Raw genomic sequence first — 55,453 nt, forward strand, 5'->3', positions numbered from 1 at the left:
CTCATGTTTGTTTTTATCGAGGATTGACGGGAAACCACGGTGCACCGGGCTCGGGTGGCGAGGCGGTGATTCGATGGTATCCTTCGCAAAATGCGTGATAAACAGCGGAAGCATGCGGCCTATGAACACGAATCGTGACCAATTTCCCTTGCCCGAAGACCTCAAGGTCTTCCTCACCGTCATCCGCAAGAACAGTTTTGCCAGCGCCGCCGACGAGTTGGGCTTCTCACCGGCCTACGTCAGTAAACGCATCTCGGTGCTGGAAACCACGCTGGCGACCAAGCTGCTGCACCGCACCACCCGGCGCATCGCGTTGACCGACGATGGCGAGCGGGTGCGGATCTGGGCGGAGAAACTGCTGGGGGATTTCGATCAGTTTCTCGGCGAGATTTCCCAGGCCCGGCACCAGCCGGCGGGCTCGCTGCACATTTGCAGCAGCTTCGGTTTCGGTCGCAATCATGTGGCGCCGGCGATCAGTCAGCTGTCCCGGGCGTGTCCGAAACTCGACATCCGGCTGGACGTGTTCGACCGGGTGGTCGATCTGGTGGGCGAGGGCTTCGACCTGGAGATCCTCGTCGGCGATGACCTGCCGGGCCAGCATCTGGCGCGCAAACTGGTGAGCAACCGGCGCGTGTTGTGCGCCACACCGGAATACCTCGAACGCCGGGGCACGCCGCAATCTCTCGAAGACCTGAAAGACCACGATTGTCTGGTGCTCAAGGAGCGCAACAACGCGTTCGGTATCTGGACCCTGAGCAAGGACGGACAGGAAGAAACGGTGCGAGTGAATGGCCCGTTGTCCTCCAACAGTGGCGAGATCGTGCTGGAGTGGGCCTTGAGCGGCGGCGGAATCCTGTTGCGCTCGATGTGGGACGTCAAACCGATGCTCGAGCAGGGCAGGCTGGTGCAGGTGCTGGACGGCTACACCCAGAGCGCCAACGTCTGGGCGGTCTATCCGACCCGGCTCAGCGAGTCGGCGAAATTGCGGGTGTGCGTGGAATTTCTGGAAGAGTACTTCCGCGATTTGTCTGTGGAATGAAAACGGGCGGTTCAATGAACCGCCCGTTTTTTTTTGCCATCAACCCAGCCAGGGATTGTCCGCCAGATGCCGCGCTTCAAAGGCGCGGATCTGCTCGGTGCGTTGCAGCGTGGTGCCGATGGCATCCAGCCCCAGCAGCAGCGACTGTTTGCGCAACTGATCGATCTCGAACTCGATCTGCGTGCCGTCTGCCAGCTCGAGGGTCTGTTGCGCCAGATTCACGCTGATCCGCGCGGTTTCCGGGACGCTGATCGCCTCGGCCACGCGCTTGAACTGCGCGTCATCCAGTTGAATCGCCAGCACGCCATTACGCTGGCAGTTGTCGTAGAAAATCCCGGCGAACGTGGTGCCGATCAGTGCGCGGATCCCCACTTGCTTCAAGCCCCAGACCGCGTGTTCGCGGCTGGAGCCGCAGCCGAAGTTGGGACCGGTCACCAGAAACGCCGCGTCCTGCCAGGCCGGCTGGTTGAGCACGAATTCCGGGTTGGGTTCGCCGGAGGCGAGAAAGCGCAGATCGAAGAACAGCCCGCGATCCAGCCCCTGGCGATCGATGCCCTTGAGAAACTGCTTGGGCATGATCACGTCGGTGTCGATGTTGGACGCAAGAAACGGCGCGGCGCTGCCGCTGACGGTGTCGAAAGGTTGCATGGTTCAAGCCTCCAGCGCGACGGTGCGCACGTCAGTCAAATGGCCGCTGATGGCGGCGGCGGCGACCATCGCCGGGCTCATCAGGTGGGTGCGCGCACCGGCGCCCTGACGGCCTTCGAAGTTGCGATTGGTGCTGGACGCACAGCGATCACCCGGCGCGAGCACGTCGTCGTTCATCGCCAGGCACATCGAACAACCCGATTGCCTCCATTCGAAACCGGCGTTGAGAAAAATCTGCGCCAGGCCTTCGTCCTCGGCCTGATTGCGCACCAACGTCGAGCCGGGAACGATCATCGCCCGCACATGGGCCGCCACACGCTTGCCGCGCACCACGCGGGCGACGTCACGCAAATCTTCGATCCGCGCATTGGTGCAGGAACCGATAAAGGCATGGCTGATCGTCACTTCGCTCAGCGGCATGCCGGGTGTCAGGCCCATGTAGTCGAGGGCGCGCTGCAGGCCCTGACGCAGGATCGGATCGGGCTGGGCGGCCGGGTCCGGCACGTGCCCTTTGATCGGCGCGGCCTGATCTGGGCTGGTGCCCCAGGTCACCATCGGCTCCAGCGCGCCGACATCGAGGATGACTTCGCGATCGAACACCGCGCCCTCGTCGCTGTGCAGGGTTTTCCAGCGCTCGATTGCCTGCTCCCAGACCTTGCCCTTGGGCGCACGCGGCTTGCGTTGCAGGTAAGCGAACACCTTGTCGTCCGGCGCCATGAACGCACCCCGGGCACCGGCCTCCACGGCCATGTTGCAGATGGTCATGCGCGCCTCGACGCTGAGGGCGCTGATGGCCGGGCCGGTGAATTCGATGGCGTAACCGGTGGCGCCGGACGCACCGATCTTTTCGATCAGCGCCATGATGATGTCCTTGGAGGTGACGCCTGCGCCCAGCTCACCGTTGACCGTCACCCGCAGGGTTTTCAGACGTTTGTAGACCAGCGTCTGCGTCGCCAGCAGGTGCTCGATTTCCGAAGTACCGATACCGAAACCGAAGGCGCCCAGTGCGCCGTAAGTGGTGGTGTGGCTGTCACCGGCGGCGACCACCATGCCCGGCAGAATGAAGCCTTGTTCCGGCGCCACGACGTGTTCGATACCCTGGCGCTTGTCCAGCACATCGAACAGCTCGATGCCGAAGTCGCGGCAGTTTTCTTCGAAGTACGACACCTGACGCGCGCCCCCGGCGTCGGGCATGGTCGCGATGCGTTTCGGTGCGGTCGGGTTCACATGATCGACCACCGCCAGCGTCGCCGCAGGCCGCCACACCGTACGCCCGGCATCACGCAGGCCGCTGAAGGCTTGCGGGCTGGTGTATTCGTTGGCGACCTGGCGGTCGATATACAGCAGCACGTGGCCCTGATCGTCGAGCGTGCAGACGGTGTGACTGTCGATGTGCTTCTGGTACAGCGTTCTCGGGCTGGGCATGGATTGCGCTCTTTTCTGTCCGGGGCAAAAACAACATGACGCCAGCATATTGATCGCGGAAACGGCATCAAGAGCGCTTCAGTGAAGCCGTTGAACACGGATTGTGAGCAATTGCCGCAAGCCTACGCCCGTGTCTCCTCCGGCAACCTGGCAATCACCTTGATCTCGAACTGAAACCCATACAGCCACGTCACGCCGACCGCCGTAATGGTCGGGTGCGGCGCCTCGCCCCAGAACTCCGGCACCACTTCCCAGATGGTTTCGAAGGTCGATTGCGGATCGACCATGAACACCGTCACGTCCACCACATCATCGAAGCTGCCGCCGGCCGCGCCGAGAATCGCGTTGAGGTTGGTGAAAGCCAGTCGCACCTGTTGTTTCAGATCCGGCTCGGGCGAGCCGTCCTCTAGGCTGCCGACTTGCCCTGAGACGAACAGAAAACCGTTGGAGCGAACCGCCGGCGAATAACGATTGCGCTCGTAAAGCGCATGGCGTCCGGGCGGGAAAACCACGTCGCGTTTTGGCTGGGCACGGGTCATGGGGTGTCTCCTTCAATGGGTTGAAAACCTGTGATGGAGCCACTCTAGGCGCTTGCATCGGCGCGATAAACGCGCAACCTTGGCGCTCACTGTTTGCAAATCCCAAACAATCGAGCCGTTTTCAGAGGTGGGATATGGACCGTTTTGACGCGATGCAAGCCTTCGCCCGAGTAGTGGAGGCGGGCAGTTTCACCAAGGCCGCCGAGACTTTGCACATGAGCAAGACCACCGTGACCCAGCTCATTCAGCAACTGGAGGCGCGGCTGCGAGTGAAATTGCTCAACCGCACCACGCGCAAGGTCAACGCCACGGCGGACGGTGCGGCCTATTACGAGCGGGTGATCAAGTTGCTGGCGGACATGGACGACGCCGAGACCAGTCTTCCCGGTGCGGCGGCGCAGCCCAAGGGACGCTTGCGGGTCGATGTGCCCAGCCCCTTGGCCAATCTGATTCTGGTGCCGGCGCTGCCCGAGTTTTACGCGCGCTACCCGGAGATCCAGATCGACATGGGCGTCAGTGACCGGATCGTCGACATCATCGATGAAAACGTCGATTGCGTTATCCGTGGCGGGGAGCTGCGCGATCAGTCACTGATGGCCCGGAAGGTGGCGGATCTTCAGCTTGGCGTGTACGCCGCGCCGAGTTATCTGGCCCGCGCCGGCACCCCGATGCATCCCCGTGAGCTGGAAAACAGCCATCACCGGGTGGTCGGTTTTCTTTGGGCGCGCACCGGCAGACCGGTGCCTTACGCCTTGCGCAATGCCACGGAGAACCTGCTGATCAAGGGCCGGCATGCCTTGGCGGTCGATGATGGCAACGCCTATCTGGCGGCAGGGCTTGCCGGTCTGGGTGTGCTCTGGCTGCCGAGTTACATTTCGGCGGAGCATGAGGCCCGAGGTGAGTTGGTTGCACTGTTCGAGGGCTGGGCGCTTGACCCGATGCCGCTGTACGTTGCGTACCCGCCGAACAGGCATATCAGCCAAAAGCTACGGGTATTTATCGATTGGATCGTGGAATTGATGGCCACGCGTGCCAATGGCGCGGAACTTGCTGACCGCGCTCCCGGACTGTCAAAAAAATAGCGAATATCGGCGATCAATAAAGTCGGCAAGTCTGGATGCACCGCTATTCAATCAAGGAGCTTCACTCGCAATGAATATGTACATCGATATTGTCGGCGCGTGCAATTTGAGCTGCCCCTCGTGTCCGATGGGCAACTCGGAAAACGTCAACTTCAAGAAAGCCATGCAAGTTGACATGTTCAGGAAGATCGTCGAGAAGGCCCGAAGCGAAGGGGTCGAGTCGATTTTTCTGTATAACTGGACCGAGCCGTTGATCCACCCGCGCATCGGCGAGTTTGTCGAGATCATCAATGCCGCCGGTTTGCAGAGCGGTATCAGTTCCAATTTGAATCTGGCGAAAAACATGGAGACGGCGATGCTCGCCAATCCATGGTTCTTCCGTATCTCGCTGTCCGGGTTTTATCAGCAGACGTACGAGCAGGGGCACGTAGGCGGCGACATTGAAGTCGTCAAGGCCAACATGATCAAACTGCATGAGCTCAAGCAGCAACATGGCTTGAACACGCGGATCGAGGTCTACTACCACCGCTACCTCGACAACATGGAAGAAGAAGGGCTGATGCGCGAATTCAGCCAGCGTCTGGGCTTCGAGTTCTCGACCGGGTATTCAGTTATGATGCCGCTGGAGAAGACGCTGGCGCTGATCGAGCGCGACCCGTCGGTGACCGACACTGATCGCGAGACCCTGCAGCGACTCGCGTTGCCACCCTTCGACGACCTGGTCAATCTGGTTCGCCATTATCCGAAGCAGGCATGCGGGCTCAAGGATGACTGGCTGGTGCTCGACTGCAATGGCAACACCATCCTGTGTTGTTCCATTTTCAATCAGACCGAATATCAGGTGGGCAAGTACCTTGATATGCCGCTGGCACAACTGACCAGGCTCAAGTCCACCCAGCCGAACTGCGTCGACATGTGCAATCGCTGTGCGAACAACGGATTGCACATCTACTCGGGGCACTCCAATCAGGGACCGCTGCAGAGCCACGCTGTCAACCGGATAATCGACTTCCAGCGACGCACGATCATGGGCTTGCCGATCGAGAGTGACAGGCTCGGGCGCAGTGGTGAAGTCAGTGCCGAACACTTTGACGAAGCGCAATATCTGGAGCTGAACCAGGACGTCAGAAATGCGATTTCCGCCGGGGCGTTCACCAGCGGTTATCAGCATTACGTACTGTTCGGGCGACTGGAAGGCCGGCCAGGCGCAGGTCATTTGACGGCCGTCTGAGCCGGCGGCTCGGGTTCTGCCAGTTGAGTTGAAAGCCATTGACTGAAGCATCGCGCCATCGGGTCGTTCTCGCTGTCGCGGTGCGTCAGCATCGCCCAGTTCGGGCCGCGAATGGTTTGCTCCACCAGTGGCTGCAACAGCCCGTTTTGCTGCGCCTGACGGCTGAGCAACTGACTGACCAGCGCAATCCCCAGACCTGAACACGCCGCGTCCAACAACAGGCCCGGATCAGAGAAATTCAGGCCCTGATCCTGCTGGCCGACATCGATCCCCGATTCCACCGCCCAATGGCTCCAGTCCATTTCCCGCTCGCCGTGCAGCGTCGTCCGCTGGGCGCTCGGCACGCTTAACAAGCTCGGATGACACGCGGGGTAGAGGCGGTCGGCATGCAGCACCTTGAAGCTGCATTCAGCCTGCGAACTGATGTCGTCGCGCACCGCCAGATCGATGGTCTGGGTCGCCATGTCCGGCACTTCATCGGTGCTGAAAATCCACAGGTCCACATTCGGATGCTGACGGCGGAAATCCCCCACTCGCGGCAGCAACCAGTGCCGGGCAAACGCCGGCGTGGTGTTGAGCACCAGTTGATTGGGTTTCTGGTATTGCCCCAGTCGCCGGATGCCCACCGACAGTTGCTGCAGCATGGCCTGGGTGGTGCTGAGCAGATCGTGGCCGGCGTCGGTCAGGCTGACGCTGCGCCCGCTGCGGAAAAACAGCGGTTGCTCCAGATACGCCTCAAGGCTGCGGATCTGCTGGCTGATGGCCGATTGCGTGAGGCTCAGTTCCTCGGCGGCCTTGTGAAAGCTGCCCAGCCTTGCGGCGGCTTCGAAGCCGCGCAACGAGCTGAGGGGTGGCCAGTGTTTCAGCATGATCGATAAGTTCCTCTAATCAGTTTTCCGCTAAATCCATCGTTTGTTTGCCCTTCAGGCCGCCATTAGCATGCACGTCAACGCCGCCAAGGCTGTTTTCATTGAACACAATGGCTTAACTCAAAGGGCTTTTTACCATGCAGCAAAACAAAAACAACAACAGCGGTTGGATGATGCCGGCAGAGTGGGTGAAGCACGCGGCGACCTGGATGGTCTGGCCACACAATCAGGCCCTGTGGGAGTCGGGCTGGGGCGTCACTTTGCCGTTGGTGCAGGAAGATTTCGCCCGCGTCGCCAATGCCATCGCCCGGTTCGAACCGGTGAAAATGGTCGTCGATCCGTCGGCAATCGCCCGCGCCAAAGCCTTGTGCGGGCCGAACATCGAACTGATTTCGCTGGCGGTCAACGACAGCTGGTGCCGCGACTCCGGCCCAAGCTTCGTGGTTCACCCGGAGCAAGGTCTGGCCGGGGTGAGCTGGCGCTTCAACGCGTGGGGCGGCAAGTCGGCCCATGATCTGGACGAAAGCCTGGCCCGCCGCGTGCTCAATCACTTGGGCGGCGAGTGCTTCGGCACGGCGCTGAGCAACGAGGGCGGCGCGATCCATGTGGACGGCGAGGGCACGTTGATCACCACCGAATCGGTGCTGCTCAACCCCAACCGCAACCCCGGCGTGAGCAAGGCGGAGATGGAGGAGATTTTCAGCCGTCTGCTCGGCGTGAAGAAGACCATCTGGCTGCCGGGCGATCCGGATTACGTCACCGGCGACATGACCGACGGCCACGTCGATGGCGTCTGTGCCTTCGCTCGTCCCGGCGTGTTGCTGGTGGACGCGACGCACGATCGCAGCTCGGTGTACGCCGAAGTCGTGCGGGAAAACCGCCGCGCACTGGAGCTGGCCACCGATGCCCAGGGCCGCAAATTCGAGCTGATCGAGCTGTATGAAGCCACCGATGCGGTGGACACCGAAGCCGAAGTGTTCTGCGCCTCGTACACCAACTTCTACATCGCCAACGGCGCGATCATCATGCCGGCGTACGGCATCGAGGCCGACCATATCGCGGCAGAAACCCTGGCCAAGGCGTTCCCGGGACGTGAGGTGGTGCCGGTGCAGATCAATCATGTGGCCCATGGCGGCGGCGGCGTGCACTGCATCACCCAGCAACAGCCAGCCTGGCCGGTGGAGGGTTGATCGATGACGTTGCTCAAAGTCGCCACCACCCAGATGCCGTGCACCTGGGACCTGAAAAGCAACCTCGACCGCGCCGAGCAGTTGGTGCGTGAAGCGGCCGCGCAGGGTGCGCAAGTGATCCTGTTGCAGGAACTGTTCGCCACGCCGTATTTCTGCATCGAGCAGAGCCATCAGCACATGGCGCTGGCCGAGGAGTACCGCGACAGTCAGGTGCTGTCGCGTTTCGCCGCGCTCGCCCGCGAACTGGGCGTGGTGTTACCGCTGAGCTGGTACGAGAAGGCCGGCAACGCTTACTTCAATTCCCTGAGCGTGGCCGATGCCGACGGGCGCCTGTTGGGCGTGTACCGCAAGACCCACATCCCCAACGCCATCGGCTATCAGGAGAAGGAATATTTCAGCCCCGGCGACACCGGTTTCAAAGTCTGGGACACCGCGTTCGGCCGCCTCGGCGTGGGTATCTGCTGGGATCAGTGGTTCCCGGAAACCGCTCGCTGCCTGGCGTTGATGGGCGCCGAAGTGTTGTTGTTCCCTACGGCCATCGGCTCGGAACCGGGCTGCGCGGATCTGGATTCGCGGGACCACTGGCAGATGACCATGCGTGGCCACGCTGCCGCCAATCTGCTGCCGGTGATCGCTTCCAACCGGGTTGGCCGCGAAGTGGCCGGGACCGATGCGACGCTGCAAATGAATTTCTACGGCTCGTCGTTCATCTGCAACCACAAGGGAAAAATGCTCGCCGAAGCCGACCGCGCCAGCACCGGTGTTTTGGTGCAAAGCCTGGATCTGGCAGCCATGCGTGAAGATCGCCTGAGCTGGGGCATCTACCGCGACCGTCGTCCGGAAATGTACGGAGCCTTGCTCAGCCAGGACGGCCGTCACCTTAACGCCCGTTGGAATCCCCAAGGAGTCTGATATGCCTACTTCACACAAATGGTTGCTGGGCGCACTGAGCCTTGCGCTGGCCGGTTTGATGCCGACGGTGCACGCCGAAGACAAGACCTTGCGCCTGTACAACTGGGCGGATTATTTCGCTGAAGACACGCTGAGCAAATTCACCGCCGAAACCGGGATCAAGGTGATCTACGACGTGATGGACGGCAGCGAAACCCTGGAAGCCAAAATGCTCTCCGGCGGCAGCGGCTACGACCTGATCTTCCCCGGTGACACCGTGGCCGAACGCCTGATGCGCGCCGGCAGCCTGTTGCCGCTGGATCGCGCCAAAATCACCGCGATGGACGACATCGAACCGGGCCTGCAAAAACTGCGCAGCCATTACGAGCATTCGAACAAGGCCACCGTGCCGTACACCTGGGGCACCATCGGCCTGACCTATAACGCCGAGCAGATCAAACAGCGCATGGCCGACGCCCCGGTCAACAGCCTCGACATGCTGTTCAAACCGGAACTGGCGGCCAAATTTGCCGATTGCGGGATTTCGATGATCGACTCGCCGGACGAAGTGCTGGCCGTGGTGCTCAATTATCTGGGCCGCGACCCGCGCAGCGCCAAGCCTGCGGATCTGGCGGCGGCCAGTGACTTGCTGATGAAGCTGCGGCCGTACATCCGCAAGTTCCAGTCGCAACCGGTGACCGATCTGGTCAACGGCAACCTGTGTCTGTCCCTCGGCTACAGCGGCGACATGACCCAGGCCCAGCGCACCTCGGACAGCGCCGGCAAGCAGACCCGCTTCCAGTACCGCCTGCCGCGCGAGGGCACCACGGTGTGGATGGACACCATGGCCATTCCGGTCGATGCCAAACACCCGGAATACGCCTACGAATTCATCAACTTCGTGATGCGCCCTGAAAACATGGCCGCGATCAGCAATTTCACCGGTTACCCGACCTCCAACGCCAAGGCCCGGCCAAACGTGGACGAGGCGATGCGCAACAACCCGGACATCTACCTCGACGAAGCGACCTATGCTCGTCTGATACCGGGCAAGGATATTCCCCAGGCCGACATGCGCGCCCGCATGCGCACCTGGACCAAATTCAAGACCGCCACTGCACAGTGATTTTTCCGGGCTGCTTCGGCAGCCCCTTACACATCAGGAAGTTACACATGCCGACTCGTCGCGAGTTCATCAAACAGGTTTCAGTCGCCGCCGGCGTAGGTGCTGCCGTCATGGGCCTCGGCCTGTCCCCGGCGCGGGTACTGGCGGCCAGCGAAGGTCGCTGGTTCATGCCCGACGAGGGCGACAAACACGAACGCGCCTACATGGCCTTCGGCGCGCAGGACGCGATCTGGGAAGACTTCACCGAAGACGTCCAGGAAGCGCTGGGCCGGATCGCCCGCGCCATCGCACGCTACGAACCGCTGACCATCTATTGCCGCAGCGGCGAACGCAGCCTCGCCGAAGAGATTTGCGGCACCTCCAACATCACCTACCAGATCGCCGACCTCGACGACATCTGGATGCGTGACATCAGCGCCAACTTCGTCATCGACGACAAGAACGGCCTGGGCGCCGTGGACTTCAACTTCAGCGGCTGGGGCAACAAGCAACAGCACTCGAAAGACGCGAAAATCGCCAAACGCGTGGCGGCCGATGCGCAGGCGACCTACCAGCGCAGCGAACTGGTGGGCGAGGGCGGCGGCATCGAAGTCGACGGCCACGGCACCGCGATCATGACTGAAAGCTGCTGGGTCAACGAAAACCGCAACCCCGGCTGGAGCAAGGCTGACGTCGAGGCGGAACTGAAAGCACGCCTCGGTTTGCGCAAGATCATCTGGCTGCCGGGCATCAAGGGCAAGGACATCACCGATGCACACGTCGATTTCTACGCGCGCTTTGTCACGCCCGGCGTGGTCATCGCCAACCTCGACACCGACCCGCGCTCCTACGACAACAAGGTCACCCTGGCGCACCTGGAAATCCTGAAAAAGGCCACCGACGCCGATGGTCGTCCGTTGCAGATCCACACCGTTTCGCCACCGCTGAAACCACGCAAGACCAAATTCAACAGGGACAACGACGATTTCGCGGCCGGTTACATCAACTATTTCGTGATCAACGGCGCGGTGATCGCCCCGGATTTTGGCGACAAGGAGGCGGACAAGAAGGCCTTCGACCTGCTGAAAAAGCTCTACCCGAACCGCGACGTGGTGCAGATCAATATCGACGCCATCGCGGCCGGTGGTGGCGGGATTCACTGCGTGACCAGTCACCAGCCGGCGTGAGGCCGAGCCTCAGCGGAAACGTTGGGGCAGGGCCTCGGCAAAGGGATAGAAGTCGAACCACGGTTTGGCTTCTTCGATGACCCGACTGAACGACGGGCGCTGCACCAGCCGTTCGAAATAGGCACTGAGGCGCGGTTGCTCGGCGGCAAACGGCACCAGCGTGCTGGCGTAGAACAGGGCCGGCGCGGCGGAGCAATCGGCCAGGCTGAAATCCGCGCTGGCGATCCATTCGCGGTCGGCCAGTTGCTGTTCGAGCATGCCGTACGCCGTGGCCAGCAGCGCTCGCTGACTGCTCAGGTCGCCATTGGCGGACTGGATGCGGTCGGCGACGATCTGCTGCATCGGCGTCATCACGTAGTGGTCGAAAAACCGGTCCCATAGACGCACGTCCAGTGCGGTCTCCCAGTTTTCGGGAATCAGTCGTTGCGACTGCCCCGGTTGATGATCCAGGTACTCGATGATCACGCTCGATTCCGGCACCGTGCGCTGGCGCGCGTGATCGCGCAGCACCGGAAATTTGACCAGCGGCCACAATGCTTGAAGCTCGGCCCGTTCGGCTTCGCTGGACAGGTCGATCAAGCGTTTTTCGAAGGCGACGCTGTGTTCGTAGAGGGCGATCAGCGCCTTGTGGCAGTAGGACGACAACGGGTGGTAATAGAGGGTCAAGTTCATGGTTTAACACCTCGATGTGGGGCAATGGCGTTACTCAGGTATAGCGCGCCTGCGCACGGCCACGCATTTGATTTCCACCAGCAGCCCCGGATGGGCCAGTTCGCTGACGCCGATGCAAGTCCAGGCGCAGAAGCCCTTGGGGAACACGCGGTTTTTCACTTCGCGAAACACCGGCATGTGTTGGCTCATGTCGACGTGATAGGTGGTCATCTCCACCACATCGTCGAAGGTGCAGCCACCGGCCTTTAGCACTTCGTCGAGGTTTTCCCAGGCACGAATGAACTGTTGCTCGGGGTCTTCGATGACCTTCAAGTCAGCCGTCCGGCCCACCTGGCCGGCGCAGTAAAGCGTGTCGCCGACCACAACCGCCGGCGCGTAACCGGCGCGTTCGACGATGGTTTTCATGGAGTCGGGGATGATGATTTTGCGATCGGGCATGGCCGGGGCTCCAGGTAAACGGTAAGTCGGGTCACTTCGCGCGAAAGTACCGGATCAGGTTGATCGATTGCGTGAATACCGCATATACCACTGCTGCGATCATTAGCCCGGCGATGACCAGGGCAATAGTATTGACACCTGTGATGAGCAGAATGTAGATCGACAACGCGAGTATCAACACGACATAACTGGCAAGCGTCTGTTTGAAGTACGCCAGCAGCAGCGGCACGACGATCACTACCAGAGAGTGAAAGGCCACCCCAAACCAGATGTCGATAATCATCTGATCAAAATCACCGCCCGCTTGTGCCAGGGCCAGCAAATACGAATTCGTCAGCCACTCCAGCTTGCCAACCACCATCACGCTGATCGCGATAATCACCACAATGTTTATTGCTCGGTTACTCATTGATCTTCATTCCGTCCATGCGCCGCCGCTGCCAACTGCTCGGTATCCACTCGCACGAATACCGAATCACCCACCGCCGTCAGCACATCCCCGGCGTAGACCTCGCAGATCACCCGGGTCTTGCGCCCGACTTCACCTTCGACTTTTGCCTTCAATGTCAGCGGCACGCCCATTGGCGTCGGTTTGATGAACTTGATGCCGAGGTTGCCGGTGACGCAGTTGATGCGCGGCAGGCTTTCGGGGTCGCGCTGCTCGGCGCGGTAGTGGTAAGCCATCGCCGTCCAGTTGGAATGGCAGTCCACCAGCATCGCGATCAGGCCGCCGTAGACCAGCTCCGGCCAGCCGCAGTATTTGGCCTCGGGCACATGCTCGGCCATGACGTGCACGCCGTCCTCATGCCAGAAACTCTTGATGTGCAAGCCGTGCGGGTTGCTGCTGCCGCAGCCGAAGCAGACGCCGTCGGGGGCGGCGGTGTCTTGCAGGGAGGTGTCGTGGGTGGACATGCCGGGGTCATCCTTAAACTGTAAGCCGAACCCCGCGGATTCTAACCCCGAATGCTCACCGTGAGGATTGCTCCTTCGCGGCGGGCCGGGGAGGATCGGTCAGCAGTTTTTTGCGAGTCGTCGAGTGGTTCGGCAATTGCTCACTGATGTCCCAGATTTCCAGCATTTTCGCGTATTCAAAGGCGTGGCGCGGGCTTTGCTGAATCCACTGCTGGAACGCGTGGCGTTCGTCAGGTGTGCAATCGTCCTCCTGCAGGCGCAGGCACCAGTGCGCTGCCTGGTTCAGGATTTCTTCGTCTGCGTCGGTCATTGACGGCTTCCACGATGGCTGGGGAGGGCATTTTACGTTGCCGCTTGCAAAAAAAACGTCAAAACGTGTCGAGGATTTAAACGATCAGTGCGTATAAAACGGACAGAAAACGCGGCAAACGGACAGATCGCGCCGCTATTTCTGGCCTTCTCGCAATTGTCATATTCCGTCACATTTCAATGCAGATAGTGGGCAGCCCAACCTGTTTCCAGTGAGGCTGCCCCGTGTTTCAACGTCTTGTGTGTTCGCTGTCCGTGCTGAGTCTGTCCATTGCTGCCGCCCAGGCCTCCGATCTCGATACCCCGCGCCTGACGGGCATCGACAACTTCCGCGATGTCGCCGGTATCACCACGGCCTACTCGACGACCCATGACGGCAGGATGCGCGCCGGGGTGTTCTACCGCTCCAATGCGCTGACGCCGACGGCGTCGGATCTGGCGACCCTCAACGGTCTGGGCATCAAGGCCGTTTATGACCTGCGCACCCCAAGCGAAATTGCGGCCACGCCGGACACGATGATCAGCGGTGCAACCTATCAGAATATCGACATCATCGGCGCCACCACGTCGGGGGCGAACATCACCACGGTCTCGTTCAAAAGCGCGGCCGAAGCGACTGCGATGATGCAAGAGACCAACCGTGCGTTTGTCAGCGACGCCGGCATGCGCGGGCAGTTGGGCGTGCTGTTCAACGAACTGGCCGGCGTCGACGGCGCCGCGCTGTTCCATTGCACCGCCGGCAAGGATCGCACCGGCTGGACGGCCGCTGTGCTGCAAAGCATCGCCGGGGTCGACAACGCGACGATCATGAGCAACTACCTGGCGACCAACGACTACACCGCCGACCGCGTTGCCAAGACCCTGGCGATGATGCCGCCGAGCATGGCCGCGATCTACGCGCCGCTGCTGGGCGTCGAGGCCAGTTACCTGCAAGCGGGTCTGGATCAGGTGACCGCGCAATACGGCAGCATGGACAACTACCTCAAACAGGGGCTGGGTCTGTCCCAGGAAACCATCTATGTACTGCGCGGCAAAATGGTCGAGTACAACAGCCTGCCGGGTCAGGCCGGCATGCTCGGCAACGCTGCCGCTGGTGCGCAGCTGTTGCAGGAATTGCAGAACAGCAAGCTCTCGGGCACCTACAGCGCCTACAACTACTACCTGCAATCGGCCATCGACGCCGGCAGCCTCGGTGGCGTGGAGTCCACCGTGGGCGGCCAGGTCCATGCGGATGCCGCCAGTTACTTGTTGCGTCAGAACGCAATGATCGAGCAAGCCGCAGCGCCATTCGCCAGCGGCACCGACCTCAAGGTCGGCCAGTACCGGTTGTGGAGCACCGCGCTCGCCGGTTACCTGGGCACCGACGGTTCGGCCCATGCACAAAGCAGCAACGAACACAGTCAGGGCCTGATGGTCGGCGTCACTCAGCGCTTCTCTGAACAGCTGAGTGCGCGTGGCGGTATCGGTTACAGCAAAGGCACCGTGGGAGGCGCAGGCGGCGAGGCTGATACGGATTTCACCTTCCTCAATCTGGGTGCCCGTTATGGCTTCACCAGCCTGGAGCACGGCCTGTTTGCCGATGCCAATATCAGCGCCGGTTACGTCGACTACGACAGCAAGCGCGACCTCGGCGGCGGCCTCGGCTCGGCGAAGGGTGACACTCATGGCAATCTCGGCGGCGCCACCCTGGCTCTGGGGTATCGCTTGCCGTTGAGCACTGTGATTCTGGAGCCGAGCCTGGGCGTGCGGGTCAGCCGCCTGGACCTGTCGGGCTTCCAGGAGAAGGGCAGCGAACTAGCTCTCGATGTCGATGACATTCAGGAAACCCGCCGCAGTGCGGTGGCCAATCTCGACGTCTCGTTCGCCCCGATGCCGATGGGCCCGTGGCAACTGGTGCCGGGCGTGCGGGTCGGTTACGAGCATGTGCTGGGCGATCATCAGGTCGACAGCGAGGGCCATCTGCTGGGGCTGGATATCGAGCAGCGCGCGGCGTTCGACAACCGCGATCAGTTCAGCGGCGGCGTCAACCTGATGGCCAACCTTGGTGCCCTGAGCCTGGGCGCCGAAGTCGGTGCCAGCGGTGGGGGCGACAGCCACGGTTTCAGTGGCGGGCTCAAGGCCAGTTATCAGTTCTGATCAACTGAGGGTGAAGAAAAAGGACTGCCTCAGCGCAGTCCTTTTCGCATTTCTGCAGGGCTCACGCCGTAGGCATCCTGAAAGTACTGGCAGAACCGGCCGACGTTGCTGAACCCGAATTGCAAGGCCACATCGGTCACCGATGACGATTGGCTTTGCTTCAATGCATAACAGGCGCGCTCCAGCCTGACCTGTCGCTGGTACGCGACAATCGAGGTGCCGACGAATCGCCGGAAACCTTCCTGCAAGGCCCGCAGACTGACGTTCACCAACCCCGCCAGATCCGTCCCGCTGACCATCTGCTCGGGATGCGCCTGAATATACTCGATGGCCTGCTTCACATGCCGTGGTGCAATCAACGCCTCGGGGCGGCGCAAGGCCTCGCTGAAATTGTGAGGCCAGGCTTCCAGCACCGCGTCCACCAGCATTTCCCGCAGGCGCGACGGCATCAGCGAACCGGCGTTCAACAGTAGGTCGAACTCGGTGCCGGTCGCCAGACCGATCAGCGCACGAATGCCCCGAAACGCCGGGCTGTTCAGATCCACCCTCGGCTCGAAATGCAGCTTGTGCACGATCGGTCGGCCCAACAGCGACGACAGCCGTTCGGTGAGCGCTGCGCGGCTGATCGACATGCCGTGTTGGGCGTGATTGTCGACGAAACGCATCGAGCGCAGATCCGCCTTGTCGATGGCCAGCCCCACATCGCTCAGCCCCACGGATTCATGGTTGAAAACGATCTTGCCGGCGGTGGGAATGACGAAGGTGATTTCGTCGAACGGCTCGGGAAACGCCACCGTGAAATCACCCCGATAATGCATGCGCCGGAAACTCACGCCTTCATACCGTCCGTAAACGCCGCCAATGATGATGTCTTTGGGCGGCGGTGGTGTGTCGCCATAACGGTTGCCGAACATTCGCGAGAACAGGGCGCCGAAGTCGTCACTGGCCATGTTGTCGGATCGCAGGATGAGGGTCTGGCGTGTCGGGCTTGAGTACACCGGGAGGTTCACCTTGGTGGTCGGGGCGCAGGAGCGCGAGGACGTTACCAAGGGAGAATGACGCCGATGTGACAACGCTCGATGCTGTGCGTGAAAGTCACGCACAGCATCGAGCGAAGCGGGTCAGGCGTGATGGATGTCGCGATCCTTGGTTTCAGGCATGAAGAAGATCCCGAGAATCGCCGTCATCACCGCGATGACAATCGGGTACCACAAGCCGTAGTAGATATCCCCCGTGGCCGCAACCATCGCAAACGCCACGGTCGGCAGGAACCCGCCAAACCAGCCGTTGCCGATGTGGTACGGCAGCGACATCGAGGTGTAGCGGATGCGCGCCGGGAACAGCTCCACCAGCCATGCCGCAATCGGGCCGTAGACCATGGTCACGTAGATGACGAGGATGGTCAGCAGGAGCAGCACCATCGGGTAATTGGTCTTGGCCGGGTCGGCTTTTTCCGGGTAACCGGCTTCTTTCAGCGCGGCGCCGAGGCTGGCAGTGAACGCGTCGTTACGGGTCTTGAAGTCGGCGGCCGGCAGGGTCGTGCCTTCGAAGCTTTCGATGACCTTGTCGCCGATGCGCACCTGAGCCACGGTGCCCGGTTCCGCCACCACGTTTTCATACGGGATCGCCCGTTTGGCGAGGATGGTTTTCGCCAGGTCGCACGAGCTGGTGAATTTGGCCTTGCCCACCGGATCAAACTGGAACGAGCACTGGTCGGGGTTGGCGATCACTTTGACCGGGTTCTTCTCCTGGGCGACGAACACGTCGGGGTTACCGTACTGAGTCAGCGCATGGAAGATCGGGAAGTAGGTCACCGCCGCCAGAATGCACCCGGCCATGATGATGCCCTTGCGCCCGATGCGGTCGGACAGGCTGCCGAAGATCACGAAGAACGGCGTGCCGATCAGCAGCGAACCGGCGATCAAAAGATTGGCGGTCTGCGGGTCGATCTTCAGGGTTTGCAGCAGGAAAAACAGCGCGTAGAACTGCCCGGTGTACCAGACCACCGCTTGGCCTGCGGTGCCGCCGAGCAGGGCCATGATCACGATTTTCAGATTGTCCCAACGGGCGAAGGACTCGGTCAGCGGGGCTTTCGACGACTTGCCTTCTTCCTTCATTTTCTTGAACACCGGCGACTCGTTCAGTTGCAACCGGATGTACACCGAGACCGCCAGCAGCAGGATCGACAGCAGGAACGGAATCCGCCAGCCCCAGGCCTCGAACGCTTCGGTGCCCAGCGCAGTACGGCAGGCGAGGATCACCAGCAACGACATAAACAGGCCCAGGGTTGCGGTGGTCTGAATCCATGACGTGAAATAACCGCGTTTGCCCTTCGGCGCATGCTCGGCCACATACGTTGCCGCGCCGCCGTATTCACCGCCCAGCGCCAGGCCCTGCAGCAGGCGCAGGGTAATCAGAATGATCGGCGCCGCGACCCCGATGGTCGCGTAACCGGGCAGGAATCCGACAATCGCCGTCGATACACCCATGATCACGATCGTGATCAGAAACGTGTGCTTGCGCCCGATCATGTCACCCAGTCGCCCAAACACAATTGCCCCGAACGGGCGCACCGCAAAACCGGCGGCAAAGGCGAGCAGGGCGAAGATAAACGCCGTGGTCTCATTCACCCCGGCAAAGAAGTGCTTGGCGATGATCGCCGCCAGGGAGCCGTAGAGGTAGAAGTCGTACCACTCGAACACCGTGCCGAGCGACGACGCAAAGATGACCTTGCGCTCCTCCCGGCTGACGCTGTGGTGCGGGGCACTGCCTGTGGACATGCTGTCGAGTACTGCCATGGGTGTTCTCCGTCGTGCTTGTTTTTGTAGGCCGGAGCACTTCATCAACGTCGCGTACCCGAGGCCTGTGGCGGATGCCGGTTCAGGTATTTCGTGGAGCGTACACAGAATCACCGCCCCGCGCGGGAGGGCGGGGTTTCATTGAGCATAATTGGGATTGGGGGGATATCCAGTGGCGGGGATTGATCGACTGATGCAGGGGCGGCAGGGAGAGACCTGCCGCCAAGGGTTTTATTCCGTCGGCACAACGTTATCCAGTACCTGATTCACCGCCAGTTCCGCCAGCATCACGATTTGCGCGATGCCCTGCGCGGTTTTGCGGTGGGGGCCTTCGAGGAGATCGACGAAGTTGTTGAGCATGACGTTGGCTGAGCCCAGGGTTTCGACGGCGTCGGCGAGCAGGGATTCGTTGTTGCTGGCCGGGTTGGCCTGGTAGAGGCGGTTGGGGGAGTAGGGCGCGGCCATCATGTGGGCTGAGATCGGGCCGAGGTGGTAGTCGGGGGCGCGGTTGGCGGCTTCGTTGAATCTTTTGGAGTCAGGGCATTCGTAGGGGGAAGTTGGGTCGGTGATGCTGGCCGGTTCAGTGACCGGAGGATTTGGCGTTACTTTGAACATGGTGATGTGCCTCATTGAGGCTGCAACCGTCTCGCTGCTAAACGGAAGGGTGGCAGCTGTGCGCAAGTTAGCAGACCGGTCATCACCAAACCCGGCGCACCCGAAGGTGCCATGCGCACAGCCACCGCAAAACGCAGGCGAAAACCTGACAAGGTGAGATGTGCAACCGAGGTAGATGAGCCGGGCTGCTAAACCCGATCACTGCGAATCAGTGACCCGATCCAAGTTACCGGCCGACCCCAAGGCGCACAAGCCGGCGGATTCTGGCGTAGCGGTAGGCTCTGGCGCAAGGATTTGTAGGCATCCGGAAGCATTCCGACATGTCTTTAAACGGCGCGATCCAAACCTGTTTATCGATCATTGCCCAACGAGGAGAAGCCTGACGCTTTACGTCTCCAGGCCATTCGTCGCCAACCTCGCACTCATCACGCCAAAGCTCGCTCAAAAGGTCCATGACCAAAACCATCAGCACCGAAGACTTGCATATCAGCCTCCACCCTTTAAGCGAATCAGCCCTGTTCAAATGGCTGCTCGCCAGTTTCCTGATGGGCAAACGAATCCAGGCCGCGATTGCCGCCGAAGCCTATCGAGTGATAGTCGACCAACACCAGCGCGACACCCCGCGCAAACTGGGCCATTGCACCCATCGCGAACTGGTGCGGATGCTCGGCGAGGCGCATTACGTGCGTTACGACGAAACCACCGCCGAGCGCCTGCTCGCGCTGGCTGCCAAACTGAATGAAGAATATGCCGGTCGGATAATGAACATGGTCGAGGCGAGCGCCGACCGCCAGGACTTCGAAAAGCGTTTGCAAGCCTTCGACGGCATCGGCCCGAAAACCGTGGAAATCTTTATGCGCGAAGCGGGCAAGGTGCTGTTTTGAGTGCGTCGGCGATCTTCATCGGCTGCGCGGGTTGGAGCCTGCCCCGCGAATACTGGCCGTCATTCCCGGAGCAGGGCACCCACCTGCAACGCTATGCCGCACAACTCAATGGCGTGGAAATCAACAGTTCTTTCTACCGTCCGCACCAACGCCAAACCTACGCCCGATGGGCCGAATCGGTGCCGGACGGATTTCGCTTTTGCGTGAAAATGCCCAAGTTGATCAGCCATGAGCGGCGCCTGCGGGACTGTGAGCGTGAGCTCGACGCATTTCTTGAGCAGTGCTCGGGGCTGGGCGATCGCCTGGGTTGTCTGCTGCTGCAGTTGCCGCCGTCGCTGGCGTTCGACGAAGCGCTCGCTGAGGCCTTTTTCGTCGAGTTGCGCCAGCGTTATTCCGGGGCCGTGGTGTTGGAGCCGCGCCACGAATCCTGGGTCGCCGCTGAACTGCTGTTGATGGCGTATCGCATCGCGCAAGCGGTGGTTGATCCCTTGCGAATCAGCACCGATGCGGCTCCGTGCGGCTGGCCGGGCGTGCGCTACTGGCGGCTGCACGGTTCGCCACGGATTTATCACAGCCCCTACGACTCGGCGTATCTGAAAACGCTCGCCGGTGATTTGCGGGTGGCGGCTGTCGATGGCGTCGACACCTGGTGCATCTTCGACAACACCGCCAGCGGCGCGGCAATCGGCAATGCGCTGGAGCTGCGGCGGATACTGGCGCAAGGCTGACACTCGATGTCTGGTCTTCCAACCGGCGAGCGTGTCTGTAAACTGGCCGCCCGAAACGGCGCCCGATGGCGCCGTCCTCACTGCCAGCGAAGGACTTTCCCATGGCCAACCAAGACATCACCTACACCCCGGATCCGGATGCAGACTCGATCTCTTCGGACGTGACCGAATTCAACGGCATCCTGATGTCGACCCAGATTCCGACCCGTGCCGACGGCAGCCTGGAACTGGGCGACGTCACCGCGCAAAGCGAATGCACGTTGCAGGCGCTGAAAGTGGCGCTGGAAAAGGCCGGCAGCTCGATGGACCGCGTGCTGCACCTGACCATCTACCTGACCGACATGGCTGATCGCGCTGCGTTCAACGAGGTGTACAAGCGCTTCTTCGCCAAGCCTTGGCCGGTGCGTGCGGCGGTTGGCGTGGCGGCGCTGGCGGTTGAAGGGATGAAGGTGGAAGTCACCGCGATGGCCGCCAAGGCCTGACCCACGTAATGATCGTTCCCACGCAGAGCGTGGGAACGATCTGTGACGCCGGGCGTGGGAATGCCTCAACGGACGCTCCGCGTTCGGCTCTGGAAGGGACGCGGAGCGTCCCGGGCTGCATTCCCACGCGGAGCGTGGGAACGATCTGGCAGTGATCGCGGTAGTTGGCAGCTGCCACCCGGCAGCACAGGCGTGCCGCCCACGCGTTTCGCGGCTACAATGCGCGCCTCGACCGTGACAGCCTGACTAAAAAAACATATGTCCTTGCCCAAACATCACCTGGAACTGCTCAGCCCCGCCCGTGACGTGGCCATCGCCCGCGAGGCCATCCTGCATGGCGCCGACGCGGTGTACATCGGCGGCCCGAGCTTCGGTGCGCGCCATAACGCGTGCAACGAGGTGAGCGAAATTGCCGAACTGGTGGAATTTGCCCGTCGCTATCACGCGCGCATCTTCACCACCATCAACACCATCCTGCACGACAACGAACTGGAGCCGGCGCGCAAGCTGATCCATCAGTTGTACGACGCCGGCGTCGATGCGCTGATCGTCCAGGACCTGGGCGTGATGGAGCTGGACATTCCACCCATCGAGCTGCACGCCAGCACCCAGACCGACATCCGCACCCTTGAGCGGGCCAAGTTCCTCGATCAGGCCGGTTTCTCGCAACTGGTTCTGGCCCGTGAACTGAACCTCAAGGAAATCCGCGCGATCGCCGATGAAACCGATGCCGCCATCGAGTTCTTCATCCACGGCGCGTTGTGCGTGGCGTTTTCCGGTCAGTGCAACATTTCCCACGCGCAGACCGGGCGCAGTGCCAACCGGGGCGACTGCTCCCAGGCCTGCCGTCTGCCGTACACCCTCAAAGACGAAAAGGGTGGCGTGATCGCCTACGAAAAACACCTGCTGTCGATGAAGGACAACAACCAGAGCGCCAACATCCGCGCGCTGGTCGAGGCTGGTGTGCGTTCGTTCAAGATCGAAGGTCGCTACAAGGACATGGGCTATGTGAAGAACATCACCGCCTATTACCGCCAGCGCCTGGACGACGTGCTCAACGACCGTCCGGACCTGGCCCGCGCTTCCAGCGGCCGCACCGCGCATTTCTTCATGCCGGACCCGGAAAAGACCTTCCACCGTGGCAGCACCGACTACTTCGTCAGCGAGCGCAAGATCGACATCGGCGCGTTCGATTCGCCGACCTTCACCGGTCTGGCGGTGGGCACAGTCGAGAAAGTCGGCAAGCGTGACATGCAAGTGATCACCCACGAGCCGCTGTCGAACGGCGACGGCCTCAATGTGCTGGTCAAGCGCGAAGTGGTCGGTTTCCGCGCCAACATCGCCGAAGCCAAGGGCGAGTTCGAGGAAGAGGGCGAGAAGCGCTACCGCTACCGCGTCGAGCCGAACGAAATGCCGGAAGGCCTGTACAAGCTGCGCCCGAACCATCCGCTGAACCGCAACCTCGACCACAACTGGCAGCAGGCATTGCTCAAGACTTCCGCCGAGCGTCGTATCGGCGTGAGCTGGCTGGCGAAGCTGCGTGAAGAGCGTCTGGAACTGACCGTGACCAGCGAAGAGGGCATCAGTGCCAGCGTCGCGCTGGAAGGCCCGTTCGGCGTCGCCAACAAACCGGAACAGGCGCTGGACACCTTGCACGACCTGCTCGGCCAACTCGGCACCACCGAGTACCACGCGACCTCGATCAAACTGGATGCGCCGCAAGCGTTCTTCATCCCGAACTCGCAGCTCAAGTCGTTGCGCCGTGAAGTGATCGAAGCGCTGACCGCCGCCCGTGTTGCCGCCCACCCGCGCGGTTCGCGCAAGGCCGAGACCACGCCACCGCCGGTTTACCCGGAAGCGCATCTGTCGTTCCTGGCCAACGTCTACAACCAGAAGGCCCGCGACTTCTACCACCGTCACGGCGTGAAGCTGATCGACGCCGCGTACGAGGCCCACGAAGAGGCGGGCGAAGTGCCGGTGATGATCACCAAGCACTGCCTGCGGTTCTCCTTCAACCTGTGCCCGAAACAGGCCAAAGGCGTGACCGGCGTGAAAACCAAAGTCGCGCCGATGCAGCTGATTCACGGCGATGAAGTGCTGACCCTGAAGTTCGACTGCAAACCGTGCGAGATGCACGTGATCGGCAAGATGAAGGGCCACATCCTGAATCTGCCGCAGCCGGGCAGTGTGGTGGGGCATATCAGCCCTGAGGATCTGATGAAGACGATCCCGCGCGCGCCGCACTGATTAGCAGGCAATAAAAAACCGGTGACGAAAGTCACCGGTTTTTTTATGCCCGCCAGAAACTCAGCTGGCTTCGTAGCGCGATCCTGTTTGCGGCGCCGCTTCGCCGCTCAACGCATCGACCATCGGCGGATGGTCCTGTGCTGCCTGACGCAAATCCTCGGTCACCCGCAGCTCGGCGCCGGTGGGCGAGAACGTGGCTGCCGCCGCAAACGGGGCCGGGTTGGCCGGCACCGGACGCTTGCCGCGACGCCAGAAGAAGAACGTCACCATGGCCAGGTTGACCAGCGCGAAGGCCCAGAACAGGCCGGTTTCGCCATGGGCGTTCATCGCCGGGGAGATCAGCAGCGGGCTCATCGCCGAGCCCAGCGAATTGATCAGCAGCATGCCCTGAATCATCGGCACCAACGTTTCGACCGGCGCACGGTCGGCCGCATGGCTGACCGCCACCGGGTACAGCGCGAACACGCCGCCACCCAACAGGAACAGCATCGCCGCGAGCATGGCCGAGGACAGCGGCACCAGCACAATCACCAGCGACAGCACGGTGCACGCGGCGCACAGCACGGTCAGCACTTGCAGGCGATCCTTGCGGTCGGACCAGCGCCCGACCGGGTATTGCAGCAGCATTGCGCCGAGGATCGTCCAGGCCATCATGCTGCCGACTTCGCCGACGTTCAGGCCAATGCGTTGCAGGTACAGCGGCAGCAGGGTGTAGATCGCCGCGATAGTCACGCCGGAGCCGAAGCAGCCGACCAGTCCGGTGGGCGATACGCCGAGCAGCGCCCGTGGCTTGAGCGGTTCGACCTGTTCCAGCAGCGGCGAAACGCGCGGCAGGATCACGATCGGCAGCACCGACAAGGTCGCGAGCATGCCGGCGACCATGAACGGCGCCGTGTCGCCCAGCCCGGTGATTTTCCCCAAAAACGCCTGACCCAGCACGCCGGCGCCATAGAGGACGATCATGTACAGCGCCAGCAGACGGCCGCGAATCTTCGCGTCACCGGCCAGCAGCAGCCAGCTCTCGATCACCAGAAACACGCCGACCGTGGCCCAGCCGTTGATCAGGCGCAGGACGACCCAGCCCCAGGTGTCATAAAACAGACCCTGCAGCAGGATGGTCGCGGCGATCAGCGAGGCGAAGCTGCTGTAGGCGCGGATGTGGCCAATGCGCAGGATCAGCCGGTCGTTGAAGATCGCGCCCAGGGTCAGGCCGATGAAATAGGCCGAGGACACGATGCCGATCATCGTCGCCGATTCGCCGGCCGCGCCCAGACGCAGGGTGGTCAAAGAAGACAGAAAGCCGTTGCCCAGGGCAACAATGAATAGCCCGAGCAGGGGCGCCAGCGCCATGGCCAGCAAACGCGGTGTCATAAAAACTCAAGTGATCGAACAGCGGAACGTGCGCCTCTGCGCATGCGAGTGCCAAGCCGAAGTGTGTTGAAGACAAACGACCGCCGAACGGGCAGGACGATTGAGCCTGGCGCACTTCGTGAAAGTGGCCGGCTGTTCAAACCTGAGGGTTGTCATGGCTGCGGGCAGGCGCCGTTCGGGCGACTGCAAGAGGAGGCGCGATTTTAAGCCTTGTGTGGCGTTTGCCAAGGTGCCGGGCCTGCGACGTTGGGACGCAGGCTCGCCCGTTTCAGCACTGATCGCACTGACGTGCTTGCGTCGTTCGCGAGTAATTTGCTGCGGCGCCGGTTAGCATGGCGGCATAACAACGAACGATGGACCCCACCTTGATCGAACGACGCCAATTCAGCGGTGGCATGAAGGGCAAGAACCTTCGCTACCTGAACGAGCCCGCCAGCGGGCCGGGACGCATGACCCGCACCGGGTTTGTGCTGCTGGAGCATTTTTCCCTGCCGGCCTTCACCCAGGCGCTGGACACCCTTGTCACCGCCAATCTGCTGCGCCCCGGTCTGTTTTCCACGCGAACTTTCGGCCTCAGCGACGGCGAAGTGATCAGCGATCTGGGGCTGGTGATCCGCCCGGACGCGCGTCTGGAAACCAGCGTGTTGCAGGAGCTGGATCTGCTGGTGATCTGCGGCGGTTACCGCACGGAATTGAAGGCGAGCGATGAGCTCATCAATCTGCTGAAGATGGCCGCCGAGGCCGGCGTGATACTGGCCGGGTTGTGGAACGGCGCGTGGTTCCTGGGCCGGGCAGGGGTGCTGGAAGGCTATCGCTGTGCGATTCACCCGGAGCATCGACCGGCGCTGGCGGAGATTTCCAAGGCGACCCAGGTCAGCAGCGAACCCTATGTGATTGACCGCGACCGTTTGACGGCGTCGAGTCCGTCCGGCGCGTTCCACATGGCGCTGGACTGGATCAAGGGCCTGCACGACAAGGCGCTGGTCGAAGGCATCGAAGACATTCTGGCGTTCGAGGAATCCCGTTACCGGCGGATCAAACCGACCGAGAACCTCTGCGTCAGCGCGCCGCTGCGTGAAGTGGTGAAGCTGATGGACGCCAATCTGGAGGAACCGCTAGAGCTGGAGCAACTGGCGGTGTATGCCGGCCGCTCCCGGCGTCAACTGGAGCGGCTGTTCAAGGAACAACTGGGCACCACGCCGCAGCGTTATTACATGGAGCTGCGCATCACCGAGGCCCGGCGCCTGCTGCAACACACCGAGCTGTCGCAGGTGGACGTGCTGGTGGCCTGCGGATTCGTTTCGCCGAGTCATTTCAGCAAGTGCTACAGCGCCTATTTCGGTTATCGCCCGTCCAAGGAAAAACGGCTCGTCAAATGACGAGCCGTTTGGCGTGCTGCTTCAGAGGTGATCGGCGTCGATGATCGCCTGAGCGAAGGCTTTCGGGTCTTCCTGCGGCAGGTTGTGACCGATGCCGCCGTTGATCAGGCGGAACTGGTATTTGCCGGTGAAGCGTTTGGCGTAGTCCTCGGGCGCCGGGTGCGGCGCGCCGTTGGCATCGCCTTCCAGGGTGATGGTTGGCACGCTGATCGACGGCGCGGTGGCGAGTTTCTGTTCCAGTGCCTCGTACTGGCTTTCACCTTGCACCAGGCCCAGACGCCAGCGGTAGTTGAACACGGTGATCGCGACGTGATCCGGGTTCTGCAACGCCTTGGCGCTGCGGTCGAAGGTGGCGTCGTCGAAGGCCCATTTCGGTGACGCCAGTTGCCAGATCAGCTTGGCGAAATCATGGGTGTTCTTGGTGTAACCCGCCTCACCACGGTCAGTGGCGAAGTAGAACTGATACCACCATTGCAGTTCGGCCTTGGGCGGCAGCGGGTTCTTGCCGGCAGCCTGATTGCCGATCAGGTAACCGCTGACCGACACCAGCGCCTTGACCCGCTCCGGCCACAGCGCCGAAACGATGTCCGCCGAACGCGCGCCCCAGTCGTAGCCGCCGAGCACGGCTTGCTTGATCTTCAGCGCATCCATGAAATCGATCACGTCACTGGCCAGCGCCGCCGGCTGACCGTTGCGCACGGTCTTGTCGGACAGGAAATGCGTGTCGCCATAACCCCGCGCATACGGCATCAGCACCCGATAACCCTTGGCCGCCAGCAGCGGCGCGACGTCGTCGTAGCTGTGAATGTCGTACGGCCAGCCGTGCAGCAGAATCACCACCGGGCCATTGGCCGGGCCGGTTTCGGCGTAGGCCACGTCCAGCAGGCCAGCCTTCACGTGTTTCAGCGGGCCGAAGGGCAGATCGGCCTTGACGCTGGCGGCTTCGGTCTTGATCGGCTCCGGTGCTGAAGTTTGCGCTTGAGCGAAGGCGCCGAACTGCAACAGCGCGGTGGCGAGCATCGACAAGCCCAACAGGCGACGACGGTTTTTCCCGGTGGTGACGGTGGCGTGTGGTGCGTGCTTCATGGCAAGTCTCCTTGGTAATCGTTGAGGGCCGGGCGTTGGCTGAACCCTTCGAATCTGGAGCCCATTAAAGACTGGCCACGTATCTGCGCTGTTTCCGTTTCCGCTGGCTGATGCGCGGGGATGTATCCGGGAGGCGTTCGTACACACTGCGATACAAACCTGCGGCCAACAAAAAGCCCCGAATGTTCGGGGCTCTTGCTTGTCTTGGGCTTCAGGCCTGAGTGACGTGCTTGGGCCCGGCCAGCGCCCAGGCGATCAGCCCGAACAGCGGCACAAACACGATCAATACGATCCAGACGCCTTTGTTGCTGGCTTTTCCTTCACTCTTGCGCACCCGGTTGATCGCCCACAATTCGATGAGCAAAAGCACGACGGCCAGTACGATCCACGTGGTTTCAATTTGCATGAGCTACCTCCTGATGGTCTTTGGCTTAGGCGGGCCGTGACACTCAGGGTTCATTAAATTTGCTGAATGGCCTGCCTGGCTCACGTGCACAAATGTTCTAAACCCATCGGCAAAGTCGCGGTAACGTAGACGTCCTTGACGAACAACCACTGCCTTCGGAGCCTTGCGTGGACAAACGCAACTGGATCGACTTGTCTCAGGATGCCGACACCGGGATCGAGTCGATTCGTGCCCATTTCCAGGGCCATGCCTACGATCCGCACTGGCATGACAGCTTTCTGGTGGGCGTCACCGAGCAGGGCGTGCAGCAGTTTCATTGCCGACGCGTGCGCCATCTGAGTACGCCGGGCAAGATTTTCATGCTGGAACCGGGTGAGATCCACGACGGGCACGCGCCCACGGAGGAGGGCTTCACCTATTCCATGCTCTACCTCGACCCGCACTGGCTGGAGCGCGAATTGCGCGTGCTGTTCGAGCATGCGCCGGACAACAGCCAACTCGGGTTCACCGATACCCTGAGTCAGGATTCACGCCTGTCCACGGCCATCAATCAGGCCTTCAACGCCCTGCATCAAGGCGACTTGCGCATCGTGCGCCAGACCGCCATCGACACCTTGCTCGGTGCGCTGACGTCCCACCTCGACTGGCGCAAGCGCCAGCCGTTCGATCCGCGCCTGCCATGGGTGGCCCAGGTGGCGCGGGATTATCTGCATGCGCACGCCTTCGAGGACATCGGGCTGGACGATTTGGCCCAGGCCTGCGGGGTTGATCGCTTTCGTCTGACCCGTGCGTTCAAGGCTGCTTTCGGCCTTGCGCCACACGCCTACCTGATTCAGTTGCGCCTGGCCCGCGCCCGGCAGTTACTGGCGCGCGGCGAAACACCCGCCACCGTCGCCAGCGCCCTCGGCTTCGCCGATCAGAGCCATCTCGGGCGCTGGTTCCGCCGTGCCTATCACCTGACGCCGGCGGATTACCGCAAGCGCTGCTCAAACCTTCCAGACTGAACCCCGTACAACCGCGACCATGACTTCCTGTTTTGATTCGGGAGTCCTGTCATGGAATCGTTGCTGCCTTTTCTGCTGTTTTCCTTCGTCGCCTCGATCACCCCGGGGCCGACCAATATTCTGGTGATGAGCCACAGTTCGCGACGTGGCCTGACGGCAACAGTGCCGATCATCTTCGGTGCGTGTGTGTCGGCGGCGCTGGTGGTGTTGGTGGTCGGCCTCGGCGTGGGAGAAACCTTGCTGCGCTATCCCCGCGTGCAGCAGGCGATGGCCTGGGCTGGCGTGCTTTGGCTGAGCTGGCTGGCGTGGCAGATCTTTCGCAGCACGCCGCCGTCGCTGGACTCGGCAACAGCGGCTGATGACGGCTTCAACGTGTTCGGCGCCGTCGGCCTGCAATTGATTAATCCCAAGGTGTGGATGATGGCCGTGGCGGTGGTGAGCGTGTTTGGCGGCAACGGCGACGACAGCGCGCGGATGCTGCTGTTGTCGGCGGTTTTTCTAATGGTCTGCCTGCCGTGCATGACGGCGTGGGCGCTGCTGGGCGTGGGCAGTGCTCGGTTTTTTGGCGAGCCACTGGCATTGCGGCGCATGAATGCCGGGCTGGCGTTTTTGTTGTTGCTGTCGGCTTGGTTGACGGTGTTGGTCTAGGCATCGCGGTTGGTCACATAAATTTGAAATCCCCGCCGTTGCCCCCCAGAATCGCGCCCCGATCCGGCCACTAGCGCCGGGCGTTCAGAGTGAAAGGGGTTGCGGTTGAACGAACAGACATTGTCCATGCGCCTGGAGCGGGTGGCGGCGCACGTGCCCGCCGGTGCGCGGCTGGCCGATATCGGCTCGGATCACGGCTACCTGCCGGTGGCCCTGATGCGCCGTGGCGCGATCGCGGCGGCGGTGGCGGGCGAGATGGCCGAGACGCCGTTCCGTTCGGCGCAACGTACCGTGCGCGACAACGATCTTGAGCAGCAGATCACCGTGCGCTTGGCCAATGGCTTGATGGCCGTCGAACCGGAAGACGGGATTACGGCAATTACCGTGTGCGGCATGGGCGGCGAAACCATCCGCGACATCCTCGAAGCCGGCAAGGCGCGCCTGAGCGGCCGCGAGCGCCTGATCCTGCAACCCAACGGCGGCGAACAACCGCTGCGGCAATGGCTGATGGACAACGGGTACCGCATCCTTTGCGAAGAAATCCTGCGGGAGAACCGTTTCGACTACGAAATCATCGTGGCCGAGCGGGGCGAGCCGGTGAGGTATACCGCCGAGGAATTGTTCTTCGGGCCATTGCAATTGCAGGCGCGCAGTCCGGCGTTTGTCAGCAAGTGGCAGCACCGGCTGCGGCACAAGCAGCAGACGCTGGCTCACTTTGGACGGGCTCGGCATGCCGTTTGTGAACACAAGGTGCAGGAGCTGACGCAGCAGGTGCGCTGGATTACTGACGTGCTGGGGTGAAGCAGGCCCAACGCTGATATCATCCAACAACTTTCAAGCAGGCCAAAACACCATGAACCGTCAGAAAAAACTGCAACAGCTCTTCAAGGAAAAATCCAGAAAGGCCAACGCCAAACTGGCACCCAAGAGCAACAAACCGAAGTACATCAGCAAGGCGGATCGCTTGAAGCTGGAGGCTGAAGCGGCGCCGGAGTCGACTGACACCACTGAGGCCTGATCAGGCAGGCGCGCAGCAGTACAGACCCCATAGGTTTTTCATCAGGTACTCGGCGGCTTCGCCAGCTCAATCCCCGCCGCCCCCAGCCGCTTGAGAATCTCGAACAACAAATCACTCTTGGTCGTCCCGACAATCCTCGGGCTCGCCACATACCCGGTCACGGTCAACGTAATCCCGTCCGGCGTCAGCTTGCTGAAGCGCACGAACGGTGCCGGTTTTTCGAGGATGGTTTCGTGTTCCTTGTAGGTGTCGAACAGCAGGTTCTGCACCTGTTCGGGGTCGATATCCAGCGGGAACATCAGCTCCAGCGTCGCTACGCCCTGGGCGCTGCCGCCGAGGGTGACGTTGCGCAGGTTCTGCGAGATCAACTGCGAGTTGGGCACGATCACGATCGAGCGGTCACTGAGCTGGATTTCGGTGGCGCGCACGTTGATCCGGCGGATGTCGCCCTCGACGCCGCTGATGCTGATCAGGTCGCCGACCTTGACCGGGCGTTCTGTGAGCAGGATCAGCCCCGAGACGAAGTTCTTCACGATCTCCTGCAAGCCGAAGCCGATGCCCACCGACAGGGCGCTGACGATCCACGCCAGGTTGGTCCATTGCACGCCCAGCGATGACAGGGTCAGCAGGATCACCACCGCATAACCGATGTTGGAAAACAGCGTGCTGAGCGAGGCGCACATGCCCGGGTCCATGTCGGTCTTGGGCAGGAACTCGTTGTCGAGCCAGCGGCGCAGGGCGCGGATCAGGTAGATGCCGATCAGCAGCGCGAGCATCGCGTTGAGCAAATGGCCGGGGACGATGTTCAGTTTGCGCAGGCCGGCACCGCCGAGGATCGTGCCGATGTTGTTGGCCAGTTGGCCGAGTGTGGTGCCGATCCCGCCGACGAACAGAGTGATCACCGCCAGCAGCAACAGCGCAGCCCGACCGAAACCGGCCAGCAGGGTCGAGGCCTGTTCGAGGCGCCGGTCGCCGACCCCCAGCAGCTGTTTCAGCGCCTTGCCGCTGGAGTGGCGGGGCGAGAAGAAGTATTCGCAGCTGTCGCTGAGCAGTTGCATCAGCAGATAAAACCCGGAAAACACGATAAACGCCCACACCAGTTCGTAGGTGATGAACCGCGCGAGCGACACATAACCCGTCAGCAGGGCGCCGAACGACAGCACCATCGCCAGGGTGGCAACGGTGTAAACCACCCCGGCGAAGGTGTTGCCCGCCACTTGGGTGTCACCGGCTGCGGCCAGTGTTTTGCGCAACCTGCCGACGCGCATCAGCAGCGTGGTGACGATACCCAGCACCGCCAGCGCAATGATGCCTCTGCCTGCGAGCACGATCTGACTGCTCATGCCGGCGGCATTGCTGACTTGCACCGCCGTCACCAGCACCAGCAGCGTCGCGGCGAGGATCCGTGCGTAGGGATGCAGCGCGAGCGCCACCGGGTCAGCCACCGCCGGCAGTCGCCAGGACGGGTGCTCGGTCGAGAGCAACGCGCGGCTGAGTCCCGTGATCAGCACGCAGGCATAAACCACTTTCCCGAACTCCTCGGAAAATGTCGCCAGCATCGGCGGCAACGGCACATGGCGGGTGCAGGCGTAATAGAGCAGTTGCAGGGCGATGGCGGTGGTCGCTAGTGTCGCCAGCGCCGAGGCGAACGCCAGCGAACTGCGGCGCAGTCGACCCTCCGGCATGCGGTGAATGCACACCCACGCCAGCCAGCGGTCGGCCAGTCGCCGACCCAGCGTCCAGACGACGAAGGCCAGCACCACCAGCAGGGCGGTGTAAAGTCGCTGACCCGGTTGCCAGGCTTCGGCGCCGGTCTGTTGCACCTGATCGACGAAAGAGCGCAGACGCTGGCGGTCATCCGCCGACGGATTGACAAGGGGAGCCCAGAAGCCGGGATTCAGAATGCTGTGGGTGCTGAGCGTCAGCTCGCTTTCGAGCAACGTGCGGCGGATACCGGCGATCTGGGTGATCAGCTCCGTGGCGTTTTGCTTGAGGGTGGCGAGGTTCTTCAACGCCGTATCGACTTTGGTTTTCTGCTCGATCAACGTCGCCCGTTGCGCGGCGATATCGGCTTGTTCAGCGGCGACCGCTTCGGCCGGCGCGGCCCCGAGCACGCCCAGTTGCACGGTCAGTTGCGCCTGCTGCGGCAACAGCGAGGCCGATAGCCGATCGATGTCCAGAATGAACGTCTGCACCCGGTCCTGCGGGCCTTCGAGCTGGTTGTAATTGTTGGCGGACGAGATCTGCTGCTTGAGGCCGTCGAGGCGTAGTTGCAAGGCCTGCAGATCGCTTTGCGTGACGCCGGGGAGCGGGGCGCCGGTGCTGACATCCGGTGTGCCGGACACATCGGCGGCCGATACCGCCGCCAACCCCGAACCAAGCAGGATCAGAGCGATGAACATCAATGACTTCAATGCATTACGCATGGGACTGGGCGATTCCGGTTGATCACACAAGCATTGAGGTTAGGTGATAGGGCGCCTGCTGCATCATTTTTTGCTGCTAATCCTGGCTTAATGCGTGTCCGGTGAGATCGCTGGGCAGCCGATTGTAGGCGCCCGTTTTCACGACTAGACTCCCGGCCATGAAACGCTATCTGCGGTTTTGTCTCGTTTTCCTGATCAGCCTGGCGCTTCCCCTCAGCGGGATGGCGGGCGTGCAGGCACCGACAGAACCGTGCCCGATGCAAACAATGGGCATGGCGATGATGGACGGCATGAACATGGATTGCTGCAAGGACATGAAGAGTCCTGCCGACCATGGCTCCCCCTGCAAACCCGGCCAGGAGTGCAAGACCGGCGGCCTGCTGCAAGTCGCGATCCTCAAGCCGCCCGTTACCGTATTCAGCCCTGTCACGCATTCGTTCTTCACTGATTCCCTGCCGCTAGCGGCCCCGTCCGGGGTCTGGCGACCGCCCCGCACCTGATTCCTGTCTCCCCTTGAAGCTCATTCCGCCCAGGCGGAGTGATTTGGCTGTGCGCGTGTTTTTCGCCGCGCGCAGTGAACGATCACAGGAATCGTAAACATGACATTCAAGTGCAATTGCACGGGTTGGCCTCTGGTGGCCGGCCTTGCGGCAAGCGTGCTCGCGTGGCCGGGTTTCGCCGCCGCGCTGACACTCGATCAAGCGCTGCGGCTGGCCGAAAACAATGCGCCGTCGCTGACCGCACAAGATCAGAAAATCCAGGCCGCCAGCAGCGCGGCCATTCCGGCGGGTGAGTTGCCCGATCCCAAGTTGTTGCTCGGTTTGCAGAACTACCCCGTGGGCGGCCCGGATCGCTGGAGCGTCGATCAGGACTTCATGACCATGCAGATGGTCGGTTACCGGCAGGAGATGCCCAACGCAGACAAACGCAAGGCGCGCATCGAAGTTGCCGACGCCGCTATTGAGCGCGCGGCGGCCGAGCGCCGTGTCGAGCGTTTGAAGGTGCGTCAGGCGACGGCGCTGGCGTGGATCAGCGGCTATTCGGTCGAGCGCAAAGAAGCGTTGTTCCAGGACTTGTTCAAGGAAAACCGTCTGCTGAGCGAGACCGTCCGGGCGCAGATCGCCGGTGGCCGCGCGCAACCTGCCGACGCGGTAACGCCTAAGCAGGAGGCGGCCCGACTCGCCGAGCAACAGGACAACCTGACCCTCGAGCGCACCCAGGCCCGAGCCGCGCTCAAACGCTGGATCGGCACCGCCGCCAACGACAAGCCCGAGGGCGGTTTGCCCGTGTGGCCGGTCGATGCCTCGACCTTCAATCATCAACTGCAACACCATCCCGAACTGGCTGCTTTCGCGCCCATGACCCGCGAAGCCCAGGCCAGGGTGCAAGAGGCGGTGTCCGAGAAAAAATCCGACTGGAGCTGGGAGGTGGATTACCAGCATCGGGGCCGCGAGTTTGGCGACATGGTCAGCGTGCAGTTTTCCTGGGATCTGCCGCTGTTTCCCGAGACGCGGCAGAACCCGAAAATCGCCGCCAGACAGGCCGAGGTCAGCCAACTGCAAGCCGAGCGCGAGGCCCTGTCCCGCGAGCACACCGAACAACTGGAAAACCAGTTGGCCGATTACCAGCGCCTCGATCGGGCCGTACGCCGCACCGAAGAAAGCCTGGTGCCGCTGGCCAGAGAGAAAGTCGATCTGAGCCTGGCCAGTTATCGCGCCGGCCAGGGCGATTTGAACGCGGTGGTCAACGCCCGCCGCGAACTCATCGAGGCCCGCCTCAAACAGATCGACATGGAAGAACAACGCGCGCTGACCGCTGCGCGTCTGCATTTCGCTTATGGGGAGACCAGCCTGTGAACCGTAAACAATGGAACGGCGTGTGGCTGGCCGGCCTCGCGCTGGCGGTGGGCGTGGGTGGCGGTTACGGATTGGCTTATCAGCGAATGAAGGGCGTGCCGGCTTCAGCCCCAGCCCCAGCGCCGAGCACCGAGCCCAAGGCCTTGTATTGGTACGACCCGATGTACCCGCAGCAAAAGTTCGACAAACCGGGCAAGTCACCCTTCATGGAAATGCAACTGGTGCCCCGATACGCCAGCGGCGGGGAGGGCAGTGCGACCGTCAGCATTGATCCGGGGCTGAGTCAGAACCTCGGTCTGCGTGTAGCGCCGGTCAGTCGCGGCGCCTTCACCTCAAACCTCGATGTGAGCGGTGTGCTGGGGTTCAACGAGCGCGATGTCGCGGTGATCCAGGCGCGCACCAATGGGTTTGTCGAGCGAGTCTACGCCCGAGCGCCGGGGGATGTGCTGACGGCTGGCGCGGCGTTGGCCGATATCCTCGTGCCGGAATGGACGGCGGCCCAGAGCGAGTTTCTGGCGCTCAGACGCAGCGGCGATGCCGACCTGATCGCGGCGGCGCGCCAGCGCTTGCGGCTGACCGGGATGCCGTCGAGCCTGATTGCTCAAGTGGAGCGCAGCGGCAAGGTGCAGTCCGAACTGACGGTCACCAGCCCTTTGGGCGGTGTGCTGCAAGCACTCGATGTGCGGGCGGGCATGACCGTGGCGAGCGGTGAAACCCTGGCGCGGGTCAACGGGCTGAACAGTGTCTGGCTCGCTGTGGCGGTGCCGGAATCGCAGACCGGTTCGGTTGCCGTGGGGCAGGCCGTCGAAGTGCGCCTGCCGGCCTTTCCCGGCAGAGTTTTCAACGGAGTGGTCAGCGTGATTCTGCCGGACACCAACGCAGACAGCCGCACCCTGCGCGTCCGGGTCGAGCTGGCCAATGCCGATGGCCACTTGCGGCCGGGGATGACGGCGCAAGTGCGGCTGAGTCGATCAACCGGGCAGAGTCAATTGTGGGTGCCGAGTGAAGCCGTCATCCGCACCGGCAAGCGGACTTTGGTCATGCTCGCCGAAGACGCGGGGCACTATCGCCCGGTGGAGGTTCGGCTCGGCCAGGAAAGCGCCGGCAGAACGGTGATCCTCGACGGCTTGGCAGAAGGGCAGAACGTCGTGACGTCCGGCCAGTTCCTGCTCGATTCCGAGGCCAGCCTCAAGGGCATCGTCGCCGAGCCGCTTGAAACGAGCGGGAACGTTTCGGGGAGTCAGCCATGATCGCCGCGCTGATTCGCTGGTCCGTCGCCAATCGTTTTCTGGTGCTGCTGACAACGCTGTTCGTCACGGGCTGGGGCGTGTGGTCGGTGCAGAGCACGCCGATCGATGCGCTGCCGGATCTGTCGGATGTGCAGGTGATCATCCGCACGCCGTATCCCGGACAGGCGCCGCAGATTGTCGAAAATCAGGTGACCTATCCGCTGACCACCACCATGCTCTCGGTGCCGGGGGCGAAAACCGTGCGCGGTTATTCGTTCTTCGGTGACAGCTTCGTGTACGTGCTGTTCGAGGACGGTACCGATCAATACTGGGCGCGCTCGCGGGTGCTGGAGTACCTGAGCCAGATCCAGAGTCGATTGCCGGTCAGCGCCAAACCGGCGCTGGGTCCGGATGCGACCGGCGTTGGCTGGATCTATCAGTACGCTCTGGTGGATCGCAGCGGCGGGCATGATCTGGCGCAGCTTCGGGCGTTGCAGGACTGGTTTCTCAAGTTCGAGCTCAAGACCCTGCCTAACGTCGCCGAGGTCGCCACCGTCGGCGGCATGGTCAAGCAGTATCAGGTGCAGCCCGATCCGGTGCGGCTGGCCAGCCTCGGCATCACCCTGGCGCAGGTGCGCGAAGCCATCGGCAAGGCCAATCAGGAAACCGGCGGCGCGGTGCTGGAAATGGCCGAAACCGAGTTCATCGTACGGGCATCGGGCTACCTGAGAACCCTTGATGACTTTCGGGCGATCCCGTTAAAACTCGGTGCTGGCGGGGTGCCGGTAACTCTCGGCGATGTCGCAACGGTTCAGACCGGGCCGGATATGCGCCGGGGCATCACCGAGCTGGACGGCCAGGGCGAAACCGTCGGCGGCGTGGTAATCCTGCGCAGCGGCAAGAACGCCCGCGAGACCATTGCGGCGGTCGCGGCCAAACTCGATGACATGAAAAGCAGCCTGCCGCCCGGCGTGGAGATCGTCACCACCTACGATCGCAGCAAGCTGATCGATCGCGCCGTGGAAAACCTCAGCCACAAACTGCTCGAAGAGTTCATCGTCGTCGCGCTGGTGTGCGGGATCTTCCTCTGGCATTTGCGCTCTTCGCTGGTGGCGATCATTTCGTTGCCGGTGGGCGTGCTGATCGCCTTCATCGTGATGCGTTATCAGGGCTTGAACGCCAACATCATGTCGTTGGGCGGGATCGCCATCGCCATTGGTGCGATGGTCGATGCGGCGGTGGTGATGATCGAGAACGCCCACAAGAAAATCGAAGCGTGGCACGCGGCCAATCCGGGGCAGGCGCTCAAGGGCGAGCGTCATTGGCAAGTGATGACCGACGCGGCGGTGGAGGTGGGGCCGGCGCTGTTTTTCTGTTTGCTGATCATCACGCTGTCGTTCATTCCGGTGTTTACCTTGCAGGCCCAGGAAGGGCGGCTGTTCGGTCCGCTGGCGTTCACCAAGACCTACGCCATGGCAGCAGCTGCGGGATTGTCGGTGACGCTGGTGCCGGTGCTGATGGGCTACTGGATTCGCGGGCGGATTCCGGATGAACGCCACAATCCGCTCAACCGCTGGTTAATCCGGATCTATCAGCCGGCGCTGGATGCGGTGTTGCGGCGGCCGAAACTCTCTCTGCTGGTGGCATTGCTGGTATTCGTCAGCGCGGCCTGGCCGATTTCGCGGCTTGGTGGCGAATTCCTCCCACCGCTGGACGAGGGCGATCTGCTGTATATGCCTTCGGCCTTGCCGGGTTTGTCGGCGCAAAAAGCCGCGCAACTGTTGCAGCAGACCGACCGTCTGATCAAAACCGTGCCCGAAGTCGAGCACGTGTTCGGCAAGGCTGGCCGCGCGGAAACCGCCACCGACCCGGCACCGCTGGAAATGTTCGAAACCACGATCCAGTTCAAGCCCCACGATCAATGGCGCCCAGGCATGACCCCGGAAAAACTCGTGGAAGAACTGGATCGCGTGGTGCGCGTGCCGGGCCTGACCAACATCTGGATTCCACCGATCCGCAACCGCATCGACATGCTCGCCACCGGGATCAAAAGCCCGATCGGCGTGAAGGTCGCCGGCAACGACCTGGCCCAGATCGACGCCGCAACCCAGGCCGTCGAGCGGGTGGCCAAAAGTGTGCCCGGTGTCAGTTCGGCACTGGCCGAGCGCCTGACCGGTGGGCGCTACATCGACGTGGATATCGACCGCAACGCCGCCGGCCGCTACGGGCTGAACATCAGCGATGTGCAATCCATCGTTGCCGGTGCCATTGGCGGGGAAAACGTCGGGGAAACCATCGAAGGGCTGGCGCGGTTTCCGATCAACATCCGTTATCCACGAGAGTGGCGTGATTCGCCCGGCGCCCTGGAGCAATTGCCGATCTACACGCCTTCCGGCAGCCAGATCACCCTCGGCATGCTGGCGAAGATCAAGGTCACGGACGGCCCACCGATGCTCAAGAGCGAGAATGCCCGGCCGTCCGGTTGGGTGTACATCGACGTGCGCGGGCGGGACATCGCTTCGGTGGTGGCCGATCTGCGTCGCGCCGTCAATGAACAGGTGAAATTGCAGCCCGGTATGAGCCTGAGCTATTCGGGGCAGTTCGAGTTTCTGGAGCGGGCCAATGCGCGGCTGAAACTGGTAGTGCCTGCCACGCTGCTGATCATCTTCGTGCTGCTCTACCTGACGTTTGCTCGCTTCGATGAGGCGCTACTGATCATGGCCACATTGCCGTTCGCATTGAGCGGCGGTGCGTGGTTCCTGTATTTGCTGGGCTACAACTTGTCGGTCGCCACCGGTGTGGGCTTCATTGCGCTGGCCGGGGTTTCGGCCGAGTTCGGCGTGATCATGCTGCTCTACCTGAAAAACGCCTGGGCCGAGCGCGAAGGCCTCGGCGACCACTCTGAACGTGGACTGGTCGCGGCGATTCGCGAAGGCGCTGTGCAACGCGTGCGCCCCAAGGCGATGACCGTGGCCGTGATCATCGCCGGCCTGTTGCCGATTCTGCTGGGCAGCGGCACCGGCAGCGAAGTCATGAGCCGCATTGCCGCGCCCATGGTCGGCGGCATGGTCACGGCGCCGCTGTTGTCCCTGTTTGTCATACCGGCGGCGTATCGCCTGATGCGCCGTCGACGGTTGCCCGCTGAAAACAAGTCACCTCAAAGCGCCGATGCTTCCATCCAGCCGTAACCCGGCGACGAAAAAAAACCGGTGCGAACGTTCGCACCGGTTTTTTATTGTGAGGTCTGGTCATCAGATCGACCGCTGATTGACCCGCTGCATCAACTCTTCTGCCGACTCCTTGCGCTCGGAATAACGATCCACCAGGTCCGGGCGATCACGCAGCAACAGCGTGAACTTCACCAACTCTTCCATCACGTCTACCACCCGGTCGTACAGCGCCGAGGGTTTCATGCGGTTGCCTTCGTCGAATTCCAGATAGGCCTTGGGCACCGACGACTGATTGGGGATGGTGAACATGCGCATCCAGCGGCCCAGCACGCGCAGTTGATTGACCACGTTGAACGATTGCGAACCGCCGCAGACCTGCATTACCGCGAGGGTTTTACCCTGGGTCGGGCGGACCGCGCCGAGGGCCAGCGGCACCCAGTCGATCTGCGCCTTGAACACCGCCGACATCGCGCCGTGGCGTTCGGGCGAGCACCAGACCTGGCCTTCGGACCATTGCATCAGTTCGAGCAGTTCCTGGACTTTCGGGTGATCGCCGGGGGCATCATCCGGCAGTGGCAGGCCTGAAGGGTTGAAGATCCGCGTCTCGGCTCCGAAGTGCTCCAGCAGGCGGGCAGCTTCTTCTACCAGCAAGCGGCTGAAGGAGCGCGGGCGGGTCGAACCGTACAGCAAAAGGATGCGCGGCTTGTGGGCGCCTTCGTCATGCGTGGTTGTTTGAACCAGTGAAGGATCGAGGTTGGGCAGGTCGGTCATGTCGGCTCCGGTTACAGCGTGCTGACGCGGTCGAGCTCGCGCTTGAGGGCATCACGGTCAAGTTCGGCGAAGGGCAGGGCGAGGAAGGCTCGGCAGCGGGTTTCGATTCGGGCGAGAGTGGCGCGGAAAGCGGCGTCGATGGTTTCTTCATCACCGCGCACATCCGAAGGATCCTCCAGCCCCCAATGGGCTTTTAGGGCCGGGCCGAAGTACACCGGGCAGGCTTCACCGGCGGCCTTGTCGCACACGGTGATGACGATGTCCGGCGGGTTGTCCTCGAAGGCCTCGTTGCCCTTGCTGCTCAACCCGGCGATGGAAATGCCGGCCGCCTGCAACGTGGTCAGGCTGCGTGGCAGCACCTGGCCCTTGGGGAAGCTGCCGGCGCTGACTGCTTCGAAACCGGCCGGCGCCAAGTGATTGAACATCGCCTCCGAGAGAATGCTGCGGCAGCTGTTGGCGGTGCACATGAATAGAACGCGCATGATGATTCCTCTTTCCAGACAGGCGTTAAACGCTCAGGCGCAGGGCCAGGGCAGACAAGGTGATGAACAGAATCGGCAGGGTCAGCACCACGCCGGTCTTGAAGTAATAACCCCAGGTGATGCGGATTCCTTTGCGCTCCAGCACGTGCAGCCAGAGCAGCGTCGCCAGACTGCCGATGGGGGTGATTTTCGGGCCCAGGTCGGAGCCGATGACGTTGGCGTAGATCATCGCCTCGCGTATCACGCCGACGGCATCACTGGCCTGGATCGACAACGCGCCCACCAACACCGTTGGCATGTTATTCATCGCGGACGACAGCAGGGCGGTCAGAAATCCCGTACCCAGCGCCGCGCCCCAGAGCCCGGTGTTGGCCAGATAATTCAGTGCCATCGCCAGATAATCCGTCAGCCCGGCGTTCTTCAGTCCGTACACCACCAGGTACATGCCGAGCGAGAAAATCACGATCTGCCAAGGGGCTTCGCGCAGTACGCGCCGGGTCGAAATCACATGACCCCGCGCCGCCACCGCGAACAGCAGCGTGGCGCAAACTGCAGCAATTGCACTGATGGGAATGCCCAGCGGTTCCAGGGCGAACAGACCGATCAGGAGCAACCCCAACACGATCCAGCCGACCCGGAAAGTCAGCCCGTCGCGGGTGGCCAGTCGTGGATCCTGCAAGTCATCCAGTGAGTAATGTGTGGGTATGTCACGCCGGAAAAACCAGTACAGCACCCCCAGAGTGGAGGCCACGGCAACCACGTTGACCGGCACCATCACCGAGGCGTATTCGCTGAAGCCCAGGCCGAAATAATCGGCGGAAACGATGTTGACCAGGTTGGACACCACCAGCGGCAGGCTCGCGGTATCGGCGATGAAACCGGCCGCCATGACGAACGCCAAAGTGGAAGCAGCCGAGAAGCGCAGGGCGAGCAGTATCGAAATCACAATCGGCGTCAGGATCAGCGCCGCGCCATCGTTGGCAAACAGCGCAGAAACGGCCGCGCCCAGCAACACCGTAAAGGCGAACAGACGCCGGCCATCGCCCTTTGCCCAACGGGCGACGTGCAACGCGGACCACTGGAAAAAACCGGCTTCATCGAGCAACAGGCTAATGATGATGACGGCAATGAACGTCGCGGTCGCGTTCCAGACAATGCCCCACACCGTGGGAATATCGCCCAGGGTCACAACCCCGCTGAGCAGCGCCAGCACCGCGCCGAGCGTCGCACTCCAGCCGACACCCAGCCCCTTCGGCTGCCAGATGACCAGCACAATCGTGAACAGAAAAATGGCAAAAGCAAAAAACATGGGAATCCCGAAAGCCTGAGGCTTAGCAGCAAGCGGAGGTGTTGAGCGGGCGATCGCCCATGACCGCCAGCCGCGCGCTGTTTTCTTCCAGCCAGGCGGTGTTGGCGGCGAGCGTGGTTTCAAGCAGCGTGCGAATCCATGCCGGCAGATCAGGGTTGAGCCGGTAATAAACCCACTGGCCCTGACGACGATCCAGCAACAGACCGCAGGTGCGCAGTTGCGCGAGATGGCGGGAGATTTTCGGCTGACTGTCGTCCAGCGCGCAGACCAGTTCGCAGACACACAACTCACCTTCACGGGTGATCAGCAGCGTGGCCCGGGCGCGGGTTTCGTCGGCGAGGCATTTGAAAACGGAGGCGGGGTTGAGCATGACGATGCCTTCAGAACATATGGTTGTCCGAATATACGGATATCCATATGTGATGGGCAAGTCTTGAGTTTGATGAAGTGGCAGCTCTCGACCGAAGGTGTGTTTAGCGCAGGCGCCTCAACGCTTGCCGAACGCCAGCCGCGCGGCGAACAGCACGAAAATCATCCCGGTGGTGCGATCCATCCAGCGAATCACCTTTTCCCGCCGCAGAAAACCGGACAACGGCTGCGTCGCGCCAATCAACACCAGCGACCAGATCAGCCCGAGCACCACATGAATGCTCACCAGCCCGAATGTCCACGGCACCAGCGGCTGACCTTGCGGAATGAACTGCGGCAGAAACGACACGTAGAAAATCCCGATCTTCGGATTCAGCACATTCCCCAGCATGCCCTTGAAAAACCAGTTCGCCCCCGGCTTGCCGTCGGCCTCGGCCGGTGCCAGCGAACGGCGAGGGCGCAGCAGCATGTTCAACCCCAGCCACGCCAGATATGCCGCGCCGCAATACTTCAACAGGTTGTAGGCCAGCTCCGACACCGCAATCAACGCCCCCAACCCAAACGCCACCGCCGCACCCCACAACAGACAACCAGCATTGATCCCCAACGCCGCACGCAACGCCTGCTGCTTGCCTTCGACGGTGGCGGTGCGCAGCACCAGCGCGGTGTCGAGACCGGGCGTCAGGGTCAGTAGCGTGGCAGCGAAAGTGAAGGCGAGGAGGTTGTCGGCGATGGACATGGCGCGTGGGTTCCCTGTTCTGGATTGGGAACGGTAGCGGTTTCAGGCAGGGGGATCCAGCAGGGAAATCAGGCGCGGTTCGATGCGGTCGGGTTGTATCTCGAGGATCGCCAGCGTGACCGGCAACTTGAAACGCCGAGGGCCGGCGCTGCCGGGGTTCACGTAGAGACGGTCACCGCGCCATTCGATGCGGGGTTTGTGGGAATGGCCGGTGATGATGAGCCTGATGCCCGGATCGAGATCAGCGGGGACATCGGCGATGTCGTGGACGAGGAGGGTAGACCAGCCATAGAGGGTGAAGGTCAAAAGGTCGGGGAGGTTTTCGGCCCATTGGCTGTTGAGGTCGTTGTTGCCGCGCACGGCGTGAACGGGGGCGATTTTGGCCAGTTGGGCGAGGATTTCCGGGTTGCCGATGTCGCCGGCGTGGATGATCTGGTCACAGCCCTGGAGCGCGGCGAGGGCTTCGGGGCGGAGGAGGTTGTGGGTGTCGGAGATCAGGGCGGTTTTCATGGATATCTCCGTTGATGTTTTGAAAGACGAATTGCTGGTTCGGTTATATATGAAGCCATTTAACGGTATCAAATAATTTGAACCGCTTCAGGACGCTCTCGCCTAATGATCAGCTTGTGGAAAAATTCATAGGCAATGTGCCAATACCGGCACTTCGAGAGGTGGTCGACGTGGCTAAAGAAGAGAAGAAAAATAAAGGTGAGTCCTCGAAAAATGCCAAGGAATTGAAAGACAAAAAATCGTCCCCGACGAAAAAGTCAGCGGCAGCCTCGGCGCTTGCCAAATCGTCCGAAAAGAAAGACAAGAAGAAAGATGCCGAACCAAAAAAATCTGACAAGAAAGCTGATGGTAAATCAACCAAAGCTAAGAAATCAGACAAAGCAGAAAAACCGGCGAACAAGAAAAAGTGATATCAGCTAGGGCTACTGGCCCTAGCGTCCTCCACCTGTATTTCCAATCATTATTACCTCTCGCAGCCGTTGCCGTGTATTGGTTCACTTCCGCTATTTGCAAGAACCTCAACCCCTGCTCATGCAGAGTGCATGCTTATATTTGGCCATCATATTGCGCAAGTCGTTGATGTTTAATGCCATTTAAAAGCTGAGGTGCTGGCACAAAATATGCGAGATCTATCTGGAATAACGCAAGAATTGCCGAGCTGGATCGGCTAACAATAATCCGTGATAGAGGCCTCAAATGAACGCCATCGACCTTCTGAAAACTGACCACGAAAAAGTTAAAGGCATTCTGAATCAACTCAGTGAATCCACCGATCGCGCATTAAAAAAGCGGGCGGAGTTGCTGGACAAGCTTGAACTGGAAATTACCATTCATACCCAGCTCGAGGAGCAGATTCTGTATCCGGCTTTCAAGGAAGCAGGCGGTAAGGAACAGGATGAGATGTACTACGAGGCGAAAGAAGAACATCGCACAGTAGATTCACTGGTATTGCCAGACCTGAAGTCCACCGATCCTTCTACACCCGAGTTCGCCGGGCGCGTGAAGGTGGTCAAGGAGCTTCTGGAACACCATATCGAGGAAGAGGAAACCGAGATGTTTCCCCAGGCCAAAAAGCTGCTGGGCAATGCCAAGCTCGAGGAGTTGGGCAAGGAAATGGAAGTGATGAAGGCTTCACTGAAGAAAAGCCTCAGCGGGTCGAATATGGCGGCCTGAACAAATAGATAGACGGACCTGCGGCGCAATCAAAAGCCCGGCTTAATGCCGGGCTTTTCATTTGGCTACGCCTGGCACATCCATGTTTATCTTGCGCCAACACGCTTCAGAGAAACTGTAAACCGAGAAGGCAATCAGCCCCAGGGCCATCACCATCAAGACAAGCCATCCAGCGGGTAGATTCTGGAGTGCGTCCAGCGCTTCCTTCATGCCGGGTGGATCCATGGCTTGATAAGCGGAACCGCTCACTGCCAGCAGCAAAGCAATTTCCATAAACACGACTCCGCGGGCGATCAGGCCGAATTGTGACACCGGACGAACGTAACGCATGACTTCGTCGTCGGCCTCAAAATACTTTTCGAACGAAGCCTTCCATCCCTTGATGATGTGAGCAACTCCAACGCCCAGTGGTATGAGCGCGATCAGATACAACAATAAATTCGAGTGTTCCCACGACAGAAGATGCGCCAGCCAATCTTTGGTTTGCTCTCCTGAATGGCTCGAGTTTCGGGTGCCGCTGACGAGCAGGCCCAACGCGAAAAACGCTAGAGCACCGTTGACCAAGCCTCCTGCAAACAGGCCTGCACGAATCACCAGACCCTTGAATTGCGTGCCGTGATGATCGACATCGCGTACGGCTTGAAGGACACGCCAGGCCGAAAATGCAAGCAGACCCGCGACCACAAGTCCCACCAGAAAATAGCCGAACGGTTGGCTCAGCAAGGCCTCCAGGCTCTTGTGACTGTCCTTCGGTTTTGTCGAGTCATGGGCTGCCATCAAGGCAAATATACCGATGATCAAATAGAGCATCCCGCGGGAGGCGTATCCACCCCGAGCGAGTATTACCAGGTTGCGCTGCGCGGACATTGGATTTACTTCCGAGAGGTCATAAAAGAGCAGACCCTCCTTTCTGGAGGGGGTTCTATTACAAGTCGTAGATGATCGCGCCAACTGTGGACCCAAGGGCGATGTGAGCTGTTGTTGCGGGCTGGACGATCCTGACCCATCATTTGGGTTTCAGCGGTTATCGCTGTCGTGTATTGGATGTCGAATTGAAGGTATTGGGTGGCGATGTGGAAGGCGTAGTGTTGGGCGAGAAGATTCAGCGTGAAGCAGATCGACTGCTGGCGCAGATTGTCCGGGCAGATTCGATGATCATTGCTGTCAAGGCAGGGGCGCGGGCGGATGGATTCGTGCTGGGACTGGAAACCGGCGGAGCTTTGCGTGCCGGCGATGCCGAACGGCTGTACATCATTTTTGAAGCCGCACTGGTCGAGCGTCTGAAGTCCTTGTCGCGAGGCTGATCAGATCACGTGACTGGATCGAAATTCATGAACAGTCATCTGCTTGAACTATAAGCTGACCACTCAGTCAGGATAGGTGCCGATTACCATTCTGAGGGTGTCATCCATGCGCAATTACACGATCACGTACCTGTTCAACGACCAGCCCCGTACCCATCAGCTCGAACTGAAGCAGCCTGGATTGCCCATTCAGGACGCGGCCATGCACTTGTTGCAGTTACATTTCGGGGATGGCGAGAACAGCCTGATCATGCCTGACGCAGACTCGACACCTGAGGAGATTATCGAGCAGGCGAGTCTGGTCGGAATCACTCGAATCGAAGTGGTGGATGCCCAAGGCGAGTAGGGTGATCCGCTCCGACTGAGCCAACGTTCATTTCAAAGCCACTGCTCTTGATAATGGTTTCGAAGCACGTGGTTCAGGGTATTGCTGCGGGACGGCCATTGTTGCAACCTCATCGTTCATTTTCAGTATGGGACGAGGGCATGGACTGGAGTGACATGCGGGTCTTCCTGGCGATTGCCCGCAGTGGCTCGCTCGGTGGTGCCGCCAGGCAGTTGGGGGTCAGTCACCCGACCGTCGGGCGGCGCCTGCAGGTGCTTGAACATACCAGCGGGCAAACCTTTTTCCTGCGGACGGCTCAAGGGCTGGTGCTCACGGATGTTGGTGAGAGGATTCTCAGTCTGGCGCAGGACATGGAACACAGCGCCTTGGCTATCGAGCGTCGTTTGGCAGGACATGGCGATCAGCCGGAAGGCCTGTTGCGCATATCCTCGGCCGACTGGTTCGCCTGCCATGTGTTGGCGCCGGTGCTGAGCGAACTGGTGCAACGGTATCCGTTGATCGTTCCCGAAGTCATCGCCGGGCATCGTCTGTTCGACCTCGCTCGCCGGGATGCCGACATCGCCTTCCGGATCGTGCCTTTCACCGAACCCGACATCGTCCACCGCAAGCTGACAACCCTGACTTACGGACTCTACGCCGCTTTGCATGCTCCGGCGCCGCAGCCGGACGGTGAAGGCCTGGGGCTGATCCTCATGAACGTTGCCCAGGCTCATTACCCCGACGTGCATTGGTTGCAGCAGCGGTATCCGCGGGCCCGCACAGTGTTCACCAGCAGCAGCCGTACAGTTCAGGCGCAAATGTGCGCGAAGGGGCTTGGTGTTGCCGTATTGCCCCGCGTCCTCGGCGACTCCATATCAGGACTGCGCCTGCTGGATGAGGATGAGCCGCCACCAGGGCGGGACATCTGGATGGGTTATCACCAGGACATGCGTCAGATGGACCGGCTGCGTGCGCTGGCCGACCTCGCTTCCAGCATGATCGGCGCGGGGTAGCCCCCTCAGGTCAAACGGACAGCCGATACCTCCGGTACATGCACTGGCTGGCGCGCTAACGTCAGGCTTATCGCTGCTCCCACGGCCAGACAGACGGCGATGCACAGTACCGCGATAGTGAACGCGTAAGCGATGCTGACTGCCGTAGCCGGTTCTCCCAGCAAGGTATAAAAGACACCGCCAATCAGCGCGACGCTCAGCGATGTGCTGATTTGCAGCGTTGCGCTGGTGATGCCTGCGATCATTCCGGCATACGCCGGCGCGACCCGCCCCGTGACCATGCGCATCAACGTCGGCAGGCCCAGGCCTTGTCCCAGACCGATCAGGAACAGGATGATCGTGAGTGATGTGAAGGGCGGGGCGAGGGTGGTCGGTGTCACTGACACGAGCCAGCCCAGCCATAGCAGTCCGAAAACCTCCAGTCCCATGCCTATGGGATTCACGTAGCCCCCGAGGATGCGTCTGAGTAGAGGGACCGACAGGGGGCCGAGCAGAAACCCAGCGCCGAACGGCAGGAAAATCAGCCCGGCATGCAGCGCGGTCATATGCAGCGCGCCTTGCAGGTAAATCGAAAACATCAGAAAAAACACACCGATTGAATAGAAGCAAAGCGCGACCAGTAGCGCTCGCCCCAGGCCCGGTGCTTTCAGTACGGCCGGTGCGAGGATGGGGGTCCCACCAGTTCGGTGCAAGCGGTTCTCGTAGCGCCAGAACAATACCGCCAGCACAGGGCTGGCGGCCAGTGAAAGCCATGCCCACAACGGCCATCCCGCCTCGCGACCTTCAATCAAAGGCACGACCAGAGCGGTCAGGGTCAGCATCGAAAATGCTGTGCCCACCAGATCCAGCTTGTTGGCATGCTGCGCACGGGTTTCTTTCAGCACAGGGATGCCGAACGCAATCACCAGCAATGCAATCGGTAGATTAACGAGAAAAATCGCCCGCCACCCCATGCCCAAAACGTCGATTTCAATCAAAAAGCCGCCCAGTGCCTGACCGATCACGGATGCCAGCCCAAACACGGCTCCGTACAGGCTCAATGCCAATGGTCTTTCCGACGCCGGAAAAATCGCCTGCACCGATGCGAGCGCCTGAGGAGCCATTACGGCGGCGGTCACCCCCTGCAAGGCTCGGCCGAGGATGAGGATCCACGGCGAACCTGCCACGCCACACATCAGTGACGCGGCGGCAAAACCCAGCAGGCCAAGGAAGAACATCCGCCCGCGACCGTACAGGTCGCCGAGTCGCCCGCCGGTAATCAGCGTCACGGCATAGAGCGTCGCGTAGGAAGAAATCACCAACTGCTCGGCAGAGGAACCTGTCCCCAAGTCGTCCTGTATCGAGGGCAGCGCGACGTTGACGATAAAAAAATCCAGGGGCGGTAGAAACGCACCGACGAGCAAGATGGCAAACATCAACCAGCGCCGGGGTTCGGACACTTCGATTTCGATTCGAGACATGACAGGCATCCTGTAGGGAAACTCAGGTGTGACGACAAGTGAAAGGCAAGGCTTCGCGCCCGCTCGGACCAAGTCATGGGTTCCAATTTAGGGAATCACTCCTGCGTTTTCGCCTTACAAAACTGCACGATCAATGTTCATTCCTGTCAGTGCCGCTCTGCTCCGATGACGCTCACCATGAGCAAGGTCGTTTCAGACGACCCCTTTATCAACGACCGAGGAGTCAGACATGTCAGGAAAATTCAGCGATCAGGTTGCCGTAGTGACCGGCGGTTCCACGGGGATCGGATTTTCCATTGCGCAAGCCTTGATCGCCGAGGGCGCCAAACGCGTTTACATCACTGGACGGGCAGCGGTAATGCTGGAGGCGGCGGTTGCCAGACTCGGCGACAAAGCTTTCGCGGTGGTTTCCGACGTCTCGCGCCAAGCCGATCTCGACGCGCTCAAAGCGACAATCCAGGCGCGGGACGACCGGCTTGACGCGGTCTTCGCGAATGCCGGGATCTGTGAGAAAAATCCCCTCGGAGAGACCAGCGAGGCTGCTTACTACGCCATGTTCGACGTGAACGTGAAAGGCGTTTTTTTCAGCGTTCAAACACTTCTTCCCTTGATGAAAGACAATTCGTCCATCGTCTTGACCGCCTCGATCTGCTCCAGCAATGGTATGGAGGGATTGAGTCTGTACAACGCGTCGAAGGCGGCGGTGCGATCATTTGCACGCACGTGGGCCAACGAACTCAAGGACCGCAAAATCCGCGCAAATGTGTTGAGCCCTGGCTTCACACGCACGCCGCTGATGGACAACGGGCTGAAAATGAGCGAGAGCGACATCGCTGCACTACGCCAATACGTCGAGCAAATCACGCCACTGGGCTACATGGCACAACCTGAAGAAATCGCCAGCGCGGCACTGTTTTTGGCCTCGGTCGACGCCAGATATGTGAACGGTGTGGAGCTGATGGTCGACGGTGGCTTGTCGCAAATCTGAAGTCTCTGTCGCTGCGAACGGCCTGTTCCACGACATAAAAAGAGGGCGGACACTGGAGATTGGACCTGGTCACAATCGGCAACGTTTGCTCTGGCCGATAGCTGCCATCCACCATGGCAGCTTCGGTCAACACTCATTCCTCAGCCGGCCGACTCTGGCGTAGTCGTAGGCAATGACGCAAGGCGTTGTAGCCTTGAGGAAGTAACGCAGAGTGTCTTTAAACAGCGAAAGCCGAAACCCTTAAACAACCTCCGATGGTTCCTTCAATAACCGTCGTATTGGATCTTTCCCTGGCGTTCTGCTGCCCTGAACTGGCTCCGGCCAGGCGTTCACGCAGGATGCCGAACCCGGCTGGCATCTCTGGAGGGCGGGCACCCGAACTGGCGACTGTATTCCCGGCTGAATTGCGACGGGCTTTCGTAGCCCACTCGATAACAGGCGCTCGCCACATCCAGCCCTTCGCCGAGCAACAGGCGGCGGGCTTCCTGCAGGCGCAGTTGTTTCTGATACTGCAGCGGACTCATGGCTGTCACCGCCTTGAAGCGATGATGCAATGTGGAGTTGCCCAAATTGGCGACCCGGGCGAGTTCTTCGATGCGCAAGGGTTGGGTGTAGTGGTTGTTCAACCAGTCGATTGCCCGTGTTACTCGCCGTGTTTGCGAGTCGCCGAGGGCAAGCTCATACAGACGACGGCCGTGCACACCCCGCAGGAGGCGGTAATACAACTCGCGAAGGGCGAGCGGTGCCAGCATGCCGATGTCTTTCGGTGTTTCCAGCAGCCGGACCAGCCGCAGCATGGTTTCCAGCAGGGGTACATCGACTTTCTCAAGAAAAAGGCCAAGCTCCGGCTCGTCCGGGACGCCTGCCGGCGGAGCGTCGGCGATGACCTGAGCGATTTCCGTGGGCTCGAAATCAAACCGGATACACAGGTAGGGCGCCTCCGGGCTGGCCATCAGCACGCGACCGGACACCGGAAGGGTGACCGAAACCACCAGGTAGCTGAGGGGGTCGTAAAGGTACTGGTCGTCACCCAGGCCGATTTCCTTTTGTCCTTGCACGATCAGGCAAAGTGCCGGTTTGTGCACGGTATGGATCAGCTCCGAAGGTGCATCGAAACGGATGACATGCAGGGGCGCTATGGCGGTCTCATAGATCCCGGGTGTGGTAAAGCGTTGCGTCAGCAGGCGAACCAGTTCGTCACGGTAGACGGCTGTGTTTTGAAGGATGAAAGCATCGCTCTGTTCCATTTCAAGGCTCTCACAAGTGTTGATGAACGTCTGCCTGAAGCTTTTCAGGCAGACGATATTCGCCCGACATCATCAAAGTACTCATTGCCGATACAGGATCATTCCGGCGTGATACAGCACGTCGTCATGAAAGTGGCCGTCAGCGGCGAAGCCGGTGTCGTCCCAGTACTGGATGTAATCACCGACCAGTTCATAGCGGCCCTGATAGGCGCTCTTGTTTTTACCACGGGCCTCGTCGTAACGACCAGTCGTCAGAAGCTCATGACGGATGAATCCATCCGCGGTGACCCACATGCCTGCGTAACGATGGTCCTGAGTGGTTTTTTTGGCATCTTTCATCACTTTTCTCCTCGGATGTTCAGACTGAGCCGATACGGCCCAAAGCCGTGCGATCAGAGCCGTTTTCGGCAACGCGAAAACCCGGAGTGCGATCACTGCCACCTTCAGTGACGCGCATGCCTGGCGTGCGGTCCGAACCATCAGCGGCAACGCGGAACCCCGGAGTGCGGTCACTGCCACCTTCACTCACGCGCATGCCTGGAGTTCGATCAGCACCGTCAGCTGCCAGGTACAGGCTGGTCGAGGAAAGGTTGATCGCGCAGGCCACCATCGCGCCGATCACCAGTGAAAGGGAAAGCCGTTTTGCGTTTTTCATTGTTCAGTCCTCATTGACGTTGTTCATCTGAGCGGCCTGCCGTGGCCTGTGTGTGCATCCGTTGCGTGCTTTCAGATTACGTAGCCGAGCGCAGCGGTGTTAGGACGAAACTGCCGCAGATTTGCCTGATCCTCTCGGGCTGGTCGGGCACGTCGTGCGGCGCGTTTTTGCTGCGGCTCAGCCGGCCGTGACCGTCATGCCGCCGTCGGCCATGACCACCGAACCGACCATGAAACTGGCCCGATCCGAGGCGATGAACGCGACCACTTCGGCGATTTCTTCCGGTTGGGCGGCGCGGCCGATCGGTGCCGCTTCGCCATGTTGGGCGAGAAAGGCAGGGCCGTCGTCGACCACATTGTTGAGGATGTTGGTCACCACATCGCCGACACCGACAGCATTGACGCGGATGCCGTGGCCAATGACCTCAAGCGCCAGGGTGCGCGTCAGTTGGGCCAGCGCGCCTTTGGAGGCGGTGTAGGCGGCAATGGTGGGGAAGGCGAAATAGGAGGCGTAGGACGCGATGTTGACGATCGATCCGGACTTGTTGGGCATCATCGCTTTGACCGCCTCCCGGCTATGCAAAAAGGCCGCCGTGGCGTTGACCGCCTGAATGCGTTCCCAGTCTTCGCGGGTCATGTCGATGACCAGTTTATTGATGATGATGCCGGCGTTGTTGACCAGAATGTCCAGCCGCCCGAATTGCTCGACGGCCAGGGCGACCGCGCGCTCGGCTGCTCCGTCCTGAGTGATGTCGGCCACCAGGGGGACCAGGCCGGGGCGGGCCAGTGCTTCCACCTCAGGGTTTATATCTTCAGCAATGACCTGGGCGCCGCGGGCATGCAGCAGCAGTGCGATGGCCTTGCCGATGCCACTGGCCGCGCCAGTGACCAGTGCGACTTTACCGGCCACTTCGTTTGGGGTGCTGTTCTTGAAGTCGGTCATGATGTTCTCCAGCGTTTTTGATCGAGTAGGGATAAGCCGTGTTGGCGCCTGCGAGGCGCTGTCATCGGCGACGGGCCTACTGTCTCGCAGCGGAGTGAGGTCGGCTTTCGTGAGATTGCCCACGCTGTCGGGGTTTTGCGCTGAATGTCAGTGAGGGAGGTTCGGTGCTCGATTCAACCCACGGGAAAAGCCCGATATCATCGAGCCGGTCTGCGTGACACGGCGTGCGGGCAAGCATCCGAGACCTGTCTGGCTTCGCACAGCCGAATCTGAAAAGGACGAGTTCATGGCAAATACCGGGCGTACCTCCCAGGACGCGCTGTCGACATCCTCTCGAGACTTGCGCATCAACGGCGAGTCGATGGGTGAGTTCCTGCCAGGCGAACCGCAGGCGTTACCCTCGCGCCCGGAAATCACCGACGTGGTGATTCAGCTGTTTACCCATCGCAGCGTTACTGAGCCGATTCTCATGCCAGCAGTGGTGGAACCGCTGCTCGTTCTGGTTCTGGCCGGGGCGGCGACGGTAGAGGAGCGCGCATTGGGTGGCGAGTGGGAAGCTGCAGATGTCAGTGCCGGCGATTTTTTCCTCACCAGTTCCGATGAGCCGTATGAAATGCGCTGGCAGACGCACGGAGGCGATACCTTCGAAGTCATGCATCTTTATCTGGGGCTGCCCTTGATCGAGCTAGCGTCTCGAGAGCTGTCGGGCCAGCACGCCGGGCCTGTGCGTTTGCGCGATGTTTCAGGGGCACGGGACGGGCGCGTCGCGTTTGTCATGGAGCAGTTGCGCACCGAATTGCTTCTGGAACGCACGCCCAGCGCGCTTTTCGCCCGCTCTCTGGCGCAGGCGCTGGCCGTGCATCTGGTGCGCAGCTATCTCGCTGAAAGCCAGCCCGGGCGTCGGGTCAACGCCCTGCAAGCCTACAAGCTGCGCAAAGTCACGGATGCCATGCGCGCGCAGCTGAGCGCTGAATTCAGCCTGGCAACACTGGCCAACCTTGCCGAGCTGAGCGAATACCACTTCAGCCGCCTGTTCAAACGTGCGACGGGGCTGTCGCCATCGCATTACTTCATCCGCTTGCGCATGGTTCGTGCGCGGCACCTGCTACTGGAAACCCGCCTTAGCATCATCGACGTCGGGCTGGAGGTCGGCTACTCAAGCCCCAGTCACTTCTCGCAGGTCTTTCGTCGTGAAGTGGGCGTAACGCCCAGCGAATTCCGTGGGGCCTGAGCGGCGCTTCATTACAAATTTGCAGGCGATGCACACAGACACGAATAGGCAAAAGTTGCGCAGGTTTCGGCACGCGTCGAACAGGTCTGCGCCCTTAATCTTTTCGACGTACCCCGCAGCAACGAACGCGTCTTCAGCGGTCGGTGCTGAACCTCAATGCAGACAGCAGGAGCTACGGATATGTCGAACATTCAAAACAAAGTCGTCCTGATTACCGGTGCAAGCAGCGGTATTGGCGAAGCAGCGGCCAGGTTGATCGCCGCCAAAGGCGCGCATGTGGTCCTCGGTGCCCGCCGTACCGAGCGTCTGGACAAACTGGTCAGCGAGATCCAGGCCGAAGGTGGCTCGGCAAGTGCCTGCGCACTGGACGTTACGGATCTGCAATCGATGCACGCCTTCGTGGCGTTCGCCAAGACGCAACATGGCAAGGTCGATGTGATCATCAATAACGCGGGCGTGATGCCGTTGTCTCCGCTGGCCTCGTTGAAGGTCGACGAGTGGAACCAGATGCTCGATGTCAACGTGCGTGGCGTATTGCACGGTATTGCCGCTGTCCTGCCGGACATGCAGGCGCAGGGTTTCGGTCAGGTCATCAATATCTCGTCGATTGGTGGCCTCGCGGTTTCTCCGACAGCTGCGGTGTACTGCGCGACCAAATTCGCGGTCAGGGCTATCTCGGATGGTCTGCGTCAGGAAACGGACAAGATCCGGGTCACCGTGGTGTGCCCGGGCGTCGTCGAGTCCGAATTGGCGGATACGATTTCGGATGATGTGGCCCGCGAGGAAATGAAAGCCTTCCGCCGTGTGGCGCTGAATGCAGACGCCATTGCGCGAGCGCTCGCCTATGCCATCGAACAGCCCGACGATGTCGATGTGAGTGAGATCGTGGTTCGTCCGACTGCCAGTCCGCACTGAGGGCTCCTGGGTGCAAGCAAAACCTGGTTCGGAGCAGCCGCTTATGAGCGGCTGCTCTCGTCAGGCATGGCAGATTAAGGCTGTGGATTCTCAGCCTCTATGGAGCAGCGCATCCACCACAACCCCAAACGCCGACGAATGCTCACGTCGATTCGGATAGTAAAGGTGGTAGCCCGCAAAGGGCTGACACCAATCCTCAAGCACCCGCACCAGACTGCCGTCAGCCAGTTCCTTGGCAACCCTGTCTTCCGGCAGAAACCCCAAACCGCATCCAGCCACCGCCGCCCGCAGGATCGGCACGCTGCTGTTGAACGTCCATTGCCCCTCGACCCGGGCCTTCAGTTCGTGCCCGTCTTTTTCAAAATCCCATTGCAGCAGGCTGCCGTGGGTGGGCAGGCGCAGATTGATGCAGTTGTGCGCGGCCAGATCGCCCGGCGTCATGGGAATCGGTCGGTTTTTGAAGTACTGGGGCGAGCCCACGACGGCGATGCGCAACGAAGGGCCGATAGGTACGGCGATCATGTCCTTGGCCACCTGTTCACCCAGACGAACACCGGCGTCATAGCGTTGCGCAACAATGTCGGTGAGGGCGTAGTCGACGGTAATTTCGACCTTGATGTCCGGGTAGTCGGGCAAAACCTTCGACAGCTTGGGCCAGAGGATATTGTTCGCCGCATGTTCGGATGCTGCGAAAATCGTCACTGCCGTAAGTGGTTTCGGCGGACACGGTGCCTGTGAGGAAACCCTTGCCCAGCGGACTGAACGGCACGAAGCCGATGCCCAGCTCCCAGAGCGTCGGCAGAATGTCCTGCTCGGGTTCGCGCCACCACAACGAATACTCGCTTTGCAGCGCCGTGACCGGTTGCACGGCATGGGCACGGCGGATGGTTTGCGCACCGGCCTCCGACAGACCGAAATGTTTGACTTTGCCTTCGCTGATCAGCGCTTTCACCACGCCAGCCACGTCCTCGATCGGCACGTCCGGGTCGACCCGGTGTTG

General features: G+C 61.1%; 57 protein-coding genes and 2 pseudogenes (1 of these 59 running past the window's edge). 29 read left to right on the plus strand and 30 right to left on the minus strand.

All coding sequences use genetic code 11. The features are described 5' to 3' along the window. Positions 1-121: 121 nt before the first annotated feature. Positions 122-1,039: a LysR substrate-binding domain-containing protein gene (locus EIY71_RS17505; RefSeq protein WP_039773187.1), complete on the plus strand. Its 918-nt coding sequence runs from the start codon at positions 122-124 to the stop codon at positions 1,037-1,039. Between the two features lie 39 nt (positions 1,040-1,078). On the opposite strand, the gene leuD is transcribed toward EIY71_RS17505, so the two are convergent. The 3 genes from leuD to EIY71_RS17520 form a co-directional block, all read right to left on the minus strand. Next, the gene (gene leuD, locus EIY71_RS17510; RefSeq protein WP_085747473.1) at positions 1,079-1,687 is read right to left on the minus strand and encodes a 3-isopropylmalate dehydratase small subunit; all 609 of its coding nucleotides are present in this window, start codon (positions 1,685-1,687) and stop codon (positions 1,079-1,081) included. 3 nt (positions 1,688-1,690) lie between these two features. Then, the gene (leuC, locus tag EIY71_RS17515) at positions 1,691-3,112 is read right to left on the minus strand and encodes a 3-isopropylmalate dehydratase large subunit (protein WP_085747472.1); all 1,422 of its coding nucleotides are present in this window, start codon (positions 3,110-3,112) and stop codon (positions 1,691-1,693) included. Positions 3,113-3,234: 122 nt separating this feature from the next. Continuing rightward, positions 3,235-3,651 (minus strand): RidA family protein, encoded by a 417-nt coding sequence (locus tag EIY71_RS17520; protein ID WP_085747471.1) that lies wholly within the window; start codon positions 3,649-3,651, stop codon positions 3,235-3,237. Positions 3,652-3,785: 134 nt separating this feature from the next. Between EIY71_RS17520 and EIY71_RS17525 the strand changes: the two genes are divergently transcribed. Together EIY71_RS17525 and EIY71_RS17530 are read left to right on the plus strand one after the other, a co-directional pair. Further along, positions 3,786-4,733 (plus strand): LysR family transcriptional regulator, encoded by a 948-nt coding sequence (locus EIY71_RS17525; protein WP_134022505.1) that lies wholly within the window; start codon positions 3,786-3,788, stop codon positions 4,731-4,733. A gap of 70 nt (positions 4,734-4,803) precedes the next feature. Further along, positions 4,804-5,964 (plus strand): radical SAM protein, encoded by a 1,161-nt coding sequence (locus EIY71_RS17530; protein ID WP_085747469.1) that lies wholly within the window; start codon positions 4,804-4,806, stop codon positions 5,962-5,964. On the opposite strand, the gene EIY71_RS17535 is transcribed toward EIY71_RS17530, so the two are convergent. Next, positions 5,946-6,833 (minus strand): LysR substrate-binding domain-containing protein, encoded by an 888-nt coding sequence (locus EIY71_RS17535; RefSeq protein ID WP_134022507.1) that lies wholly within the window; start codon positions 6,831-6,833, stop codon positions 5,946-5,948. The genes EIY71_RS17530 and EIY71_RS17535 overlap by 19 nt on opposite strands. 137 nt (positions 6,834-6,970) lie before the next feature. Here EIY71_RS17535 and EIY71_RS17540 point away from each other — a divergent pair, with 137 nt between their 5' ends. The 4 genes from EIY71_RS17540 to EIY71_RS17555 are packed head-to-tail and all read left to right on the plus strand — an operon-like array spanning position 6,971 to position 11,206. Beyond that, the gene (locus EIY71_RS17540) at positions 6,971-8,023 is read left to right on the plus strand and encodes an agmatine/peptidylarginine deiminase (RefSeq protein ID WP_134022509.1); all 1,053 of its coding nucleotides are present in this window, start codon (positions 6,971-6,973) and stop codon (positions 8,021-8,023) included. 3 nt (positions 8,024-8,026) lie between these two features. Then, positions 8,027-8,935 (plus strand): N-carbamoylputrescine amidase, encoded by a 909-nt coding sequence (gene aguB, locus EIY71_RS17545; RefSeq protein WP_108561519.1) that lies wholly within the window; start codon positions 8,027-8,029, stop codon positions 8,933-8,935. 1 nt (position 8,936) lies between these two features. Beyond that, the gene (locus EIY71_RS17550) at positions 8,937-10,040 is read left to right on the plus strand and encodes an extracellular solute-binding protein (RefSeq protein WP_134022510.1); all 1,104 of its coding nucleotides are present in this window, start codon (positions 8,937-8,939) and stop codon (positions 10,038-10,040) included. A gap of 47 nt (positions 10,041-10,087) precedes the next feature. Continuing rightward, complete coding sequence (locus EIY71_RS17555; protein ID WP_134022512.1) at positions 10,088-11,206, plus strand: agmatine/peptidylarginine deiminase; 1,119 nt, start codon at positions 10,088-10,090, stop codon at positions 11,204-11,206. A gap of 9 nt (positions 11,207-11,215) precedes the next feature. On the opposite strand, the gene EIY71_RS17560 is transcribed toward EIY71_RS17555, so the two are convergent. The 5 genes from EIY71_RS17560 to EIY71_RS17580 are packed head-to-tail and all read right to left on the minus strand — an operon-like array spanning position 11,216 to position 13,538. Then, a complete protein-coding gene (locus EIY71_RS17560; RefSeq protein WP_134022514.1) occupies positions 11,216-11,878 on the minus strand; it encodes a glutathione S-transferase family protein in 663 nt (220 codons plus the stop codon). A 30-nt stretch (positions 11,879-11,908) separates the two neighbouring features. Next, positions 11,909-12,316, minus strand: coding sequence for a RidA family protein (locus tag EIY71_RS17565; protein WP_129972619.1), 408 nt, complete (start codon positions 12,314-12,316; stop codon positions 11,909-11,911). A gap of 31 nt (positions 12,317-12,347) precedes the next feature. After that, on the minus strand, positions 12,348-12,725 hold the full coding sequence (locus EIY71_RS17570) for a hypothetical protein (protein WP_127797871.1): 378 nt from the start codon (positions 12,723-12,725) through the stop codon (positions 12,348-12,350). Next, on the minus strand, positions 12,722-13,228 hold the full coding sequence (locus EIY71_RS17575; protein ID WP_102686729.1) for a PaaI family thioesterase: 507 nt from the start codon (positions 13,226-13,228) through the stop codon (positions 12,722-12,724). The genes EIY71_RS17570 and EIY71_RS17575 overlap by 4 nt, the downstream gene beginning before the upstream one ends. A gap of 55 nt (positions 13,229-13,283) precedes the next feature. Further along, the gene (locus EIY71_RS17580; RefSeq protein ID WP_102717435.1) at positions 13,284-13,538 is read right to left on the minus strand and encodes a DUF4880 domain-containing protein; all 255 of its coding nucleotides are present in this window, start codon (positions 13,536-13,538) and stop codon (positions 13,284-13,286) included. Between the two features lie 224 nt (positions 13,539-13,762). Here EIY71_RS17580 and EIY71_RS17585 point away from each other — a divergent pair, with 224 nt between their 5' ends. Further along, the gene (locus tag EIY71_RS17585) at positions 13,763-15,673 is read left to right on the plus strand and encodes a tyrosine-protein phosphatase (protein WP_134022516.1); all 1,911 of its coding nucleotides are present in this window, start codon (positions 13,763-13,765) and stop codon (positions 15,671-15,673) included. A 29-nt stretch (positions 15,674-15,702) separates the two neighbouring features. On the opposite strand, the gene EIY71_RS17590 is transcribed toward EIY71_RS17585, so the two are convergent. The 3 genes from EIY71_RS17590 to EIY71_RS17600 all read right to left on the minus strand — a co-directional run bounded on the left by EIY71_RS17590 (position 15,703) and on the right by EIY71_RS17600 (position 19,086). After that, entirely contained in the window at positions 15,703-16,671 is a 969-nt protein-coding gene (locus EIY71_RS17590) for an AraC family transcriptional regulator (protein WP_134022518.1), read from the minus strand. 123 nt (positions 16,672-16,794) lie between these two features. Continuing rightward, entirely contained in the window at positions 16,795-18,471 is a 1,677-nt protein-coding gene (locus EIY71_RS17595; protein ID WP_134022520.1) for an MFS transporter, read from the minus strand. A 231-nt stretch (positions 18,472-18,702) separates the two neighbouring features. Beyond that, positions 18,703-19,086 (minus strand): DUF6124 family protein, encoded by a 384-nt coding sequence (locus EIY71_RS17600; RefSeq protein ID WP_134022522.1) that lies wholly within the window; start codon positions 19,084-19,086, stop codon positions 18,703-18,705. 452 nt (positions 19,087-19,538) lie between these two features. On the opposite strand from EIY71_RS17600, the gene EIY71_RS17605 reads away from it, so the two are divergent. The 4 genes from EIY71_RS17605 to EIY71_RS17620 all read left to right on the plus strand — a co-directional run bounded on the left by EIY71_RS17605 (position 19,539) and on the right by EIY71_RS17620 (position 23,427). Then, positions 19,539-19,970, plus strand: a complete 432-nt coding sequence (locus tag EIY71_RS17605) for a DNA methylase (protein ID WP_134022524.1) — start codon at positions 19,539-19,541, stop codon at positions 19,968-19,970. Then, positions 19,967-20,698 (plus strand): DUF72 domain-containing protein, encoded by a 732-nt coding sequence (locus EIY71_RS17610; protein ID WP_134022526.1) that lies wholly within the window; start codon positions 19,967-19,969, stop codon positions 20,696-20,698. Before EIY71_RS17605 ends, EIY71_RS17610 begins: the two co-directional genes overlap by 4 nt. A 101-nt stretch (positions 20,699-20,799) precedes the next feature. Then, on the plus strand, positions 20,800-21,180 hold the full coding sequence (locus EIY71_RS17615) for a RidA family protein (protein ID WP_065261325.1): 381 nt from the start codon (positions 20,800-20,802) through the stop codon (positions 21,178-21,180). Between the two features lie 258 nt (positions 21,181-21,438). Further along, positions 21,439-23,427: a U32 family peptidase gene (locus EIY71_RS17620; RefSeq protein WP_007955412.1), complete on the plus strand. Its 1,989-nt coding sequence runs from the start codon at positions 21,439-21,441 to the stop codon at positions 23,425-23,427. Positions 23,428-23,487: 60 nt separating this feature from the next. On the opposite strand, the gene EIY71_RS17625 is transcribed toward EIY71_RS17620, so the two are convergent. Beyond that, the gene (locus EIY71_RS17625; protein ID WP_129972612.1) at positions 23,488-24,798 is read right to left on the minus strand and encodes an MFS transporter; all 1,311 of its coding nucleotides are present in this window, start codon (positions 24,796-24,798) and stop codon (positions 23,488-23,490) included. A gap of 353 nt (positions 24,799-25,151) precedes the next feature. Here EIY71_RS17625 and EIY71_RS17630 point away from each other — a divergent pair, with 353 nt between their 5' ends. After that, the gene (locus EIY71_RS17630) at positions 25,152-26,177 is read left to right on the plus strand and encodes a GlxA family transcriptional regulator (protein WP_134022528.1); all 1,026 of its coding nucleotides are present in this window, start codon (positions 25,152-25,154) and stop codon (positions 26,175-26,177) included. 21 nt (positions 26,178-26,198) lie between these two features. Here EIY71_RS17630 and EIY71_RS17635 read toward each other — a convergent pair whose 3' ends face one another. Together EIY71_RS17635 and EIY71_RS17640 are read right to left on the minus strand one after the other, a co-directional pair. Next, on the minus strand, positions 26,199-27,263 hold the full coding sequence (locus tag EIY71_RS17635) for an alpha/beta fold hydrolase (RefSeq protein WP_134022530.1): 1,065 nt from the start codon (positions 27,261-27,263) through the stop codon (positions 26,199-26,201). Positions 27,264-27,474: 211 nt separating this feature from the next. Beyond that, positions 27,475-27,669 (minus strand): PLDc N-terminal domain-containing protein, encoded by a 195-nt coding sequence (locus EIY71_RS17640; RefSeq protein ID WP_041475233.1) that lies wholly within the window; start codon positions 27,667-27,669, stop codon positions 27,475-27,477. Positions 27,670-27,836: 167 nt separating this feature from the next. Between EIY71_RS17640 and EIY71_RS17645 the strand changes: the two genes are divergently transcribed. The 4 genes from EIY71_RS17645 to EIY71_RS17660 all read left to right on the plus strand — a co-directional run bounded on the left by EIY71_RS17645 (position 27,837) and on the right by EIY71_RS17660 (position 30,339). Next, positions 27,837-28,673: an AraC family transcriptional regulator gene (locus EIY71_RS17645; protein WP_134022532.1), complete on the plus strand. Its 837-nt coding sequence runs from the start codon at positions 27,837-27,839 to the stop codon at positions 28,671-28,673. A 51-nt stretch (positions 28,674-28,724) separates the two neighbouring features. Then, positions 28,725-29,321, plus strand: coding sequence for a LysE family translocator (locus tag EIY71_RS17650; protein ID WP_085747449.1), 597 nt, complete (start codon positions 28,725-28,727; stop codon positions 29,319-29,321). Positions 29,322-29,426: 105 nt separating this feature from the next. Further along, positions 29,427-30,122 (plus strand): tRNA (adenine(22)-N(1))-methyltransferase TrmK, encoded by a 696-nt coding sequence (locus tag EIY71_RS17655; protein ID WP_102686733.1) that lies wholly within the window; start codon positions 29,427-29,429, stop codon positions 30,120-30,122. A gap of 52 nt (positions 30,123-30,174) precedes the next feature. After that, positions 30,175-30,339 carry a DUF2986 domain-containing protein gene (locus EIY71_RS17660; RefSeq protein ID WP_102686734.1) on the plus strand — a complete coding sequence of 55 codons (165 nt, stop codon included), beginning with the start codon at positions 30,175-30,177 and terminating at the stop codon, positions 30,337-30,339. A 41-nt stretch (positions 30,340-30,380) separates the two neighbouring features. On the opposite strand, the gene EIY71_RS17665 is transcribed toward EIY71_RS17660, so the two are convergent. After that, positions 30,381-32,765 carry a DUF3772 domain-containing protein gene (locus EIY71_RS17665; RefSeq protein WP_102686735.1) on the minus strand — a complete coding sequence of 795 codons (2,385 nt, stop codon included), beginning with the start codon at positions 32,763-32,765 and terminating at the stop codon, positions 30,381-30,383. Between the two features lie 158 nt (positions 32,766-32,923). Here EIY71_RS17665 and EIY71_RS17670 point away from each other — a divergent pair, with 158 nt between their 5' ends. The 4 genes from EIY71_RS17670 to EIY71_RS17685 all read left to right on the plus strand — a co-directional run bounded on the left by EIY71_RS17670 (position 32,924) and on the right by EIY71_RS17685 (position 39,038). Then, entirely contained in the window at positions 32,924-33,265 is a 342-nt protein-coding gene (locus EIY71_RS17670) for a hypothetical protein (protein ID WP_102686736.1), read from the plus strand. A 99-nt stretch (positions 33,266-33,364) separates the two neighbouring features. Beyond that, positions 33,365-34,621 (plus strand): TolC family protein, encoded by a 1,257-nt coding sequence (locus tag EIY71_RS17675; protein WP_102686737.1) that lies wholly within the window; start codon positions 33,365-33,367, stop codon positions 34,619-34,621. Next, positions 34,618-35,871 (plus strand): efflux RND transporter periplasmic adaptor subunit, encoded by a 1,254-nt coding sequence (locus EIY71_RS17680; RefSeq protein WP_134022534.1) that lies wholly within the window; start codon positions 34,618-34,620, stop codon positions 35,869-35,871. The genes EIY71_RS17675 and EIY71_RS17680 overlap by 4 nt, the downstream gene beginning before the upstream one ends. Further along, a complete protein-coding gene (locus EIY71_RS17685) occupies positions 35,868-39,038 on the plus strand; it encodes an efflux RND transporter permease subunit (RefSeq protein ID WP_134022536.1) in 3,171 nt (1,056 codons plus the stop codon). The genes EIY71_RS17680 and EIY71_RS17685 overlap by 4 nt, the downstream gene beginning before the upstream one ends. A 63-nt stretch (positions 39,039-39,101) precedes the next feature. Here the strand turns inward: EIY71_RS17685 and arsH are convergent, their stop codons facing one another. The 6 genes from arsH to EIY71_RS17715 form a co-directional block, all read right to left on the minus strand. Continuing rightward, entirely contained in the window at positions 39,102-39,791 is a 690-nt protein-coding gene (gene arsH / locus EIY71_RS17690) for an arsenical resistance protein ArsH (protein ID WP_085604534.1), read from the minus strand. Between the two features lie 11 nt (positions 39,792-39,802). Next, a complete protein-coding gene (locus tag EIY71_RS17695; RefSeq protein WP_085747442.1) occupies positions 39,803-40,273 on the minus strand; it encodes an arsenate reductase ArsC in 471 nt (156 codons plus the stop codon). 25 nt (positions 40,274-40,298) lie between these two features. Continuing rightward, complete coding sequence (locus EIY71_RS17700; protein WP_102686740.1) at positions 40,299-41,582, minus strand: arsenic transporter; 1,284 nt, start codon at positions 41,580-41,582, stop codon at positions 40,299-40,301. A gap of 22 nt (positions 41,583-41,604) precedes the next feature. Further along, positions 41,605-41,952, minus strand: coding sequence for a metalloregulator ArsR/SmtB family transcription factor (locus tag EIY71_RS17705; protein WP_085747440.1), 348 nt, complete (start codon positions 41,950-41,952; stop codon positions 41,605-41,607). A gap of 117 nt (positions 41,953-42,069) precedes the next feature. After that, a complete protein-coding gene (locus tag EIY71_RS17710) occupies positions 42,070-42,690 on the minus strand; it encodes a LysE family translocator (RefSeq protein WP_102686741.1) in 621 nt (206 codons plus the stop codon). Positions 42,691-42,732: 42 nt separating this feature from the next. Then, positions 42,733-43,200 carry a metallophosphoesterase family protein gene (locus EIY71_RS17715; protein ID WP_134022538.1) on the minus strand — a complete coding sequence of 156 codons (468 nt, stop codon included), beginning with the start codon at positions 43,198-43,200 and terminating at the stop codon, positions 42,733-42,735. 170 nt (positions 43,201-43,370) lie between these two features. Between EIY71_RS17715 and EIY71_RS17720 the strand changes: the two genes are divergently transcribed. Both EIY71_RS17720 and EIY71_RS17725 read left to right on the plus strand, forming a co-directional pair. Further along, positions 43,371-43,610, plus strand: coding sequence for a hypothetical protein (locus EIY71_RS17720; RefSeq protein ID WP_085747577.1), 240 nt, complete (start codon positions 43,371-43,373; stop codon positions 43,608-43,610). A 286-nt stretch (positions 43,611-43,896) separates the two neighbouring features. Then, positions 43,897-44,373: a hemerythrin domain-containing protein gene (locus EIY71_RS17725; protein WP_007955324.1), complete on the plus strand. Its 477-nt coding sequence runs from the start codon at positions 43,897-43,899 to the stop codon at positions 44,371-44,373. Between the two features lie 57 nt (positions 44,374-44,430). Here EIY71_RS17725 and EIY71_RS17730 read toward each other — a convergent pair whose 3' ends face one another. Then, positions 44,431-45,240, minus strand: a complete 810-nt coding sequence (locus EIY71_RS17730; protein WP_134022540.1) for a DUF1206 domain-containing protein — start codon at positions 45,238-45,240, stop codon at positions 44,431-44,433. A 206-nt stretch (positions 45,241-45,446) separates the two neighbouring features. On the opposite strand from EIY71_RS17730, the gene EIY71_RS17735 reads away from it, so the two are divergent. From EIY71_RS17735 to EIY71_RS17745, 3 genes are all read left to right on the plus strand, one after another. Further along, positions 45,447-45,677, plus strand: a complete 231-nt coding sequence (locus EIY71_RS17735; RefSeq protein ID WP_085747576.1) for a hypothetical protein — start codon at positions 45,447-45,449, stop codon at positions 45,675-45,677. Positions 45,678-45,783: 106 nt separating this feature from the next. Continuing rightward, a complete protein-coding gene (locus EIY71_RS17740) occupies positions 45,784-46,023 on the plus strand; it encodes a hypothetical protein (protein ID WP_102686744.1) in 240 nt (79 codons plus the stop codon). A gap of 140 nt (positions 46,024-46,163) precedes the next feature. Continuing rightward, on the plus strand, positions 46,164-47,015 hold the full coding sequence (locus EIY71_RS17745; RefSeq protein WP_102686745.1) for a LysR family transcriptional regulator: 852 nt from the start codon (positions 46,164-46,166) through the stop codon (positions 47,013-47,015). 5 nt (positions 47,016-47,020) lie between these two features. Here the strand turns inward: EIY71_RS17745 and EIY71_RS17750 are convergent, their stop codons facing one another. Then, positions 47,021-48,475, minus strand: coding sequence for an MFS transporter (locus EIY71_RS17750; RefSeq protein WP_102718783.1), 1,455 nt, complete (start codon positions 48,473-48,475; stop codon positions 47,021-47,023). A 229-nt stretch (positions 48,476-48,704) separates the two neighbouring features. Between EIY71_RS17750 and EIY71_RS17755 the strand changes: the two genes are divergently transcribed. Next, positions 48,705-49,463: an SDR family NAD(P)-dependent oxidoreductase gene (locus tag EIY71_RS17755; protein ID WP_102686746.1), complete on the plus strand. Its 759-nt coding sequence runs from the start codon at positions 48,705-48,707 to the stop codon at positions 49,461-49,463. 329 nt (positions 49,464-49,792) lie between these two features. Here the strand turns inward: EIY71_RS17755 and EIY71_RS17760 are convergent, their stop codons facing one another. The 4 genes from EIY71_RS17760 to EIY71_RS17775 form a co-directional block, all read right to left on the minus strand. After that, positions 49,793-50,710, minus strand: a complete 918-nt coding sequence (locus EIY71_RS17760; protein ID WP_102718781.1) for an AraC family transcriptional regulator — start codon at positions 50,708-50,710, stop codon at positions 49,793-49,795. A gap of 81 nt (positions 50,711-50,791) precedes the next feature. Continuing rightward, complete coding sequence (locus tag EIY71_RS17765) at positions 50,792-51,049, minus strand: Atu4866 domain-containing protein (protein WP_134022542.1); 258 nt, start codon at positions 51,047-51,049, stop codon at positions 50,792-50,794. Positions 51,050-51,068: 19 nt separating this feature from the next. After that, complete coding sequence (locus EIY71_RS17770) at positions 51,069-51,365, minus strand: hypothetical protein (RefSeq protein WP_085649060.1); 297 nt, start codon at positions 51,363-51,365, stop codon at positions 51,069-51,071. Between the two features lie 177 nt (positions 51,366-51,542). Further along, positions 51,543-52,307 carry an SDR family NAD(P)-dependent oxidoreductase gene (locus EIY71_RS17775; RefSeq protein ID WP_011333890.1) on the minus strand — a complete coding sequence of 255 codons (765 nt, stop codon included), beginning with the start codon at positions 52,305-52,307 and terminating at the stop codon, positions 51,543-51,545. A gap of 286 nt (positions 52,308-52,593) precedes the next feature. Between EIY71_RS17775 and EIY71_RS17780 the strand changes: the two genes are divergently transcribed. Both EIY71_RS17780 and EIY71_RS17785 read left to right on the plus strand, forming a co-directional pair. Next, positions 52,594-53,538 (plus strand): AraC family transcriptional regulator, encoded by a 945-nt coding sequence (locus EIY71_RS17780; protein WP_134022544.1) that lies wholly within the window; start codon positions 52,594-52,596, stop codon positions 53,536-53,538. 180 nt (positions 53,539-53,718) lie between these two features. Then, positions 53,719-54,453, plus strand: coding sequence for an SDR family oxidoreductase (locus EIY71_RS17785; RefSeq protein WP_102686749.1), 735 nt, complete (start codon positions 53,719-53,721; stop codon positions 54,451-54,453). Positions 54,454-54,543: 90 nt separating this feature from the next. Here EIY71_RS17785 and EIY71_RS17790 read toward each other — a convergent pair. Together EIY71_RS17790 and EIY71_RS17795 are read right to left on the minus strand one after the other, a co-directional pair. Beyond that, positions 54,544-55,140 (minus strand): annotated as a pseudogene (locus tag EIY71_RS17790) (LysR substrate-binding domain-containing protein); the annotation flags it as partial. Beyond that, positions 55,136-55,453, minus strand: a pseudogene (locus tag EIY71_RS17795) (aldo/keto reductase); its annotated part runs 369 nt beyond the window's last position; the annotation flags it as partial. The pseudogenes EIY71_RS17795 and EIY71_RS17790, both read right to left, overlap by 5 nt.

It is taken from the genome of Pseudomonas sp. CH235, assembly GCF_004368175.1.
Classification (GTDB): Bacteria; Pseudomonadota; Gammaproteobacteria; order Pseudomonadales; family Pseudomonadaceae; genus Aquipseudomonas; species Aquipseudomonas paraglycinae.

Bases quoted from the DNA above. Each gene is read 5' to 3' on its own strand.
- EIY71_RS17505 (WP_039773187.1), top strand. From the start codon at position 122: ATGAACACGAATCGTGACCAATTTCCCTTGCCCGAAGACCTCAAGGTC.
- leuD (WP_085747473.1), bottom strand. From the start codon at position 1,687: ATGCAACCTTTCGACACCGTCAGCGGCAGCGCCGCGCCGTTTCTTGCG.
- leuC (WP_085747472.1), bottom strand. From the start codon at position 3,112: ATGCCCAGCCCGAGAACGCTGTACCAGAAGCACATCGACAGTCACACC.
- EIY71_RS17520 (WP_085747471.1), bottom strand. From the start codon at position 3,651: ATGACCCGTGCCCAGCCAAAACGCGACGTGGTTTTCCCGCCCGGACGC.
- EIY71_RS17525 (WP_134022505.1), top strand. From the start codon at position 3,786: ATGGACCGTTTTGACGCGATGCAAGCCTTCGCCCGAGTAGTGGAGGCG.
- EIY71_RS17530 (WP_085747469.1), top strand. From the start codon at position 4,804: ATGAATATGTACATCGATATTGTCGGCGCGTGCAATTTGAGCTGCCCC.
- EIY71_RS17535 (WP_134022507.1), bottom strand. From the start codon at position 6,833: ATGCTGAAACACTGGCCACCCCTCAGCTCGTTGCGCGGCTTCGAAGCC.
- EIY71_RS17540 (WP_134022509.1), top strand. From the start codon at position 6,971: ATGCAGCAAAACAAAAACAACAACAGCGGTTGGATGATGCCGGCAGAG.
- aguB (WP_108561519.1), top strand. From the start codon at position 8,027: ATGACGTTGCTCAAAGTCGCCACCACCCAGATGCCGTGCACCTGGGAC.
- EIY71_RS17550 (WP_134022510.1), top strand. From the start codon at position 8,937: ATGCCTACTTCACACAAATGGTTGCTGGGCGCACTGAGCCTTGCGCTG.
- EIY71_RS17555 (WP_134022512.1), top strand. From the start codon at position 10,088: ATGCCGACTCGTCGCGAGTTCATCAAACAGGTTTCAGTCGCCGCCGGC.
- EIY71_RS17560 (WP_134022514.1), bottom strand. From the start codon at position 11,878: ATGAACTTGACCCTCTATTACCACCCGTTGTCGTCCTACTGCCACAAG.
- EIY71_RS17565 (WP_129972619.1), bottom strand. From the start codon at position 12,316: ATGCCCGATCGCAAAATCATCATCCCCGACTCCATGAAAACCATCGTC.
- EIY71_RS17570 (WP_127797871.1), bottom strand. From the start codon at position 12,725: ATGAGTAACCGAGCAATAAACATTGTGGTGATTATCGCGATCAGCGTG.
- EIY71_RS17575 (WP_102686729.1), bottom strand. From the start codon at position 13,228: ATGTCCACCCACGACACCTCCCTGCAAGACACCGCCGCCCCCGACGGC.
- EIY71_RS17580 (WP_102717435.1), bottom strand. From the start codon at position 13,538: ATGACCGACGCAGACGAAGAAATCCTGAACCAGGCAGCGCACTGGTGC.
- EIY71_RS17595 (WP_134022520.1), bottom strand. From the start codon at position 18,471: ATGGCAGTACTCGACAGCATGTCCACAGGCAGTGCCCCGCACCACAGC.
- EIY71_RS17600 (WP_134022522.1), bottom strand. From the start codon at position 19,086: ATGTTCAAAGTAACGCCAAATCCTCCGGTCACTGAACCGGCCAGCATC.
- EIY71_RS17605 (WP_134022524.1), top strand. From the start codon at position 19,539: ATGACCAAAACCATCAGCACCGAAGACTTGCATATCAGCCTCCACCCT.
- EIY71_RS17615 (WP_065261325.1), top strand. From the start codon at position 20,800: ATGGCCAACCAAGACATCACCTACACCCCGGATCCGGATGCAGACTCG.
- EIY71_RS17620 (WP_007955412.1), top strand. From the start codon at position 21,439: ATGTCCTTGCCCAAACATCACCTGGAACTGCTCAGCCCCGCCCGTGAC.
- EIY71_RS17625 (WP_129972612.1), bottom strand. From the start codon at position 24,798: ATGACACCGCGTTTGCTGGCCATGGCGCTGGCGCCCCTGCTCGGGCTA.
- EIY71_RS17630 (WP_134022528.1), top strand. From the start codon at position 25,152: ATGGACCCCACCTTGATCGAACGACGCCAATTCAGCGGTGGCATGAAG.
- EIY71_RS17635 (WP_134022530.1), bottom strand. From the start codon at position 27,263: ATGAAGCACGCACCACACGCCACCGTCACCACCGGGAAAAACCGTCGT.
- EIY71_RS17640 (WP_041475233.1), bottom strand. From the start codon at position 27,669: ATGCAAATTGAAACCACGTGGATCGTACTGGCCGTCGTGCTTTTGCTC.
- EIY71_RS17650 (WP_085747449.1), top strand. From the start codon at position 28,725: ATGGAATCGTTGCTGCCTTTTCTGCTGTTTTCCTTCGTCGCCTCGATC.
- EIY71_RS17660 (WP_102686734.1), top strand. From the start codon at position 30,175: ATGAACCGTCAGAAAAAACTGCAACAGCTCTTCAAGGAAAAATCCAGA.
- EIY71_RS17665 (WP_102686735.1), bottom strand. From the start codon at position 32,765: ATGCGTAATGCATTGAAGTCATTGATGTTCATCGCTCTGATCCTGCTT.
- EIY71_RS17670 (WP_102686736.1), top strand. From the start codon at position 32,924: ATGAAACGCTATCTGCGGTTTTGTCTCGTTTTCCTGATCAGCCTGGCG.
- EIY71_RS17675 (WP_102686737.1), top strand. From the start codon at position 33,365: ATGACATTCAAGTGCAATTGCACGGGTTGGCCTCTGGTGGCCGGCCTT.
- EIY71_RS17685 (WP_134022536.1), top strand. From the start codon at position 35,868: ATGATCGCCGCGCTGATTCGCTGGTCCGTCGCCAATCGTTTTCTGGTG.
- arsH (WP_085604534.1), bottom strand. From the start codon at position 39,791: ATGACCGACCTGCCCAACCTCGATCCTTCACTGGTTCAAACAACCACG.
- EIY71_RS17695 (WP_085747442.1), bottom strand. From the start codon at position 40,273: ATGCGCGTTCTATTCATGTGCACCGCCAACAGCTGCCGCAGCATTCTC.
- EIY71_RS17700 (WP_102686740.1), bottom strand. From the start codon at position 41,582: ATGTTTTTTGCTTTTGCCATTTTTCTGTTCACGATTGTGCTGGTCATC.
- EIY71_RS17705 (WP_085747440.1), bottom strand. From the start codon at position 41,952: ATGCTCAACCCCGCCTCCGTTTTCAAATGCCTCGCCGACGAAACCCGC.
- EIY71_RS17710 (WP_102686741.1), bottom strand. From the start codon at position 42,690: ATGTCCATCGCCGACAACCTCCTCGCCTTCACTTTCGCTGCCACGCTA.
- EIY71_RS17715 (WP_134022538.1), bottom strand. From the start codon at position 43,200: ATGAAAACCGCCCTGATCTCCGACACCCACAACCTCCTCCGCCCCGAA.
- EIY71_RS17725 (WP_007955324.1), top strand. From the start codon at position 43,897: ATGAACGCCATCGACCTTCTGAAAACTGACCACGAAAAAGTTAAAGGC.
- EIY71_RS17730 (WP_134022540.1), bottom strand. From the start codon at position 45,240: ATGTCCGCGCAGCGCAACCTGGTAATACTCGCTCGGGGTGGATACGCC.
- EIY71_RS17740 (WP_102686744.1), top strand. From the start codon at position 45,784: ATGCGCAATTACACGATCACGTACCTGTTCAACGACCAGCCCCGTACC.
- EIY71_RS17745 (WP_102686745.1), top strand. From the start codon at position 46,164: ATGGACTGGAGTGACATGCGGGTCTTCCTGGCGATTGCCCGCAGTGGC.
- EIY71_RS17750 (WP_102718783.1), bottom strand. From the start codon at position 48,475: ATGTCTCGAATCGAAATCGAAGTGTCCGAACCCCGGCGCTGGTTGATG.
- EIY71_RS17755 (WP_102686746.1), top strand. From the start codon at position 48,705: ATGTCAGGAAAATTCAGCGATCAGGTTGCCGTAGTGACCGGCGGTTCC.
- EIY71_RS17760 (WP_102718781.1), bottom strand. From the start codon at position 50,710: ATGGAACAGAGCGATGCTTTCATCCTTCAAAACACAGCCGTCTACCGT.
- EIY71_RS17765 (WP_134022542.1), bottom strand. From the start codon at position 51,049: ATGAAAGATGCCAAAAAAACCACTCAGGACCATCGTTACGCAGGCATG.
- EIY71_RS17770 (WP_085649060.1), bottom strand. From the start codon at position 51,365: ATGAAAAACGCAAAACGGCTTTCCCTTTCACTGGTGATCGGCGCGATG.
- EIY71_RS17775 (WP_011333890.1), bottom strand. From the start codon at position 52,307: ATGACCGACTTCAAGAACAGCACCCCAAACGAAGTGGCCGGTAAAGTC.
- EIY71_RS17780 (WP_134022544.1), top strand. From the start codon at position 52,594: ATGGCAAATACCGGGCGTACCTCCCAGGACGCGCTGTCGACATCCTCT.
- EIY71_RS17785 (WP_102686749.1), top strand. From the start codon at position 53,719: ATGTCGAACATTCAAAACAAAGTCGTCCTGATTACCGGTGCAAGCAGC.